The organism is Bacillus sp. FSL M8-0063, assembly GCF_038005545.1.
Taxonomy (GTDB): domain Bacteria; phylum Bacillota; class Bacilli; order Bacillales; family Bacillaceae_G; genus Bacillus_A; species Bacillus_A wiedmannii.
The window spans coordinates 57,672-115,342 of sequence record NZ_JBBOTJ010000003.1 but is presented as its reverse complement, the minus strand read 5'-3'; the positions used below and the strand labels follow the sequence as shown (position 1 = coordinate 115,342).

Genomic DNA, 57,671 nt, shown 5'->3' with positions numbered 1-57,671 from the left:
TAATCTTGCTATAAAGTATAATGCATCTGGTATAACGGTGCATGCTAATCAATTCATGAATGTCGCGGAATTTCAGAGCTATAATCTTCTTGATAATAGAAAAAGGATTATAGAGTTCTTTAACATGCTAGATGAAGAAATAAAAGGAACTGATATATGGATTGGCGTTGAAAACCTACCCATTATTGGAAACTTGGGCGATGATTTTGATCCTATATTTATATATCCCGAAGATTTTACTGATTTGGTTAATTTGGAGTTATCTAACGTTGGAATAACATGGGATATATGTCATTGGTCTATAACCTATCTTACACGTTTAGGTATTTCTAAATTATTAAGGCAAAAGGAAATTGAATATAAGGATTTTCATAAGTATTTAAGCTTAATGGATCATATTAAACATTTTCATTTTAGTTCTTTTAAGCATTTAACAATTCCTTATAGTGAGGTACGTTGCTTTGAGGGAGAGAATCCGGTTAATGGATCTATTGATGAAAATTTATTACATGAAACTTTATTAAAAGTGAAGAACAATACTTTGGATCAAAAGATAGGAATTGTATTTGAGGTTCAGGAAACTGATTATACGAATAGAAAGAGGTCATGGGAAACTCTTAATTGGTTTCAAAAGAATATTGCTGGTATGCAAACAAAAATGAATTTTTTGGAGATATAAAAAACAATATCGGTTTATTTATTTTTACATGTAATTTGAGTTAGAGATTATTTTAATGAACCTTTTCTTCTAAGTAAGTGTGTTAGGAGGGAAGGTTTTACTATTAAACTTTTTTAATTATAGGGAGGACAAATGAAGAAACTAATTCTGACAAAGAAGTTTATTGTAACTTTTGGGGTTGTATTGCTTTTCCTCTTTAGTAATTTATCTGGAAAAGCAATACCAGTATATGCTATGACTAAGAATGATCAGCGTTCTCTTATGGCAGATAAGGTTCGAGCTAGTCGAGCTATTGAACATATACGTTTTCTGTCTGAGAAAATTGGTCCACGTCCAAGTGGAACTAAGGACGAAAATAAAGCAGCTACTTACATTGGAGATACATTGAAAAAATTAGGGTATGAAGTTGAGTATCAGGCATTTCCTGTACCAGATCAATATATTGGGAGTATCTCTTTTAGTATGAATGGAGAAAAAGAATGGCAAGTTGGAGCAGCGTCTAATGCATCTATACCTAAAGATCCTGTCGTGGGACAGGTAGTTTCTATTGGAAAAGAGAATGATATTAAAAATTCACCTGAGCCAATTCATGGGAAAATAGTATTATTAGAACAAGCTAATACGTATGAGAAATATAATGAGCAAGTTGAGTATGCAGCAGAAAAGGGAGCAAAAGCTGTATTGTTATATAGTACGATTGGGGATAGAGGCAACTATGGAGAAGCCTTTAACCCAGTTCTAAAAAAGAAACAATCAATACCTGTATTTGGGCTTGCTTATAATCAGGGAATTAGAATGAAAGATAAGATAGTGCATAATAAAAATATAGTTAGTTTAAAGGCAAAACACGAAATGAATTTGAGTTCATTAAATGTTATTGCGAAAAAAAAGCCCAAATACAAGACAGACAATGAGGATGTAGCAATAATGAGTGCTCATTATGATAGTGTTATCGGAGCACCTGGAGCAAATGATAATGCTTCCGGCGTAGGACTTTTATTAGAGTTAGCATACAATTTTAAAGATATAGAGACTAATAAAGAAATTCAGTTCATAGCCTTTGGAGCAGAAGAAAATGAATCTTTAGGTGCTTACCATTATGTTAATCAGTTATCTACAACAGATAAGAAACATATTCTAGGGGTTTTTAATGCAGATATGATAGCGACTAGTTACCAACAGGCTAAGGATTTATATGCAATGACACTAGATGGTTCTCAAAATGAAGTAACAAATACTGCGGTAGCTACTAGTAAAGCATTAGGGAAATCGGTTTTATTAACTGGAAAGTTTGATTCTAGTGATCATGTACCATTTTACGAAGCTGGAATTTCCTCGGCACTATTTATTTGGATGGATGTAGAGAGTTGGAATCCCCTTATTTATCATGTTGAAAAGGTATTCCACACACCTCAAGATACCGTTTTAGAAAATATTTCTCCTCAACGTATGCAGGAGGCACTAGAAATCATAGGGACAAGTTTGTATTATTTTATCAAAAGATAGGTTTTTTCGGAGGTTTCAGCATAGCCGGCTAAATTTAGATTTTAATAATAATATAGTAAAACTTTTGTTGGGATAAAAATATACTTTGAGCATAGGCGAGGTAACTATATGAGGAGTACATGGAAAGAATTAAGGGGGATGGACCTTAATGTCTGGATTCGCTTTATCGGAGAAGCCTTAAATGGTATTGCAATGATGATGTTAATGCCATTTTTTGCATTATATTTGAAGGATAAAGTGGATTCTCTACTTGAGGTAGGTATAATTATAGCCTTATCCCCAATTGCGGCAAGTTTTGGTTCATTAATTGGAGGGCATATAGCGGATACTTATGGACGGAAACCAACTATGGTACTCTCTATGGCCAGTAATGGGCTACTAATGCTTGTTTTTTTGTTTATTGATGGTTTTATAGCATATGCCATTTTATCAATTGGTTTAGGGCTATGTAATTCTTTCTTTGAACCAGCGGCATCTGCAATGGTTACCGATGTAACAGAACCTGAAAAAAGAACTGAGGCATATGGATTACTTAGAATGGCCCATAATATAGGAGCTGCAATAGGCCCTATAATTGGTGCAGCAGTTGTGGTTGTATCAAAAGATGTCATATTTTTGATTACTTCTGGAACCATGCTGTTTTATACAATATTAATGTTATTGTTTCTAAAGGAAACAAAACCTAAAAATATAATGATACATAAGGAAACACATAAACAGTCAATAAGGTTTACGTTAAGAGTTGTTATAAGAGATAGAATATTTCTATTCTATATAGTGACGGGAATCATTATATTTATGGGATTCTCACAATCGGAAGGTATGTTACCACTTCATTTTAGTAATGAGGATACAATGATTTTTGGAAATAGTAATCCATTTCCATATTTAATGACTTTAAATGGCTTATTAGTTGTATGTTTTCAATTTCCAATTTCAAAGTGGTTAACTCACAAATCAATTGGTAAATCAATGCTATATGGTGCCATTCTTTTTGGTGTTGGCCTTTTAGCGATAGGATGGTTACCAAAGTGGTTTCAAGTAATAGACGCAAATGATTTAGTTATTCTAGGCTCATTATTAATAGCCTATACAGTTTATACAGTAGGAGAAATGATTATGTCACCTGTCCAAATGACATTTGTTGCTAATATAGCTCCAGAACATTTGAGGGGGACTTATATGGGAGCGGCTAATCTGCAATGGATTACAGGTAATGTATTTGGACCTCTTCTAGGTGGTGTATTACTGGATCAGCTTTTGGGGCATATGTTATTTACAATCTTAGGTGTAGGTTGTATTATTTCTGGATTTGTTTACTTACTTTTAGATAGACTTATTGAGAATAGAAGTAAAGAAATACCTATAAAACAAACATCCTAATTTTAATATTGTTAATGAGTTGAAAATTAAATTTTATGTTTTAAGAAATAAATAAAGTGCACGTTTACTATTAGTAAACGTGCACTTTATTTATTAGTATTTAAATTAACTCATATATATAAATTTTTTAGGTTACGACCTAAGTATATAAAAGTAATTTACTGCTTCTTTTAATCAATTACAACTAAACTTCTTGACCTATCAATTTGATTAAGTAACATACGATACTCTTCTTCGTACATAGTTACACGTTGTAGAAGGGACTGATTTTCTGCCTCTAAATTTTTTATTTGGTTTTGTAAGTTTGTAAATTCATTTGTTTTTTTATAATTTTTTAGAAAGAGAATAATATCATCTAATGTCATAGATAAAGAATTTGTTTCTTTTTTTTGTTGAGAGAGAGAAATAGTGTTTCCCACTTTTCGATTTTGTTTTGCTTGTTGTATTTCCTCTTGGTATTGTTTTCTCACGTATGAATTCCAACGAAATCCACAAGCTGCAGGTGTCCTATTTAGTAGTTTTGCTACTTCTTTGAATGCAGCTAACTGTGTTCCACCGTTACGAATATTCTGGAGTACTGTTGATGCGAGAAGTAAATCGTTATCGTTAGTCCAGGAATCTTGCCTTGAGATTACCACGTTTTGACCTCTTTTACATGCTTTATATTACATATATGCAATTACTTAAAATGATAGAAGTTTTACTTATCTTAAAATAATTAGGAGTATGTATTATTTAAAATGCGAAATTGCATAAAAAATTAGATTGACTATTCGTTATCGTTGTAACTATAATGGTTACAGTTATGTAGCTAAATTAATAGGGTTGATGATATGAAGTAGCTGTATTAATGATGTTCAAGCAAATATTAAAAAATGGACGGAGTTGGAAATATAAGAAGCTTATATAAAAAAAGAATTAAGGCCATATAAAGCATTTTATAATCATATATAAATTAAAAGAGGTGCACATTTTGAAAATTTTTAAGGGAATTCTAGTTTCTTCAATTGCGTTAACAGCATTTAATGGGGTAGGTGGTATACTTCCAAGTGAAAAATCAGAAGTTGCCTACGCAGCTACTTACAATTATTCAAATAAGCAATTAAATTCTACTGTACATAAGCAAGTTACTAAACAATTAATTTTGAAATTTAAAAATGAAGCAAATTTACCATATCAGGATGGGATAGAAAATTTCATTAAAGAAGAAAAACAAGACCCTGAATTAATTAAAATTTTAGCCGAATACCCAAATATAACTATAAATCGACTTTTTAGTTCTTTAAACCCTACAGAAATTAAAAATTTAGGTGAAGAAATAAAAGACTCTGATCATATTTCTTCTAATTTGCTAAACTATTATATTGTAGAAACCCAAGTTGATGTTGATGTACAAGCATTACTTGTAAAATTTGAAAAATCATCTCTTGTTGAAACGGCATATCTACAGGAAGAAGAAGCACCACCAGAAGAGCGTTTACCGAATTTATCTGTTAATCCATATGATGAGCCTAGACTTACAAGGCAAGGTTACCTTGAACCAGCACCATTAGGAATCAATGCACCTTATGCCTGGAGTATAAAAGGTGGAGATGGAAAAGGAACCACTTTTGTAGATATGGAGTATGGCTGGTTATTTACTCATGAAGATTTAGTGAATCAGAAAATCGAATTGATATCAGGACAGAATAAGAGTGAACATCATGATCATGGTACCTCAGTCTTAGGGATTGTTTCGGCAGAAGATAATAACATAGGCGGAATTGGGATTGCACCAAAAGCTAAGGTGAAAGTTGTATCCCAGATTAGAGATAACGGTAGATATAATACAGCGGATGCTATATTAAGTGCAGTTAACAATATGCAAGCTGGAGATATCCTTTTATTAGAAGCCCAAGCAACATACGATGGATATGGAGATAAGAACTATCTTCCTGTAGAAGTAAAACCAGATATATTTGATGCAATTCGTATAGGAGCAAATAAGGGAATTATTATCATTGAAGCAGGTGCAAACGGCGGAAATGATTTGGATCAATTTAGAGACCGTAATGGTAAACAAGTTTTAAATCGTAATAGTCCTGATTTTAAAGATTCAGGGGCAATTATGGTTGGGGCAGCTTCTGCAAGGGTCCCTCATAAACGTTCATATTTCTCTAATTACGGTAGTAGACTAGATGTTTATGGATGGGGAAATGCAGTAGACACAACAGATGCAAAACCAAGTGAATTTATGACAAATCTATATACATCTAGCTTTAGCGGAACGTCTAGTGCATCACCTATTATTGCGGGTGCTGCTGCATCAATTCAAGGAATCGCAAAAAATAATCAGGGGAAAGTATATACACCAAGCCAGCTAAGGGATATTTTAAGTGATTCTAGTACTGGAACGAAATCTAATGATCCAACTTCCGATAAAATTGGTGTGTTACCTGACTTAAAAGCTATTTTATCTAAACTTGGTTTTTCACCAAACTTAAATAACGATTCTTTCATTGTATTTCCTGAGGAACAAGAAATAAATAATGGAAATAAGGGAAATGAAGGATCTACTATTACGTTCCCAAAAGAGGATTCAGCTAATAGTGAAGGGAACGCTAGCTTCATTTTCCCAGAATAATTGTAGAGATATCTTTTATTTAGTATGAAAGAATTTTATATAAATAGTTGTTTATAATACTAGTCAGATAGGCTCTTATGTGTAATCGCATAAGAGCCTATCTGTTGTACTTTTAATCATATGAGGAGGAAAGTACTTCTGGATATATTTTTAGTGTAGTGAAGTGTCTTATATCTACATTTATATAATATTCAGTGTAGACTCATAATAAATTTAGAAATGAACTATTTTTCAATTATATGCATAACGGCAATTGGTGGTAATAGTAAAGTCCAACCAACTGCATAAACGTTTAATTTTTCAACTAATTTGTAGTTTTCACTATTTGAAATAGGTAATCCATTGTTATAGAAATTGCAGTATAGAGTGATGGAAATGAATGTGTTTAAATAATTAGATAGAAGGAGGGGCTTATGTTAAGGATTACTTAAAGATAAGCCCTTTCTTTTTTATTATTTCATGACATTCATCCCAAAATTCTAAACGATGTGGAAGTAGGAGGAGTTCAAGATAATTTATATTTAATTTTTGACAACTTTAATAAATTAATTTTTACTATCGTATGAATTAGGATAAATTATTATAAGTTATGGTTATTACTTAACATTTTGTTTTACTTGATCTTTTAATTCATTAAGTGTCTTACCGCTAATATTGTCAGTAATAGTTTCATGTATTTCATTTTTCAATACAATTGTTTTACCTGCAATTTCTGCCTTGGAAGACATCTTACTTTCATTAATAGTTTCTATGTTTGTTTGTAGGTCAGCTTTGTTATTTTCATCAAAAGTAATTGCAAATGGTTCAATTGCTCCGTAGTAGTTTCCAAATAATTGATCTTTCTTTAAAAACATCATATATTTTTTATTAACTTTAGGTTCGATATATAAAGGATCCTTATTTTGAACTTCTTTAGTAGTTACCTTAGTAGCTTGTTTTGTAACTGTGCCGTCTGGTGCAACAACTGCATTAGAATCTTCAAGCTTAACAGTTTCTGCAAAACGATGATTGATTTTTATTTGTTTATTTTCATTAACACCTTTAATTGTTTCGGAAATATTGAAATTATATAGATGTCCTTCAACATAATTTTCTGTATCCTCTTCCGATGGATTATTTGGATTACGTGCCATATTCCACTTAGAGTCAAGACCTCCATATTCACCAATTACAACTAGATCGGCTTCATTAATCATTTGATTTAAATCACTTGTAGCAGGGAAATCTTTACTGAGAATGACAGTTTCAGCATTCTTATCTTCGCCAGCAACATTGGAGAAATGACTATTATATGCTGAATAACCTCCAAAACCAATCACTGCAGCTAAAGGAATTGCAATTACTAAAGTTTTTGCTTTTTTACTTAACATTAAGAAATCATCTCCTTTTTCTGTTAATAGATTGCATTTACACCATTCTTATCGTCAGTTTGAGGAACATGCATAGTAGTACGATTACGATTACTGTTCATAATTGAAGTACCACTGTTGTGACCTATTCCTATTGCATGACCAAACTCATGTACTCCTGTACTTTTAGCAACATTAGATTTTGTAATATTTGTATTCCCTGCATTAATATCACCAGCGAATTTCGTTACTTTTTTAGTGGATGTATTATAAGTTGTGTTCATTCTTCCATAATAAGTAGAGGAACTTTCAAACCAAGAGTTTAATTTGTTCACAGAAGAAGAAGAGACTGTAAAGTTAATACGAGAAGCAGTGTACCAGGCTGAATCTGCAGCTTGCCAACCGGATTTAATGATACTGGAGCCATCGTCTAATCTGTCTCCCCACTTATATGTAGCTGATTTTGAAGGTAGCTTCCATCCTTCTTTTACATAAGCTTCTGAAACTCCAACGCTGGAAAAGACAAACACACTACCTAATAAAAATGCAGTAATCCCTTTTCTAAAATTCATATTATCCCTCCAAAGATTATTTTTAACAAGAGAATTATAGCATCATTATCTTGTTTTGAATTAATATTTTTTAAAAATTCGGAATATTTATATTGAGAAAATGATATAAAATAACTTTTAAGGAGACGTTATTATAATGTATAAATATAAAGTAATAAAATGGAGTCTATGTTTATTAATATTTACTTTTTTAATTATTATTGGTAAAACAATTTGGTCAAATTCAGACATAGCAGAAGTGTCCAATGTTTCATCGAATTCTGAAACTATAGTATTAAGTAAGACATTCAAAACTACAAGTCATTTAAGTGAAATGGTGGAAGAAGCAGATGTAATTGTACTAGGTAAATATGACGGTTTACACTCTAAATGGAATATGGCAAACAATTCATCATATGAGATTCAAGGTGAAGATGTCGAAGGCCATCTGTTTAATTTTCATGTCAAAGAAATTTTAAAAGGCGACTCTGTAGAGGATAAAATTTTAATAAATCATAGATACTCAGAAAGCCTCGTATTAGAGGAAAGTAATGAAGTTATTGATGACAATGGAATAATTCTGAAAGGTGCTACGAAAGTGTTTACAAAAAAAGTGAAAAATAAAGATCCATTGTATATAAAACCTAAATCTGGTGACACATATATAGTTTTTTTAAAGGAAAATAGTAAACTTGGACATTTTTATCCAGCTTTAGAACCTTTTATGATTCAGTTTGATTTAAGGGATATTGCGCAACTAAAAAGTAATTTAATAGATTGGGATAAAAATAAATATAAATATAAATTTGAGGTAAAGGTTAAAGAGAAAACTTTTTATATTGAAAATGAAATAGATTCAACCATCAAAGATAATATTAGTGGGAAAAAATTAAAGGATATTAAGGATTTTGTGAAGAGGTCTTCAAAAATGAAATAACATTTTCACAGGCTATAAATCTACCCTGCATTAAAGGATAGAATTTGCGTAGATTTAAAATAATAAATTGCATTATGAGAAGAAAAGAGCTCAAAAAAGAGTCTAATCTTTTTTTGAGTTTTCTTTTGCATTCTTTATGCAGAATATAAATTAAGAAGATGTTTTATTTGTTCTATAAAATAATGATGGTGTATATTATTTTTTCATACTCGACTAGCCATAATAGCTTCTTTCATTGAAGAAGAAAAGAAAGAAGCAAGTGACATAACATCTATATCATTTTTAATTTCATTTTTTTCGATTCCTTCTTTAATAAGAGATTCCAGGCTACAAGTTGATAGAAAAGCCTATATTACAAAAATATAATATTAGTGTAATGTTAATGGATTTTGGTAGTAAGAAGATTAGGATATAATTTTTGTGAGAAGAAATATGAGGTGAAAGATATGAAACGAATAATGCTTATGTTTAGTGTTTTTGTGATGTTTACTGTGTTTTTATCGGGGTGTAACTTAAATCGACTGGGTACAGATAAATATTATGTTCAAATTACTAAGGATGGCGAACAATTAAAAGAGAAAAATGTTAATGGTGATACGACTTACCAATATAAATTGTCTGGAATTGATAAGGACGGTAAGGAAAAAGAAATGGAGTTTACAGCATGAAAAAATCTTCGTAAAGAAGCATTTTTACTTATATACTATTCTGAGGAAAAAGGTGTGAAATCTTGGGAAGAGGTTAAAAAAGACGAACTCCCTACAAAAGTAAAAGAAAAATTAAAGGTGAATTAACATATAAAAGACGCCATTGTTGGAGAAATATAGCCCCTATTTGTTTAGAGTTTCAAAAAGCAAAAGACTTACAGTTATTGTCAGTCTTTTGCTTTTACAGGGATAAGCACATAATTTTGAGGTGCTTTAAGTACTAAGAAGGTTTAATTTTGTTTATGTATTTTTTGTAGCTTAATGGATTTCGTAATGGTTATGATATAATAAAATTCAAGTATAATAAGGGGGATTAATTAAATGATTTTTCAAAGCATGATAACAGCTATTATAGAAAAATTACAAGAGACGGTGAATCCCTATTGGATAATTGTGTTTGGATCAATGGCTGAGAACAGAGAACGGGAAGATAGTGATATTGATATAGCTTATTTAAGTGACACAACTTTAGGGAACTATGAACGTTTTTTATTAGCACAGGAGTTAGCTAACGTTGTTCATAGAGATGTTGATTTAGTTGATTTATCCGAAGCTTCTACAGTTTTTCAAGCTCAGATTATACATACAGGAAAGACAATATTTTGTTCTAATAAAGAACGGAAAATCATTTTTGAAATGAAAACTTTAAAAATGTATTCAAAATTGAATGAGGAACGCAAGATAGTATTCGATGATATAAAGAAAAGAGGCTCAATATATGAAGAATGAGGTTATTTTAAATAAAATCTCCACAATAGAGCGTTGTTTAAAAAGAATCCAAGACGTGTATGGAAATGACCCTGAAAATTTGGAGGATTACACAAAGCAAGATTCAATAATATTAAATATACAAAGAGCTTGTGAAGCGAGTATTGATTTAGCAATGCATATTGTTGCTGGAAAAAAACTAGGACTACCTCAATCTAGTCGAGAAGTTTTTGATTTATTGGTTACAGCAGGACTACTTAGCGCGGAGCTGGCAAATAAGCTAAAGGCGATGGTTGGATTTCGAAATATCGCTGTACATGATTATCAAAGTGTAAATTTAGATATTGTTCGGCAAATTATTGAAAAACATTTAACTGATTTTAAAATATTTACAAAAGAAGTTATGGGGATATTGGAATTATAGGGAGACGCTATATAGGTGAGGAGAGATTGATATGCTCTTTTCTAATGTTCGTATGGCGCAAGAGCAGTTATCTGGTCAATATAAAATTCACTAAAGTTAAAGGTATATCCCATTGAAGGGATATACCTTTTTAATTTGCTTTTAAAGAGGATCGTTAAAATTTTTATTGTTGTTTAAGTTTAGAAACTGCAAATTTAGCTGTGAAATTCATTTTCTTCATGTAAGAAGAATTTACTCCTGCTTGAAATTGTACAGAAATATTACCGTCTTTTTGTGCTTTGAATACGCGACCATATGGTGAATTAGCATTGTATGTGCCAATTACTTGATCATCTGCATCAAAGACTGTATAAGAAATTGGGAACCCGGAATTTTGTACAAAGACCGTAAGTTCTTCCCCTTTATTAAGATTAAATGATTCTTTTTGAGAAACTTCATAGGAATTCATAGAGTAATATTTTGTAACTTCTTGAATTTCTAAATTAGTAGTTGCCGCACTCGCTTTAGGTGCCTCTGCCCCTGGTAAATTCATACCTGATAGTACTGCAATTCCTAGTGCCCCTGCTAAAATAGCTTTTTTCATAATGCTAGTTCCTCCTTTAATATATTTTGAGATTTGAAAAGGAAGTGAAAATACCACTCCTTGAAACCATTATAGTTACAGTGAGAATGGTTTTCAATATGGTTTGATATGTAATTCTGCATAAGCAAGGTGGCGATATAAGATAATCTATCTGAGATTTAGAATATTCTTAGAAGAAGAGGAGGACATATTTTTAAAACTATGAATAGAATTTCAGCTATTTTTTTTCATATGTTGGTTTTATAAGTGAATATTTCGTTGAGTTTATTTTTGTTCGTTTGCTTTAAATGAAATATTTTAATGTTGATAAAGTTTTATAAGTTGGAATTATTAAACAAAAATGAGATATTGTGTGTTATGCTAAAGGAGCAACAAAGCACACCATCTTGATAATATTGTGTATATTTATCTTATGTATGTCGTTTGTATTAGAAATAAGAAGTCTCTTAAAAAGAGACTTCTTATTTTTGTATGGAGGGGATATTACAGATGATTGATTACTATCAAATCTTTTTAATTACCATGACAGGTATTGCCTTATTTTTTTATATACAACATGCTGGAAAACCAACAAAAAGAAACAAATGGACATTCTTTGTTGTAGTATTTTTATTTTTCTTTTTGAACTATTTATTTCTTAAATTTGTATAGGTAAATGTAGGTGGGGATACGTTTTTTATATGAGATAGCTTAATTATTGAAAATATTACCTACTGAAATACTTTTTCAATTGTAGGCATAGCAGCTATTGGTGGTAGGGATTTAGTCCATGCAGCTGCATATACATTTAATTTCTCACCTAATGTATAGTTTGCGCCATCTGAAACAGGGACCCTTAAAATCTTATTTTGAGAAACTAGATCCCACCAATCATGTTGATAAGCAAGGGCTTCATCTTTTGTAGACGTAGCAGCAACTACTAAATAATTATTCTCTACTGAAATGACATATCCAGTAAAAGGTTCTTGGTTCTGAATAGAATGAACAGGAATATTGTTGGCGGAAATCTTGTTAGAATCTGCAAAGGCCGGTGTTAATCCGAATGTAAATCCACATCCTAGTGTTAAAGCTGTTACCGTTGTTACGAATATTTGTTTTTTGTTAAACATGATATATCCTCTTTATATTTTATTCTTGCACTATCCACTTTCAATTTACATACATATAAAGCCTTTTAATATTAAGATATTTAACAAATATGTCACAATAATCCCGAAATGTTAATATTATCTATTAATGGAATTGGATTTGTGTTATAATTCACTAAGTGAACTATTATTGTTCCTTTCATCTCTTGATGAATGTATGCCCTTCCTTAATTGCAAATATGTTTGATTTTATTGGTGAAGAGGGGAGATATCCCTCTTCTTTTTTTTTTCTGGGCATATTAACAGTAAGGAGAGAATTGAAATGCTAATTTCAAATCTTTATCAGAAGAAAAATTTGAAAAAGCTTATCATGTTATTATTTTTACATATATGTAATATAAAGTGAATTGATAATATGTAGATTCACTATTACTAATATTCAATTAAGATAGTTGGCACTATGTTAATAGTGTTAACTATCTTAATTGGTGTGGAATGTGATAGAAAGCATAAGTTTACCGCAAACTTATGCTTTCAGGGTTTGAAGAATATTCTTAATATGAATTTTAAAGAAAATACAAAATTTCACTAGACGTGAGAAAAAAGGAACTGAAAATATCCTTTAAAATAAGATATATTTCGGTCAAAAAATTAGAGGACACCAATTCATTAAAGCGATAAAAAAACGTTTTAATGAATTGGTGTCCGTTTTGTTTTAAAAAGAGAATATATTTTCTCAACAGGACAAATGGTATTTAGCTATAAGTATTAATTATGAGGATAAAAGGAAAATAGAAATTAATAATAAAGGAGAATGCAAAATGATAACATTAATATCTGAAAGAAATCTAGCTGAAATCCACGAAGATGATGTAGATGTATTAAAAGTAATGGCACATCCTGTTCGATTACAAATTGTAAATGAATTAATGCACCATAAAGTATGTAATGTTACACAGTTAACGGAGATATTGAGACTCCCACAATCCACTGTTTCACAACATTTATCAAAATTGAGGGGAACCGTACTCCGATCAGAAAGAAGAGGGTTAGAGATGCATTATTATATAGATAATGCTAAGGCCCGTCAGATTGTTGAAATTTTAGATTTGTAGGTTAATAATACATAAAAAGCTTCCTGTTACAAGGCAGGAAGCCTTTTTATATGTATCTAATTGCACGATAATATCATACCGTAGAAACTGCCTAACCTAACAATAATTTAATTTATTAGCTTGTTTCATCTTGCCATACACAATTTAACACAATGTATCAGTAAAAAATACAAAAAGGGGTTTAAACGGAAAATGATATTAAATATTAGATATAACAATGGAAAATGATAAGTGTATTTAATAAAAAATAATTAATAGTTGTTGAAAAGGCATATATTTATGAGAATGAGGCAGGAATGAAATGAACTTTGTAGTTACTTTAACTTGGATGAAAGGAGATTTAATAATTGTTTAATAGAGGTCGTTTCTTAGTTAATACGGTGTTCCTAAGCTTGGAGGGGAGAATGTAAAAAATAGTGAATAGTCCGAAACAGGTATGATTCGGACTAGGGGTTCAAGATTATATAAAGGTTAATAAGTTGAATTTTCTGATTTCTAACCAAAGAAATATTTTACGTCAATCAATAGATACTCCACCAGAGACAATAAGTTTTGTTGGTGCTGGCGTATCTCCACCATTAAATGAAGAGTGTTGTGATACATTTAAACTAATTATGCTACATGCTAATGCACTTACTACTACCATACTTAATACAATTTTTTTAATCTTTTTCATTATTTTAACGCTCCTTTTCTCAAATGTTTCTTATCAGCATTATTACTAATATAGAAATATTTGCTTGCCTTAACATGATTATCTGCCTCATAAAATTGGATTGCTAAAATCTCAGCATATTCTTTTACACAATCCCACATTTCCTCTTTTTCAAAATAAGAAATTGCATCAGTAACTACTTTTTCTAGTTTAATTCTAGGTAGTTCTGTGATTAGTTCATTTAAAACTGCGAAACGATGCTTATATTCCTCATTTCCTGATTCATTTGTATACTGCATTCCTTGCTCGATATATGATTTAGCTGTTTCAATGCCTTCTAAATTATAATATGCTCTCGCTAAGACAAATAATGCTTTAAAATGATTCGGTAGGGTATTTATAATTTCAGAACTCTGTCTAATCGCCAATGGAAATAAATTTTGAATATTATATAACCAGCCCAAATTATGACGTACTCTTAATAATAATTGTTCTTCATTATACTTTTTAAAAACATCAATAACCGTATTAAGACATTCTTCAGCTCTTTCAAACTCTCTTAAATCTATACAAGCTAAACCGTATACATTGTCGCATAAGGCAACATTGATTTCATAGCCTACATGATTCTGGTATATTTTTTTTGCCTGTACTACATGTTGAATCGCTTCAAATGGTTGATAAGATTGATAACAGTAAGTTGAAAATCTATACTCAAACTCGGCCTTTTCTACTGCGTCAGGTATATCAATTAAAAGTTCTTCCGCTTTTTCAAAGTGTGTTTTCGCTTCAGTATAATTTGCTGAAATTGTAGAATGAATTGCCTTAAAGAAATGATAATAGTAAGCTAAAAATTCATCTTTGATAGTAGAGAGTTTTTCTATTTGATTAAAAGAATCTTTTGTAATACTCATTCCATCGACCAAGACCTTATATCTAAAATTCAGTAGGGAATAATAGAATGATACATATTGGTCTGCTTCTAGTCCTTTTAAACTTTCTTTTACTTTTAGATATGTTTGTTTTGCTTCTTTTACATGATATAAACGAATTTCTTCATACCATTCATGTAATAATTCCATCAATTGCTTATTACTTGTTTCTTGAACAGTCATAAGATCCCCCTTTTCTCTGTAAAGGCTTATTATGATAATAACAGGAATTAGACACATTAAATTTAACAATGAGTTTTTTTCATTAATAGACAGAATATTCTTAATAAAAAAGATATCCACTCCTTTTAATGCGAAAAAATATAGCCAAGATAGTACGAATTTCGTTAAGGGATTCTTTGATTTTTAAATGTTTTTTATTGAATATATCGTATAAGAGGTGGCGTAGCACTATGGTAGAAAAGAGGTAGCATATATAGCTGTTTTTTTGAGAAAATATTGGACTTATTAAGTTTTAAGAAATTCCTCGAAATTAAATATAAGTATACCCATACCTTTTTATATTGAAAAGGGAGCGTTGGTCTATGATAAGTTTTAGGGTTAATTTACTAAGGACTATGACAATTTTAAGAACAAGAAGAAAAGTATTTGATGCTAGAATTCTGGAAGTGTTAGGGTAGAATTCAAATGATTTTTGAAAAAAAGAATTGACTTCTAAACAGGTTGTAACTATTATGGTTACATAAAGGTGTAATCAAGTTGGTTACAATTCATATCTGTTTTTTGGGGGGAAATGTGCAACGTTATCTTTTGTTAAAAATCTTAGCTGATTTTTTTGAAAGGGTTAGTTTTGAAAAATATAGTAAGGTAACTCAAAAAAGAACAAGATATAAAAAAGATGTACTTATATAAACCAGAAAGTTAGCTGAGAATTTTAAGTGGTAGCTGAGCTGGATAATAAAAATAAAGGTAGGAGATTTAAATGGAGACGAAACAAGATAACCTTATTTATGTATGGGACGCTTATTGTGGATGGTGCTATGGCTTTTCAGAAAGTATTAAAGGGTTTTACAAAAACCACACTGAAATGCCGTTAACAGTTTTATGTGGAGGGTTATTTTTAGATAATTTACCAATTAAAAATTTCTCATATATAGAAGAGGGAAATAAAAGAATTAATCAACTTACAGGTGCAAAATTTGGTCCTTCATATCAAAAATTGGTGGAAGAAGGTACTTTTAAAATGAATTCGAAAGATGCTGCAATTGGCTTTTCAGCTTTACGCTCATTAGCTCCAGACCGTTTGTTAGAATTCACTTCGGCTATGCAAAAAGCGTTTTATTATGAGGGCCAAAGTCTGAGTGATCCTGAAACATATCGTAAGATTGCAATCGAGCATGGTTTGGACCCTGAACAAGTATTAGAACGTTTAAACGCTCAAGAAACAATAATAGATGTCCAAAATGATTTCAATAAAGTTCGACAGCTTGGTGTTAATAGCTATCCTTCATTACTTTTACAAAAGGATAATCAAATTATTCCTATTGGTGGTGGCGTAATGACGCCAGATAAAATTGAAGCGCGTTTTAAAAATTTATACTAAGAAAATTTAGGATATAGTAGCAAACATGTTATCTTACTCCACCTGACATTCATCTCCGGAATATTTGCCGGTGCTATTACACTTTCAGGTGAATGGGAGTGGGAGATTCTATCGGAACAAGATAAAAATATGATAATTAGTTAATAACTTTAACAAAAGGAGAATAACATTCTATGTTTAAAACAATCGATATAAATCAAAAAGATGTGAAATTAACGGTGTTTAGTTCGGACGAAAAAAGCTTTATGGTTACTGCAACCTTAGTTGAGAAAGCGGGACATGCATTTTTAATAAACTCAAAATTTACCCAGTCTGATTCGAAAGAAATTGTAGAGTATTTGAAAAAAAACGACTTATCTTTAGATAAAATCTTTATTATTCATGGGGATCCAGACTACTACTTTGGATTAGAAAGTATTAAAGCTGCTTACCCAGAAGCTATAGCGTATGCAACAGAGTCTACTGTTGAACATATCGTTCATTCTGTCTTAGGGAAATTAAAAGTTTGGAAAGGTGCCCTTGGAGAAAATGCACCAAGTAACGTGGTAATACCTCAAGTGTTTAAAGAAAAAACGATTGATTTTCAGGGTTTAACATTTGAACTAGTAGGCTTAGATTATTACAGAACTAATCTATTTAATAAAGAACTAAAATTATTAATTGGTGGTATTGATGTCTTTAATGAAATACATGTATTCTTAGCTGATACTAGCTCAAAAGCGGCAATGGAGGCATGGATTGAGAACTTGAAAGTGTTACAAGCATTACATGCTGACATCATTGTACCTAGCCATGGATCAATTGAAAAATCCTTAAATAATCAATCACTTACTGCGACGATGGATTATCTAAGAACTGCGATTCAAGCTTCTGAGGAAAGTAAAACTTCAAAAGATTTTGTAGCAAGACTTGATGCAGCATATCCAGGCTATGCAAATAAAGGTGTATTAGAATTAAGTGCAAAAGTTGTAACAAAAGAAATGCCATGGGGTTAATGCTATGAACAAATATCAAAAACTATTACATGAAACGTATGTGTTAACAGGCGAGGGAAAATTGGATGCTTTCAAAACGTATTTAAGTGAAAATGTATCTTGGACAGAAGCTGCTGGGTTTCCATATGCAGGTACTTATATAGGGCCAGATGAAGTAGTGAAAAACGTACATGAACGTCTTGGCATGGAATGGGATAACTATAGCGCTAAAGATGAAATTTATGCATTTAATAATAATACTGTTATCGTGTATGGAAAATATAGTGGAACATATAAAGTAACAGGGAAATCGTTCATAGCAGATTTTTGTCACCTTTATGGGTTTGATGAGAACGATAAGGTTAAGAAGTTTATTCAAATTGTGGACAGTGCAACTGTTAATGAGGTATTGAGTTAGAGTTAATCGCTTCTAGCATATCTTGTATAAGGAGTAATGTTAGGATAAACAGGTTTTACTAACATTACCCCTCAGATCATATTTTTGGGAAGGTTTCTCCTTTTTCAAACGTGTTATGGAAGATAGTTTATATAATTTAGAAGAGGTAGGTATATATGAAATTAGAGAAAAATTTAATCATAACAATTATTTCTGTATTTATTTTAGGAGTAGTTTCGACTTTGGTATATCAAGCTTCCACCGGTAATCACAAAGGTAACTCAATCAAGAGCGAGAATGTCGTTTCTGTATCAAAAGAAGTAAAAGAAAATGAAAAGAATAAAAAGATGGTAGTTGATTTCTATAATGAAGTTTTTAACAAACATAATATCGATATTATCCCTAAATATGTAGGTGAAGAGTATAAGCAACATAACCCTTTTGTTGCTGATGGACGAAAAGCCTTCATGGATTTCTTTAAGGAGGACTTTGTAAAAAATCCAAATTCCTCTGCAGAGATTAAACGTGTAGTAGCTGAAGGAGATACAGTTGCCCTTCATGTACATTCTCGTACTAATTCTCAAGATAAGGGAGTTGCTATAGTCGATATTTTTCGTATAAAGGATGGAAAAATTGTTGAACATTGGGATGTAATTCAAGAGATTCCAAATGAGGCAGCTAATAATAATACGATGTTTTAGGTAGAAGATATCTCTAATAATTGTTTAATTGTTAGAGATATATAGAATCTTGAAATTTAGAAAAGTTATGTTTTAAGATGAGTAAAAATAAAGGGATGCCCTAGATATGTTACTAGGACATCCCTTTTTGTTTTAATAAGATTTAATCTAATATGATGTATAGGGTACTTATTGTATGTATTTTTTATCATTTTAGCCAAGAAGACTCCTTTCTCAAGGAGCGTGAAGGGTCACACCCCAGTGAGTATGTGGGAGATGAATTGGTTAAAATGATAAAAAGCGATTATCATTAAATCACTTCATGATTAATGACAATCGCTTATGTCTTGAAAAGCTATTCAGTTATTTGAAATATAGTTTCATCAGGTCTAGAGAATCCATACAATTTCCTTGCGAACTTTAAAATGCCTTCTTCGCTCTCTGTTAAAGTTTTAATATCGTTTTCATAATAACGTCCTATGATTTCTAATTCAGACAATCTTTTCTTTTCTTTATTTAGTGTAATTTGTTTTTCTTGAATCATTTGTTCTTGCTTATAAATGGAAATTTGAATGGAAATAACCATAGGTAGCATAAAAGCAAGTGCTAATAAAAGACGACGTCTTAGCTTTTTATTCGTTTGAGGATTCTTGTTAGGATTAATTTGTATTTTTGAGATTGATTGTTGTGGTAGTGAATTTGGGATACTCCCCATTTTAATGCCTCCATTACCTATGTATAGAATTTAAACTGCTTAAAAGTATTATATATGCTAAATAGATAATTTTGAACTTATTTGTGTAAAGAGAAGTTTTATGAAATTTAAATAAAATCCTTATTTAGTTGCAAATAAAAAGCACCATAAAAGGCGCTCAATGACTACCTCTTGAGTTGATCATGATTATTTTACGTTTGTTCCTGATAAATGTGCATTTTTGTATAAAAACTTTATTTTATTAATTTGTAGGTTGATACAGCTCCCCAAACAAAAAGAACCAAGTAAAAAAGTCTTTGTAGTAGACCTGCAGGTAAGGGGAAAAGAAAAATAAGTGAGATAAGGATTGTTATTACTATTAAGCTTAGTAAACAGAAATATGTCCATTTTCCAGCTTTTTTAAGATTCTTAGCAAAAATAAATAATCCTGGAAATACAGTAAGCATACCTATCCAAACTAGAATAGAATGTCCAATTAGGTTTATATCTGCAGGAATTAATCCTGAAACTATAGTAGAGACTCCTATTATAAGTATAAAAAATGTTGCTATTTTATTAATTTTTGTTTTTTCTAGATGTTGTGAAATATATAGTACTCCAATACAAAATGTTATTCCATTAAGAATAAAGAGTAAATTCATCCAAAAGTGATTAGGGGAGCATATTTCATAAGGCGCTATTTCGTAGGTGAATTCTCCGCAGGTTGTTACACCTAGATCACTCATTGCATGATGCAAATAGTTATAAGGTGCTGTAGAAGTGAAAATAAAGAAAGGTTCAATTAAAAAGTATAGGCAAGTTGCAATCCAGCTTAATAAGCCAATCCTATTTGATATATACATTAGATTCCTCCCTTGAAAAAGTATAGTTCTATTATAGATGGTTACATTATTGAAAGTGAAAAATTGTAAGTTGAGAGTCGATAATTCTGTTCAATAATATAGGATTTTCTGGACAAATATGCTTAGCGGAAAGACGTATAAAAAATGGATGGAGCAAAACTTAATAAAATAGTTATTTGAAAATAAATAACGGCAAAAACGTCAGGTAACCAATTAAGTTGCCTGACGTTTTTGCATGGTAAAGGATAGATTCCTCTACAAAAGAGAGAAATAAAGAAAAATGTTTTTAAATGAAATTCATAAAAGATTGATAGGCACTACCGAGGGAAAATACCGTAGCTACCGCATGGGCAGTCCATTTAGGCATATTTAATTTTAATATGGTGTTGTATAAGATTCCGTATACGATACAAATGCAATTAATTGAAGTGCTAACAAAAATAGTGGTTGTTCTAAAACACTAAAGTCAAGTTGTTCCATTAATTTATCACACCCTTTATTCAATATATCAATATAATTAAATTTAAAGTAAAGGTTTTTTCTATAAAGTTGCAAATCTGTAGATATTTGACGGGCGATAAGTGAATGTTAACCAAAACGCTACTGTATAAAAAAGAGAAGCGCTTAATCGGGACGCTCCTCTTAATGCCAATATACAATAACTATTCCATTATAATGTATAAGCGTAAAATATTTAACAATTAGCTATGTGGTAAAAATTTCATTTTGTGTTAGTTTAAAAACAAAAAAGAGCACTTAATAAAGTGCTCTCGTGACGAGATTCATTTTGTAAACACTATTTTATAAAGAAAGGAACACTGAATATTATATGTGCGTGCAGTTAATTGTTTTCGTTTTTTACAAAAAAAGAGCAGTTAGTAAAAGCTAACTGCTCCAATCATGGAATATGGTTCGAAATGGGTTGTCTATATTATTGACGGAATATTGAGTTTTATTCAAGGGTACCTAAAGGCTTTCTTTTTAACTTAATCCACATCCCACAAACAAAATAATGGCTAAAAATACAGATAATGAAAATGTCAGAAAGACTGTTATTATACTCCTGAGCATCGCTTTCAAGTTGCTTACTTTAGTTGTGTTCTGCCATTATGCTGAGATTTGTAATTCTATTAAAAATAGTAACAGCTCGTCCAAACTTATCTAATCTATCTTACATAGTATGTAGTAATAAATTTAAAGGAGGAATCTAGTATGTCTTATTACTACGATGATTATTGTAAGGATTCCAAAAAGAAATATCATGATTGTCATAAAAGCAGTAAGAGTTATGACAAATGTGATAAAAAACATGAGGAAAAGCCTTGGTTTAATGTAAAAGTGAATTGTTGTTCTGATGATAACGGATATAATCTTGTAAGAGCATCTGCTTTTAGAGCTGTGAGTACAGTTAATCAGAACTTGCCAGCAAATACATTTGTTAAAGTTTTATTCCAAAATGAACAATTTGATTTAGCAAATGAATATAACCCTGCAACATCCATTTTTATACCAAAGACAAGAGGTGTTTACTCTGTTATTGGAACAATTGCGTTCATTCCCAATAATCTAAACGTAAACTATAGAGCGCGGGTTGAAATTCGAGTTAATGGAAATCCGGCAATTGCAATAGATAATGATTTTTTTGGCCCAATAAACTTTGCTAATGTTGTAGCTGTTTCATCGATAATTCAATTGAATGCAGGGGATATAGTTGAGGTTTTTGCACAAAGTAGCGTAGCTGGAGTTATTTCAAATGTAGAAAATAGTACGCATTTTGAAGCTGCAAGATTCCCGTCTCCACAAGTATAAGTAGTATGAAATCTTGTCAGTAATTTTATCTAAGTAAAGTCCCTAATTTATATTTGACCTGCATAAATGCAGGTCTTTTTTTCGATAAAAAAGGGATGTTTCCAGGGATTTCTCAAAACAGAATCGATATTACACTATATCTATACAGTTCTTTGAAAGAAAAGTAGTGTGGGGATAATGTATCTATGCGTTGATAAACAGTCAACATAGACCCTTTTATTAAAACGTTACCGGAGAACTGGCATGGACGGTAAGTATCCGCAAAAAGGACGAAAAGGCTAATTACATTTATATATTTAGCCATGGTGCGTGAGTGTCGTGGCTTTTGTGTTATTTGTTGAGATCGGCAATGTTGCTGGGTCGATTGGTGACATGGAATTATCATATCATTATTTATAACGAGAAAATATGGAGAGCGTTCTCATTTTGAACAGAAAAAAAGAACCTGTAGTGGTTCCTTTTCACATTGCTATCTTATACTTATTGATTTTTCGCTTAACATCCATAAAAGCTAGTAATGCTGCAATCGCACAAAGGCCTTTAAACCAAAGAAACTCGGAAGAAAATAGTCCGCCAAAGAAAGCGACCGAGTGTACAAAACAAGTAATACCAAATAACCAAAGCATGAACTTTAATTCTTTTGAGGAATATTTATAGTTTTTAAATCTTTCCCACATATGTATCAACTCCTATTGTTATGAGGTTCTGTAGTTTTTCTTTTTAAAATCGCGCATGTTGAGGATAAAGAATAGAAGGAATATAACAGCTGCGATACCATTAATCCAGTAGTATGTGCGCCCTATTGTGAATCCGTTATAGAAGGAATAGGCATTCCAAATTATAAGAAGTACTGAACAGACAGTAGAGATTATTAATGAACCAAAACTTCTCATGATTTTCACCTCGATTCAAAATGCTAGAACTTATTTATAATTTTACATTTAAATAAATAGATTTACAAGAAGAGGAATAAAAGAAAGAACCCGCTGGAGTTCGGGCCCTTTCAGAAGTGATGATGTATTCTCGGTTTGGGAAATGAGAAAATACAAAATTATAATACATCGAGATTTAGAGAATTTCAATATTTATAGAAAAAAGGAATCCCGAAAGATCCCTTTTTCTAATTCCGATATATCTTAATCGCATATAAGTAAAGATAGGGAATATTATATAACAATAAAATAATATAAACAATAAATATTTAGGGATTACCGCGAAGTGGTGAATATGGCTAGACGACAAAGCCTAAATTGTGAAGAGGATAATTTGTTACTATATTTGAAAAATTACAAAAATACCATTTCTTTCAGATTTCAAGAAGGTTTTACAAAAAAATACATAGAAGTATAAATATATGGTAATGCAATGAGTCGAATTTTCATCATGACTGATATCCATAATATGTTCATTTCAATTAACATGAAATACACATAGAGGAGAGCGATTATGAAAAGAAAAATCGGTACAGCAGTCGTAGGTTTATCTGTTTTAGGATTTGGAATTTTTGGTTTTACTCATGGAAATGGTGGAGGAATTGTTCAAGCTGCTTCAGAAGGGGACGGAGGAGGAGCGCCTGCATATGCACATGGAAATCATGGCGGAGCACCAACTTATACTCATGGAGAGGGATGGTCTCCGAGTTATGCACATGGACATACAGGAGGAGCACCAATTTATGGATATGGAGACTATCCAACACCTTCTTTTAATGGAGGAGACACTCCAGCGCCTAAGTTAGAAGCTGATGGGGATCATGGAGGAGCTCCAACTTATACTCATGGACATTTCCCTGCACCAAAGTTAGGATCGGATGGGCATACAGGAGGGGCACCAGCTAATACAGAGCTTGGTGGGGGAATTTAACTAATACTAATATGAAAGTTATAAATTTATATAGAAGAAAAAAGACTTTGTAATTTACGAGGTCTTTTTTCAATGTAAAAAGCTATTCGAAGAAGAAATGAACGAGTTACTTCCTAGGAATGGGTGGCATATTTTTATTTTGTTTTGCTAACTTGATTTTGATGTGACGTAACCGTAAGTGTTTAAAAATTTAAAAAATCCCCTCAATCATGTTAAAGGGACTTTACTCACGCAAATGATCTGTAAATCAATTCATTTTTGATATACAGATCATTTGTATGATAATATTTATAAGGAATTGCTAAATAATGAAATTACATAAATGCTTTTAGAAGTTCTTGAATTAGTGGGATTGCTCCACCAATAAATTTTAAAACTGCCATTGCGATTTCCATATGATTCTCTCCTCTGTTTTTGTATTAAGATGTGTTGAATCTTTATAACCTCATTATAGCGAGCGCTTACATTTATAACAAAACATTTTTGTATGCAATATTGCATATTTATACGTTTAGACAAAACTTATACCTGTATTAGTCATTCTTTAATGGTACCATACAGAGGTGAGAGTCTTTAAGGGTTCGCCCTAATAGGAGGAAATATGGAAAGAGTACAAGTGATTTACAGTAATCTGAAAATTAAAAGTTGGGCTAAACAGGTATTAGCTGTAGGAGGAATATTAGGGTTCTGCTACTTGGTGCTATATGTTTTTAGTTTATTAGTTGTTATGTAAATATTATATAACTAAACTAGTAGAGTCTTGCCTAGATAGGTAAGGCTCTTTTGTTATCTGTAATGAGTAAACTACATACAAGACCTCTCAAGTTTGTCAGGTACTATGTATGGTGCCTTATTTCTCTATGTTTTAGACACTAACTCCTATCATTGAAAGTAAATAAACCTCTATTTAAAAGTTTCCATTTATATTGAAAACACAATTGTATTGATAAAAAATGTGTGTTTATTAGATACATCTTAAAAAGAGAAGCATAAGTTATATGACGTTTTGGTGGAATTTTTTTATCTTTGAAAAGGATTTAAATCTTACAAATAGATTTGATCCCTTTCTGTATACCGTAATTTCTATATTACCATATGAATATAATATACTGAAAATAATTTAAAAGCAAGAATATTAGTAGGGGTCCACCACATGCCCATCAACTTAAGACTTTAAAGTAGCCCCTAAACGAAGAATTTTTTTAAATTGATTGATAGTAAACAAGAAAGGTTGGCAAATACCTAACTAAAGAAATTTCTTCAGGTAAGCAAATCAATAATATATCAAAAGGTCCTTTACAAAATTTATTACTCTATGGACAATCATACGGATTGGGATTTTATCAGTTATTCCTAAATAAACATTGGATATTTCTTATATTTGTCCAGACTGAAAAGAGCTCATTAAAAACACCAGTATTCGTGCTTTTCTTTATATATTTGTACCACAATTATTTTTTGTATGTGGTTAAAACTAGTTTTTAAGAAGCATATGTTTTAGTAACTGAAGAAATTCTTTATCACTTTTATCATCTTTTATATAATCCTGTTCATAGTTAAAAATCATTCGCACTAACATAAAAGCTGTAAGCGGTAATGGTACCTTCTGAAAAGCCCCTTGCTGATAACCTTTTTCAAGCAAATTACTTATCATTTTAATTGCTTCTTCTTCAGATTTTTTTAAACAAGCTATAATTTCAGGTGAATGGTACTCTTTATATTCTTGAAAGAGTGTAGAAACAAATGGGTCTTGATGATATTCTAGGCTGATATAATGAAGGATTTTTTGTATTCGTAGCAAAACATCCTTTTCCTCTTTATATAAATCAAATAATTGTGAGCGTTTAAGTTGAATATGACGCATATAGCAGTCACATAATATTTGAGTTTTATCTGTATAGTAATAATAAATAGTTCCTTTACCAACTTTAGCTTTCTTTGCAATTTCATCAACCGTTGTGTTACGGACACCACGCGTAGAGAACAGTATTGTGGCAGATTGAATGATTTTCATTTTTTTATTTTCTTTTTCTAATTTTATCATCGTCTACACCCTATCCTTGAAATATTTAGCGAAGTTTTCTGTCATTACATTCTCTATCAGTCTATTTGTCATTTATTAACGCCTAATAAAAAGTCCTCTAGTTGCTTCTTATAGAATAACACACATCATTCTTATATCTAGTATATAACCATAATAGAATACGATTTTACATCTTAAGAATAGAAATGAGAGTATGAGATCATAAGTTATTAATTGGACGATGAGAGTTCAATTAAAAGGAAATGACGATCTCCTCATCAGTTGAATAATTTGATTTTTTGTTCAATTCATTTTATTATATAAACATGACTAAAAGATGTTTTTAGTCGGATTTTTTTACGAAAAACCGACTGGTATTTGATTCTGGTCGGTTTCTATACTATTTGAGAGAAGGTAGACACTATGTGTGGAATTGCAGGGTGGATAGACTGGTCTAAAGACTTGTCTAATGAACAAGAAACGTTAAAAAAAATGACAGATGCTATCATTCACAGAGGACCTGATGCAGAGGGGCATTGGTTTTCAAAACGAGCGGCATTAGGTCATCGACGTCTCATCGTCATTGATCCTGAAGGTGGCCTTCAACCTATGCTGTATAAAGATGGAAATGATACGATTGGTCTTACGTTCAATGGAGAAATTTATAACTATCAAGAATTACGTAAAGAACTTGAGGAGAAAGGTCATGAATTTCAGACAAAGTCTGATACAGAGGTATTACTACATGCTTATTTAGAATGGCAAGAAGATTGTGTTCAACACTTAAATGGGATTTTTGCTTTTGGTATTTGGGATGAAAGATTTGGAAAATTGATGCTTGGTCGTGATCATCTAGGTGTGAAGCCTTTGTTTTTCGCTCGAAGAGGGAGTGCAATTCTCTTTGGTTCAGAGTTAAAAGTTTTACTTTCGCATCCACTTGTAGATGCAGAAGTAGATAAAGAAGGACTTTCTGAGATATTTTGTCTTGGACCAACACGTACCCCAGGTCATGCGATTTTCAAGGATATACACGAAGTGCGTGCTGGCCATTATATGACGTTTACCTCTAATGGCTCGAATACGACACAGTATTGGAAACTTGAAAGTAAAAACCATATAGATGATATTGATATGACAGTGGAGACAATCCGCTCCATTTTACAAGATACGGTTAAACGTCAGTTAATTGCTGATAGACCAGTGGTATCTATGCTTTCCGGAGGTTTAGATTCAAGTGGTCTAACAGGTTTAGCGGGAAACGAATTTGGGAATAAAGGGGAACACCTTCATACATATTCCCTGAATTTCATCAATGATGAAAAAGACTTTGAGCAAGACTTCCTTCGTTTTGATCGTGATGAACCTTGGGTGAAACGTGTGGCTGAATATGTAGGAACAAAGCATCACTCTATAGAGTTGGGATCAGATAGTTTAATAGAGCATTTATTAATTCCAATGCGAGCGCGTGATCTACCTGGAGTAGGAGAACTAGAAACATCACTTTATTTGCTATTTAAGGAAATGAAAAAAGACGCAACAGTTGCACTTTCAGGCGAATCCGCAGATGAAGTGTTCTCAGGATATCCATGGTTCCACCAAGAGAAGTTTTTAGATGCAGAAATATTCCCTTGGAGTGTTAATTTATGGTATAGTACAGAAATTTTATCAGAGGATTTTAAAGATAAGATTAGCCCTGAAAAATATCAAAAACAAAAATTTGAAGATGCGGTTGCTGAGGTTCCTTTTTTAGAGGGTGAAAGTGATCTGCAAATGAAGCAACGTCAAATGTCTTACATGTTTATTACATGTTTCTTGCCATTTATGCTAGAACGAAAAGATCGTACAAGTATGATGAATGGCTTTGAAGTACGAGTTCCATTTTGCGATTACCGGCTTGTAGAATATTTATGGAATGTTCCATTCGAAATGAAAAGCATAGACAATATTGAAAAAGGTATTTTACGTCGAGCTTTTGAAAATGTACTTCCAGAGGATGTACTTTATCGCAAAAAAAGTGCATATCCAAGCACAAAGGATGCTTCTTATCTACAAGGTATTAGTGATTGGATGCTACATGTGTTAAACAATCCTGAATCACCTATTTTGCCATTAATTAATGTAGAAAGAGTTCGTGCTATTGCAGAAGGAAAAGACGAAGTAATTTCAGGTAATGATGCACGAGGTATAATAGATTATTTACTTCAAGTTAATAGTTGGCTTCAGGAATATAATATTAAATTAGTATGGTAGATGTAATTTTCAAATAAAGAGAATAGCTGAAACATCAATGACCTAAGTGAACCGCACCTCCAATGTATTAGATAGTTATCTAATAATTGGAGGTGCGGTTTTATTATTTTGATTTGCAATAACGCTAATCAGTTAGTAAATTAGAATTGAATAAGGGACATGGAAAGAACTAGGGGGAATAATATAAATTGGAGGTCCCACGTAAAGGAGAATACGATGAACCTTTTAATTAGAGAATTAGAAGTAGATGATTTAGACAATTTACCGGAGATTGATGATAGTTTTATAGTAAACTCTCGGTTAATTTTTTCTCTTTCAAAAGTAAATAAGCAAATAGAATATACAGTAGAAGACGTTCCAAGTTATGAGAAAAGTTATTTACAAGATCAATATGATGATGAACTAGCATACACTGAATATATAAATAAGCCTGAACAAGTAATTTACATAGCAATTTTACATAATCAAATTATAGGAGTAATGGTATTGAAAAAGAATTGGAATCACTATGCTTACATAGAAGATATAAAGGTGGATAAAAAATATCGTTCACTTGGAGTTGGTAGGAGGTTAATTGAGCAAGCAACGCAGTGGGCAAAAGAAAGCAATATGCCAGGTATAATGCTTGAAACACAAAATAATAATGTAGCAGCATGTAGGTTCTATGAAAAATGTGGGTTTGTAATAGGTGGGTTGGATTTTTTAGTATATAAAGGGATACATGAAGAAAGCGATGAAGTTGCAATGTATTGGTATTTGCATTTCAAATGAAAGTAAACCAAAACTTGAATATATAAATTCCTCGCTGTTACATTCGGTACAAGCAAATAACTAAAAGAAAAAGGAGGTTTCTTTCCGAGAGTAGGGGGCATCTTTGATCTTGCTACCGATAATCAAATGATATGTGAATTAGATTTTGATATTGTATGCATCGTCTTTTCTTCAATTAAATAAAAAATACATCTTTATAGGGATGTATTTTTTATTTAATAATAATGTTATAAATTATTCTACATGAACCGATATACTTTTAGATAATACTTGCATTGAGAAAGGAACTCTAGCTTCAAAAGCTATAGTGTTTGTTGAATTTGGTGTGTTTGAGAAGATGTAAGAATCCTTAATACGTAATCTAAAAGTTTTTTCAGATCCGAATGGACCAGTATAAGAACTGACTTCGTCTAAAGAACTTCCTGCATATCTAACACCATTAACAGTTAAAGCCTCAGAATATGAATCCGGTGTACCTACTTCACTAACTTTCACATAAAGATAATCGCCTTTAAGAACAGGAATAGATAAGTAAGAACTTGCACTATACATTTTGTCATTATCGCCTACAGCACTAATGCTAACACTTCGTAATGGAGAAGAATCCGCCTTTGAAATATTTGGTAAAAATGCTAGTGTAAGTGCAAAACACATAGCTAACATGCCCATAAATTTTTTCATATTAACAACTCCTTAGGTATTTATTTAACATCTTGTATTTTACAGGTTAAAAATGTAAATTTTAATATTGTATATAAAGAATAATTATGTAATTATACATATTTAATATAAAGTACACCAAAACTCGGATACATAAATTACACATTTTCTAAAAAACAGACTATTTAATTATATAAATAATAAGATTATTTAATATAATTTATTAATCCTAACAGAAGGGAGGATTAGCCATGCAATTAGTTTGTTTTAAAGTTGTAAATGGACAATATTTTTTAGTTGTAGAAGGTATTGAGATTCCTGCGTCAATTCCAGCGTTTGCTGCAGCTTTATTAATTGGTTTAGGAGTAATACCGCTTTGTTCTTAATTTAAGGAATTCCAAACGGCACTACCTTTCAATCGATAAACCCTTAAGCATATGAATGTTTGGGGGGTTTCTTAAAATAAAAAAGAAAAGACGCCATAAGGCGTCCCCACAATTAGGTAGATAAAACTTTAGTTTTCCAATCAAAAGAAATTTTGTATCAGCTCTTTGAAAGTATATCATAATATCTGATTGATTTATTATGCATTATTACATACTTTCCCCAAACCCTCTAATTTCTATTTGATAAAATAGAATCGAAATATTACTAAAAATCAAATAAATATTTCTACAAATCCCAAATATTTAAAAGGATATCAAAAGTGATACATTTAAGGTGAAAATTATAAAAAATATTAAAGGGGAAAAAGCAGTATTAAAAAAGCAATTATAAGCGGTGGGCAGTTATACAAGTTATTTGAACCTGAATTTTGTTGAAAAAGGATATTCATTTAAGTGTACTTTTTCTGACTTGGACCAACTTAATTTTAGTAATATGAATGTTGGATGCAGATCCAATAAGAGTATATTGAAAGGAATTACCAAGATTGCTTTAGGTATCCTAGTATACAGTAAAATCTTATTATTTAAATGAATTGTATTATCTAAGCCAAAGAATTCAAAAGGTTACTATTTTAGGGTGGACTTTGCAATGTAATGATACGGGGGCATATGTCAATTGAGTTTTACTCGCCACCATTTATTATTGCAGAAATGTCAGGGAATCATAATCAATCATTAGGTAGAGCATTGCAAATTGTAGAAGCAGCTGCAGAGGCTGGAGCACAAGGATTTAAAATTCAAACATATACACCTGATACAATGACTTTAAATATAGAAAATGGTGATTTTTTAATTCAGGATACGAACAGCTTATGGAAAGGTAAATCACTTTATCATTTATATAAAGAAGCATATACACCATGGGAGTGGCATAAACCAATTTTTGATCGCTGTACAGAATTAGGAATGATACCATTTAGTACGCCATTTGATGAAACTTCTGTAGATTTTCTAGAGTCATTAAATGTTTCTTGTTATAAAATCGCATCTTTTGAAAATACTGATATTCCCCTCATACGTAAAGTAGCTGCAACAGGAAAACCAATAATCATTTCGACAGGTATGGCTTCGATTGCTGAATTAGATGAAACAGTAAGGGCTGCGAGAGAAGAGGGATGTAAAGAATTAATTCTATTAAAATGTACAAGTACGTATCCTGCATCACCAAAATCTACAAACATAGCTACCATACCTCATATGAAGGAGTTATTTAAATGTGAAATAGGTTTATCTGATCATACACTTGGAGTAGGGGTATCTGTAGCAAGTGTTGCTTTGGGGGCCACAGTAATTGAGAAACATTTAACCCTCTCGAGGTCTGACGGAGGTGTAGACGCTGAATTTTCAATGGAACCTGCTGAATTTAAATTATTAGTAAGTGAAACTGAAAAAGCATGGGAATCTTTAGGTAATGTATATTATGGACCAACTAATTTAGAAAAAGATTCTTTAAAGTTTAGAAGGTCATTATATGTTGTAGAAGACATAAAAGCGGGAGAAGTATTCACGAATGAAAATATTAAAGCTATTAGACCAGGTAATGGTTTATTGCCAAAACACTTATCCAATATTCTCGGAAAGAAAGCGAGTAAGGATATCGAGAAAGGAACACCTATTTCATGGGATTTAATTTGATAGAGTATACTGAAATACTAATAGGAATTCATTTCAAGTATGTAGTAGCAAACAAGATAGCTTGTGCTAACGGATATGCATCTCCTATTTATTTGTTGGTGCAATCACACCTTCAGGAAAATTAAGGAGGGAGTCTTCTGGCGGAAAAAGATAAATTAAAATGCCTTTTCATAAAATTAAAAAGGCATTTTAATTTATTCAGAATGATTATAAAAGAAAAGAAATTTTTAAATTAATAAATCAATAAAGTTGTGACTGTAATATAGTCGTTATAAAATTGATTCTCTCATGAAAAGTATGTTGTGTAATAACTTTTGTGTAAATTTTTTCGACCATTAATCCTTTTGAAATCGTATCATTTAAATGAAGAGATAATTTATTTAAACAGTCTTCAAAGCTTTTATAGGATATAATTTCATCTTTATTGAAGAAAGATGAAAGATCAGATTTTTCTTCTATAATTTGAAAGCCTTGGCAAGCTGCGATATCAAATGTACGATTATTAATGGTATTACTTTTTACTCTATTTTTATTCTTATTCTGTGGAAATAGATAACTACGATGATAATATAAGACTAGCGTTATTATAATAGAATGCAACTTCTTGAGGTGGAATCCATTCTTCTATAATCTTAATTCTTCGGTGATTTTTCCATTTTTTAATTAACTTATTTCTCCAGTGTTGACCAATAACAGTAAAGTGATAAGGGGTTTTTTCCAAAAGAAACTGTATCAATTTCACTCGGGTTGGATAAGGATATCCAATGAACAATATTTCACTTTTATATTTTGAATTTTTTCGACCAGGTTTAAAAACATCTATATTATTTGCTAGGGGTAAATGATATACATTGGTATATCCTAAAGCTGTGTAATATTTAAGTGCTTCGCTATCAATAGTAAATATAAAATCAAAGTTATTTAATAGAGGAAGAGAAGTATCTATATAAAATGGGTCCTCAGTTAACCAGACAGCTAATTTAATATTCCTTTTTTAAAAATATTGAATTGCTTTTTGCGGTAGATAATTACCTAATAAGGTGAAAACAATATTAGGATGAAACGTTGCAGTAATGAAATCCAATTGCTCTACTAATTCACTCGGCTGTACTGCTAACCATTCGAAATTTTGATTGATAAGTGTTTTCTGTATGCTTTGATCTAGATATTGATAGATTTTTGAGTAACCAGAAGTAATGTATAAGAGTTTCATATTTCAATCCCTGCTTTAGGTATAAAATATATTATGAGCTAAACGTAACACTTTCTATTTCTTTACAACTGATCTTAGTAATACTTATAGTAGGAGGAGTAATCGAATTTTCCTCTTCTAATGTGACGATACAAGTATTAGGGTTAAAATTTGTAAAAACAGCAGGTCCAATAATATTTCCAGATTTACCAGTCACAGTAACCAATTCGCCTGGTTGTAAATTTTTAAAAATACTACATATTCCACCTGAACAACGAAATAAATTGCATAAGAACAAATTTGTCCCTCCTTTAAACAATATACTGTATCATATGAAAGTATGTAGAAGGATGTGTAGACAAGTAACCTTTAGAAGGGAGGGATTTAAATTAAAGAATATGATTGAAATATAAAAAGACATTCTAATGAATGCCAAAATTATAGATCGAATTAAAACCATTTGAATCATCTTAAGGGGTGGTTAATGTAATGCTTTCTATATCTTCACAACTTATGAATATAGTATTGGTTGAAGAGGGGGTTAGCACATCTTCTTCAACTAAAATCACCGCACAATTTTGCGGAATGAACTGTGTAAAAGTAGCAGGACCAATAATTTGACCTGATCTAGAAGTAACTGTAACAACTGTTCCCACTGGCCATGCAGAGAATATAACACAAGCTAAACCTTCACATGCTGCCATATTAAACCCTCCGAACTCTAATTTTAATAATGTAATAAATTCCAAACATTTTATATTGTATGGGGTAGTAGTATGAAGTGCTTGGACTATTAAAAGTCACTTTCCGGTTTTATCCCTTCATGATTAATATGATAACTATGAAATACTACGATACACAAGTTTAAAGAATAAAAATGGTAAGGAGGTTTATGAGGAAGATATTGTGTGATTTAGTGATCAGCTATTCCAAGGTCCAAATGATGAATGGAATTATAAGGTAGGATGTAACGAGTACATGGAGTTATGCTACACGGTATTTGATTAGGATGAGATAGAAGGCTTAAGTTTTTGGTAGCATTTATGGAAATCCAGAGTAACTAGAAAAATAAATAAAATTCTTATTTGCGCGACACGTTTTCTTATAAGTGTGCAAACACGAAATAGGAGGGTTATCAATTTGATGATAACAACTGTTCGACTGAAAGTAGGAATGAAAACCGTCAGGTTGAGCTGAAGCTACTTAACTAATACTCCTACATGCAAGGCATGATAGTAGTCACAAATTGTATGAAGCTAGGTGAAATTGGCTGAACAAAACCTAAGTGAGAACTCATATGGTAATGGATAGGTCGGGATGCTACAAAATATTTATGGTGAGAATGTCCGATAAAGGACTGACGAATTTGCGAATGTACGGGTCTAAAGGATTAATACATTAGAAATGTGTATGTCGTTAATGACAATGTTATCTACCGAAAAGTAAGAGTAAATGATATAAGATTCGGAACATCTAACGATGAGTATGTAAAGATAACAGGCTTACAGCAAACACATAAGGATATATGTATAGCTAAGTCAATCGGAACGTGGTAACACAGTATCAACGAAGCATGTAACAAATGTGGAGGGATAGTCCCTAATTTTGTTCGTTGAAAACTAAATCAACTATATGTAATTCACAGAATCGAGTAAGATGATGGGACTTTTCGTAAGAAAAGGGAATGAATGCATAGGTGAGTACAACATTGTTTGTAATCTAGTTGCTTTAGAATAAAAGGATAAGATGGGAAGCCGGCATGTACGGCGTTAGGTGGGGGGAAAGATGGAGATAACTTCAAAGTTTTACCTATCGCAACGATATCTAAATTGTATATGTAGAAAGGAGCACCTAATTAAAGTGCTCCTTAGGAGATTGATTATAAATGTCTGTTCATTAACTATTATTATGTTTATTTTATCGAATGGTGAAAAACTTGGACAAAACCTTCATTTTGCACAACAAAGCAGCTAGTTAATAAAATTAAGTGCTCGTTGTACAAAAGAAACGCTACGCTTACAGAAATAGTATCAACAGGGTTAAAAAATTATTCGGAAATGAAAGATAGCTAAACAAAAACTTTATTTTAAAGCTGTACTTCGGTGATGGCTTTCGTGTTATTTATATAAGAGGTTAATTATGATTTTTGTAGAATAAATAAGTCGGGAGAGATGGAAAAATAATACTATATATGGATAAAAAAACATTTGAAATGCGTGAAAAACGATTAGCAGAACTATTAGGTGCAAAAGTACTATGGGAATTTTATCAGTGCTGTAACAGAGGGAATTGAAAAGCAGGAATTAGAATCTACACCAAGTTTACTAGAAGTTCTATTCATACATGTGAAAGAAACCATCCAAATACAAAATATGAATTAACGCATAACAAAAGCCCCTGTAAAAACAGAGGCTGGTAGTATAGATAAAGAGACATTATATATGGAAGCATATGTAGAATTCATTAATCATAAGTTTATTATTTCTGAATTAGCTGTAGAGCTTTCATCTGTTCTAAAAGAATTAAATTGTTTTGTTCAATCATCTTTGCCACTGCTTCAAAGTGAGCTTGATTCTCAAGAACCTCAATCTGCTTCTCTTTAGGTAGCGATTGAAGTATTTCTTTTATTTCTTTACACTCGTATATATTATTCTCCGAGTCTTCAATTAATTTATTGCGACGATTGGTGTATTCAAGTGCACCTAAAGTCGCTAATGCACGAGGGTCTAATCCTAGAATTTCCATGTATTCCTCTCCTTTCCTCTACAATAATTCGATAGGGGAAAGGAGATTCCTTTAATGATTCTATAGAATTTTTTTATAGTGATATAACATGTTATTTATTAGTGGCATGCTATCTTATAGGAAAGTAGTAGAATAGACTTAAAAAATTCCTTAAAGATAATGAGAAGAAAGGAGAATACAGTAAATTACACTCATTTTCCCTAAGTAATCTTCATATGAAACGGTTATTTACTTTTATTATAAATTTTATATTAGATTCTTTGATGAAGAGTAGATAGACATAGGGAATATGGGATGAATTGGTATTTAATTTAGTTTAATTTTTATGGAACAATAATAGTATAGTTAAAGCTTTTTAATGAATTCAATTTCATTATTTAATAATAATGGACGAGTTAAGTGTGAAGAATTTTCTTCAACCTGAGTAGAATTTTTTGCACCAGGAATAGCAACTGAAACGGCTGGATGGCTTAAAACATAACGTAAGGCGATTTGCGCTAAACTTCGATTTGATCGTACTAGTAATCGTAATTTCTCTAATTTGTTTAAGCTATCTTTAAACCATTTTTCTTTGGGCCAATCTTTTCTTAAATCATCGTCTGGAAATTGGGTTTCATGATTAAATTTCCCTGTTAAAATCCCCATCTTAAGTGGACCTCTTATCACAGCACCTAAATTATGTTTTTCAATATAAGGAAGGATGTCTTTTTCAGGTTCTTTATTCAGAATACTATAATCGAATTGTACAACATCTAAATCATCATTCTGATTAAAATGTTTTATATAATCTAAATCATTAGTAGAAACGCCAACTGCTCTCACTTTTCCAGATTTTTTTAAGGTTTGGAAAGCTTGTAAAAAAGCTTCTGTTTCTTCAGGTTTATCCCACCAAATATGACAAAAGTATACATCTATATAATCCGTTTTAAGCCGCAGTAAACTAGCATCAAACGCATCAATGATCTTTTTAGGATCTCCATAAACGGGTGGTTGATTTGAGTCATAATGATGACCAATTAATCCACCTTTTGTAGAAAGAATGATATCCTGCCTACGTTTATGTATAGCCTTTGCAACGAGTGTTTCACTATGACCTAATCCATAAACGTCAGCAGTGTCAATAAAATTAACCCCTAGGTCAATTGCTTTATTGATTGCATCAATGGATTCATTATCTTTTACTGCGCCCCATTCATCTCCACCAATTGCCCAAGAACCGAATCCTATCTCTGAAACTATTAATCCCGTGTTACCTAATAATCTATATTCCATTATGTACGGACTCCTCCTTTACAGTTTATGTTATTAGAAATATATATAGTGACCAGTTGGAATATTCTTGAATTTGGTTTCGGGGTGTAAATTAGAGTATATATTTTAATAAATATATATGAGATTACTTTATAAAAAGTAATTGGAATTATTAGTAAAATGGTTTTTTATGCTTAAATTGAATAAAAGTATGAACTTTCACTGTATAAATATGAATTTTATTCATCATTTTAATAACTATGCAATAAGCGAAATAAATGTTGAATTTAGTCGGAAAATATATATTTACAAATCGCAGAATGTGTACATATAGTTGTAATTGTAAATATTATCCGTTTTGAAATATTTATAAAAGGAGAAATTCATATGAAGGAAATACAAAAGCAATATGAAATTGTAGAAGAATTGGATGCAACAGTAGGGCAAGAAGCATTATGGATAGCTCATCAAATGGAATTAGAAAATGGAATGAACAATGAAGCTACCATAATAAAGCTAAAAGGAAATCTTCAAATAGACACCCTTAAGAAAGCGCTTACTTTAATGGTGCAATCTTACCCGGCGCTACGTACACTATTTATTAAGAGGGACGAAAAAATTAAACAATTCATTCAAAAGAGTATAGATTTTGATATACCAATTAAGGATTTAACTGCTTTTAAAAACACAGAACAAAAATTTATTTTTAAAAAATTCTTAGACTCTATGGTGAATGAGAAATTTAATTTAGAAGAAGGGCCTTTGTTTAAATTCCACATCATTAAATTTTGTGAAGATGAATTTATTTTACATATGATTTTTCATCACATTATTTATGATGGATGTAGTTTAGGAATTTTTATCCAACAATTGTCTCATACGTATTGTGAATTACTTCAAGAAAATACGGGTTTAGTATTAGAATCTCCTTATAAGAGCCTTGTAGAATTTGAGGAAGGTTTTATTGACAGTGCAATATATAGAGAAGGATCATCCTATTGGAAAGATTATTTACAAGGTGAATTACCTCCTACAGAGTTTCCTGCTACTATTAATAAAATGAATGAACCGATATATACGAACAAAAATATAAGCAAGAATATTGATGCCGATCTATTTTATCAAATACAATGTTTTGCTAAAAGAAATAACATAAGTGTCTATCGGGTTATGTTAAGTACTTATTGTGCCTTGCTTCATCAAATGACAAATGCTGAAGAAATTATTGTAGGTATTCCAATTAATACTAGACCACACACGGAAGAAGGGAATGCTTTTGGTTATTTTGTTAATACATTACCTATACGTATAACAATAGAAAAAGGGGATACATTTAAGAGAATACTTAACAAGGTGAATAAATCTGTTCATTTGGCTATTAAGTATAAACATAATCCATATTCACATATAGTAAAAGATTTAAATCTAAATAATAATACACATCATAATATGATATATTCAACAGCATTTAATACGGTAAGGATACCTCAATTGAAAATTCCGGATATTGAGTCCACAGTTTTAACAGATTGTAAAAGAGTAAATCCTTTTAACATGACCTGGAGAATAATGAGATATGAAGGGGAAACAGAGAATAAAATTGAGGTTGACTATAATTCAGCATTATATAAACCAGATAGTATGAATGATTTAGTTGAAAGATATATATATTTGTTACAAAAACTAATGAAAAATGTGAACAAACCTATTCAATCATTGGATTTACTTTTAAAAAAGGATCATCGTTTATACAAAGATATAAACTCAAATACTCTTGCATATCCTAATTCAAAAACAGTAGATCAATTAATTGATCTACAAGCATTAAAATCGCCAAATCAAATAGCGATTTCAATGGGGGATAAATCGATTACCTATTATGACTTGCAGCAAAGGTCAAATCAAATTGCGAATTATTTACGTGAAAATGATATAAAAAAGGGACAGCGTGTAAGTATTACTATGGTGAGAGAGATTGATACAATTGTATGCATTCTAGGTATACTAAAATCAGGTGGAGTTTATGTACCAATCGATCCAAAGTTTCCTGAAAAAAGAATAGAATTTATATTAAAAGATAGTGAAAGTCAAATGATTATTACAAAGAAAGAATTCAGGGGATTAATTGAAAGTTTTGCGATTCATACAATTTATTTAGAGGATTTTCATTACACTGATTTTATAGAAAATATTGCTTCTACACATACCATAGAAGATGCTGCGTATATTATCTACACGTCAGGTTCAACAGGTTTACCAAAAGGAGTAGTTGTACCACATAGAGGAGTAATTAATTTATCATATTCATTAATGAATTAATTTAATTTAGACAAAAATGATGTATTTTTACAATTTGCAACAATGATTTTTGATGCCTCCATTATGGAGATGTTTCCGATTTTGTTATGCGGAGGAAGAATGCATTTAATTTCTGAAATGGAAAAACGTTCTGCAGAAGAATTTATAAATGTAATTAACAAGAATGGTATTACATTTGTTCTTTTACCAACTGCATTTTTTAAATTAATAGCTGATATGTCAAAAGAAATGTTGCTTAAATTAAATTCCTTAAAATGTGTATTTGTAGGAGGGGAAACCATACCTGCTGAATCAGTTCGTAAATGGCAAAGTAAAGTAGGGTTAAAGATTCCAATTCTTAACGCATATGGTCCTACTGAAGCTACTGTATGTACAACCATTTATGAAGTAAATCATGAGATAAAAGAAGAAACTTCTAATATCCCAATAGGTAAACCAATTGCTAATAGTAAAGTTTTCGTGGTCAGTCCGTTCAAAACGTTATGTCCGTCAGGAGTAGTAGGTGAATTATTCATTGGTGGTGATGGGGTTGCTAAAGGATATATAAATCAAAAGAAAAAAACAGAAGAGGCATTTAATTCTTTCGTAAAATCATATAATTGCAATAAAAAAATATATCATACTGGGGACTTAGTACGTCTTTTACCAAATGGAAACTTAGAATTTATCGGAAGGAAAGATAATCAAGTAAAACTACGTGGGTATCGAATTGAGCTTGATGAAATAGAAAGAGCATTATTTAAACACCCAGAGGTAAAAGATGCAGTAGTAGTAACTTATCAAAATGACAAAATTGCTAGCTTTTATGTATCAAAAGACAATACAGAGATAAAACAAGAGGACTTAAATACATTCTTAAGTGAAAGTTTACCAGATTTTATGATGCCAAATTATATATTTCATCTTAGAACATTTCCATTATCACCAAGTGGTAAGATTGATAGAAAAAAATTAGAATTACAAATCCCATCTTTACTTGAAAACATGCAAAATCAATATGTACCACCAAAAAATGAAACAGAAAAAAGGTTGGCAAAAACATGGGCAGAGATTTTAAATTTAGGGAAATATAGAATCAGCAGAGAGGGTGACTTTTTTAAACTTGGGGGACATTCATTAATTGCTGTGCAAGTATTAAATCAAATTCAAAAAGAGTTTCATTTGAAAATAGAAATTAGAGATATTTTTGAGCATACAACAATTGCTAGTCTATCTGCTTACATCGATAAATTAATGGAAGTAAATCATGATAGGGAAGAACAGAAGATGCAAATATTAAAAGTTGTAGATAAGGAAAGTTATCAGTTATCAAGTGCTCAAAAAAGAATCTGGTTTTTAAATAAATCTAACGGTATTAATAAAGTATATGATACACCACTACACATATATATTGAGCCGAGTTTGAAAAAAGATATTTTACAAGACGCCATAAGATTTTTAGTTGAACGACACGAGATGCTCCGAACAGTGTTTATTGAAAAAAATGGGGAGCCTAGACAAGTCATATTAAAATCAATAGCGATTGACCTGATACACCATGAGATTGAACACATGGCTAAAAAGGAACAACAAGAATATATACGTAGAACAATAAAGCAAACGGATCATACACCATTTGATTTGGAAAATGGACCGCTTTTCCGGATTAGAATTTTTAATTTTGATAAGAAAAAATCCTATTTATATATCAATTTACATCACATTATTACTGACGAGTGGAGTGTAAGGAATTTATTAGATGAATTAATGAAGGTATATAGTGCCTTTGCTAAACGAAGAAATCCTGAGTTGCCAACTATTTCTAATCGATATGTAGATTATGTTGAGTGGGAACAGGAGCAGTTAAAATTAGGTCGGTGGGATACCGAAAAATCTTATTGGATGGCCGAACTTGCAGCGCCTCTTCCTATATTAAATCTTCCTTTAGATTTTAGTAAGAATCGTCAAAGTACAAATAGAGGTACAGTATTTGAAATGAAGTTAGATAATAAAATGAAAGAGTCTTTGAAACAATTATGTGAACAAGAGAATGTTTCGATGTATATGCTATTTTTGGCAGCATATATTCAATTGTTACATTATCTAACGGATCAAAAAGACATTATTGTAGGTACACCGGTTGTTGGAAGGAATTATCAAGAATTTGAACAAATACAAGGATTTTTTGTAAATACTTTAGCAATTAGAACACAATTAAATGATGTGAAAAATTTAAAACAGCTATTACAAGTAGTGAGAGAAAAATGTTTGAATTCTTTCCAAAACCAATCATACCCATTTGATAAAGTAATTGAGCAAATAAATCCGGATAGAAGCTTTGGAAATAACCCGATCTTTTCTACTATGTTTAGTTATCAGAAAGATATTCTGCAACAACATGATGCGTACAAGCTTCAATTGTTACCTAATAAACAAGATGTTAGTAAGTTTGATATTTCTTTAGCTGTTGAAGAAGGATTGGATTATGTAGAGATTTCATTTGAGTATAATATTAATCTTTTCAAGGAAGAGTCAATTAATAGGTTTACTCAAAATTTACTTAATATACTGGACGCATTTATTCATCAACGAACAGTAGCATATGAAAATCTTTCATTCCTATCACAGGAAGAAGAATCTCTATATAAAAAGGTAAATCAGAAAGAAAGACCATATCCTTATTTTCAAAATATACAGGAGCAATTCTATAAGCAAGTAGAAAGACAATCAAATCGGATTGCTATAGCGACTGAAACGGAATCTTTAACATATAGACAATTAAATATAAGCTCTAATCAAGTAGCTCAACATTTAATCGGAAAAGGTATAAAAAGAGGTGATAAGGTAGCCATATTTTTAGATAGAAGTATGAATAGTATCGTTTCTATGCTTGGAATATTAAAAGCCGGAGCTGCCTATATACCAATCGATGTAAAATACCCTGAGGATAGAATAAATTATATAGTTAGTGATAGCGAGGCATGTAGAATTATAACGAGTAACAGATACAAAAGTCATTTGAATTTAAGCAATTATACGGTTTCAATAATAGAGGATATATATCGTACGACTATAAATGATGATGTGAAAATTTTTAATAAGCCAGATGATTTGGCATATGTGATTTATACTTCAGGATCAACAGGCAAACCAAAAGGTACATTATTAACGCATAAAGGAGTATTAAATTTAGTTGAATGGAGAAATGAAGTATTTCAGATTTCTCCAAATGATAAAGTAACACAGTTTTATTCTCATAGTTTTGATTCTTCTGTATCGGAAATTTTTTCTACTTTGTTAAATGGAGCGGAACTGTATGTATTAAGTGATGAACAGCGCTATTCAACTGTCGAATATGCCCAAGCAGTCCAAGAAATACAAGCAACTATTTCTGATTTACCAACAGTATTTTTTAATGAATTATCGACATCATCAACTAAACCGGATAGCGAGAAGATACGTTCTTTAAGATTTATGATAATGGGAGGGGAAGCTGTATCAACAAATGCTATTAGGAGTTGGCAAAATACTTTTAAAAACCAAGTGCAACTGGTAAATGAGTATGGTCCTACTGAAGCAACTGTTTCAGCGATGTACTATTTCATACCAGAATTAGAATGCGAAAATAACATTTTAGGTAGCATACCGATTGGTATTCCAATTTCTAACACAAAGGTTCATATATTGAATTCATATATGCAACATTGTCCGGTAGGTGGCATGGGTGAATTATATATTGAGGGCTTAGGATTAGCCAAAGGGTATTGGAAGCAGGAAGAGAAAACAAAACAGGCATTTATTTCGAATCTATTTTCAGCAGATAATAGTAAAAGATTATATCGAACCGGTGATTTAGCAAGGTGGTTACCAAATGGAAATATAGAATTTATGGGAAGAAAAGATAAGCAGGTTAAAATTAGAGGACACAGAATTGAATTGGGGGAAATAGAAGATGCAATGTTACAACTTAAGGGGATAAATCAGGCTGTGGTAACACAAACGAAAGATGGAATGCTATTGCAAGCTTATTATAAAACAGTGTACGGTTTAGAAATAGAGAAAAATAAGTTAGCTTTGCATTTATCAAAAGTATTGCCAGAATATATGATCCCTAAATATTACTCTCATGTGTTAGAAATACCAATAACGGCTAATGGGAAAATTGATTTCGAAAAACTGCCAGAAATAGAGTTTGATAATGAGCAAAAAGATGAGTGTATACTTAAGCCTCAAACTAAAGTGCAAAAAAACATTGCAAAAGTATGGTCCGAAGTTCTAAACATTAAATCTATAGGTTTAAAAGATGATTTCTTTAATTTGGGTGGACATTCTTTAAAAGTTATGCCGTCATTAGTCAAATTAAAACCGTTATACCCTAACTTGAAAATCCAAGATTTCTTTAAGTATAGAACAATAGAAAAATTAGCCTCTCATATTGAAGAAATGGAAGATATGTCGTTCAAGAAAGAGAAAAATATGAATGTAGCATGTATGGAAAATGAAACGAAAACGACTCCAGTTTATAAAAGAAATAAATTAGAAGAATGCGAGATAGATAGGGTGAATTATCCAAAAGCAGTTTTCCTTACAGGGGCTACAGGATATTTAGGAGCACACATTTTAGAACGCTTATTACAGTTGCCATCTACAACTATTTACTGTCTAGTAAGAAATAATGAGGATCAAGTAATTGGTGCAAAGTTAAAAGAAAGAATGATGTTTTATTTCGGTAAAGAAATTCTCCAAAAGATGGAGGAGAGAGTAGAATTAATTGAAGGAGATTTATCTTTGATAAATCTAGGTCTTGATTCAAAGCAATTGGGCCATTTAAATAATAAGGTAGAGTCAATCATACATTGTGGTGGAGAAGTTAGACACTATGGAGAACGTGAGCATTTTCAAAAGGTAAATGTTCAGTCTACAAAATACTTATTGGAATTAGCTAAGAATACAAATGCACGTTTTCATTATATATCGACTTTAAGTGTAGCTGGGCAGGCTGAAAGCGATCCAAAAGAATTTGAATTCCTTGAGTCTAATTTTGATAGAGGTCAAAATTTAGATAATGTCTACTTAGAAAGTAAGTTTCAAGGCGAGAAAATGGTCAGAGAGGCAATGGAAAAAGGGATTCGTGCTACGATATACCGTGTTGGGAATTTAGTGGGTAACTCTAAAACGGGTAAATTTCAATTCAATATTAATGAAAACGCTTTTTATAGATTGTTGAAAGGGATATGCTTATCTAACGTAGCACCTGAAGTCAATACCTATGTAGATTTAACGCCTGTAGACTATGGAAGTTTAGCTATTACTGAATTATCCTATAAGGTCAATACAATAAATAAAACAATGCATATTTGTAATCCAACTCAGCTTAAATGGAACCAATTTACTAATAGTTTACAAGCTTTTGGATACGATATTATGTTAATGAAACAAGAAAAGTATATAGAGAAGTTTTTTAATACGAATTTAACTACTGATGAACAGAAAGCTTTAGAGCTTATAATGCCTTTATTAGAATCTGTAGAAGAGCTATCAGTAGCTATACCATCTTGTTTATACACGCAAGGATATTTGAAGAATGTACATTGTTTAGAGCCAAATCAAGAATATATCAATTTGTTATTAAATTATGCTATGAGTATCGAGTTTTTACCAACCATTAAAGAACCAATATTGCTATAGAATATACTATCGATTTTGAACAGATTGGTTTATAAATATGAAGTTTTGAATATTTGTTTACTTTCGCTTATTATTTGGAAAAGTAAAAAGAACTTGTAGTTTTATCTACAAGTTCTTTTCGATTAAAAGGTTTATACATTTAGTTGGTTAGATAATATTTCAATTCTTCATATTACTAACAGAAAAAATTAACCAAGACAAATAATTCTTTTCAATAAGAGAAAAAATACAATTTTATATTAAGACCAAATCCATCGATCATCAGTTAATGCTTGAGAATCATTAACTTTTTCAATCTCATCTGTTATCGACCACTCATTACTTCTTTCAGCGTTTGCCATATGAACTTTAACCTTTTCACCTACATTAAATTTCTGCCCGTGTGTCAAATAAACTGTAACATTACGTTTACTTCCGTCATTTCCAGTATATTGAACAATTACATAATTATATTCTTCTATTCCAGATTTAAACTTATCTACTTTTGTAACATGTCCTATTTCATATTCGTATGCAAAAACATGTTTTAAATAACTTCCCTGGTGTAATGTATCAGTACCTTGAACCTTTTCAATTGACTCTGCAATCATATAGTCCGTAAAATTACGCATCATTGCACCAGTAGCTTTTATTTGATCACCAACTTTTACATTTGGTGTAGAGTTTAAATAAATACTAATAGGCTCAGAATACTTTGTTGATTCAACAGAGATAACATTATCAGTAACCTCAACTACACGCCCTTCAATTGTTGATAAATTTGAATCGATAGAAGCTGCACTTGCTTTTGTTACTTCTAATCCTGGTAGATTTGTGCCTGCAAGAGCTGCAATTCCTAATGCACCAGCTAAAATGATTTTTTTCATACCTTATAACATCTCCATTCCGGTTGTAGTTAAATGCGCAGTTAGGTTTAATTCGTAAATAACTTTCGTATATCACCTAACATGTAATCATTATAGTTACAATAAGAATGATTATCAACTACAATTGAAATGTAATTTTGCATAATAATAAATCTTGATTTAATAATTTATCATTCAAATGGAAATGAAGATGTGTATGTATGAAATTGTTACCGTAGAGCAAAAAGGAACCTTCGTGCGAAATGGGGAAAGAAAAATCCTAGGCGTAAATGGTGTGGAAATACATTATTTTAAAAATATAAAAAGTGGTGAATTTGATGATTTTAAATTTAGAGATAAAAAATAAATAAGGGGGCGTTTATTATGAAAGTAACTTGTTTGTACAACATTGGAGATTATCTAACAAAGGAAACCGAGGAAACATTTAACTTAGTTATTAAGAAGGAGTATATTGTTTATGGCATATGTAAGTTACAAAGTGGTGAGTTGACATATTTAATTTTAGGAGAACGTGGAAATATGCCATCTTGGTATCCAGCAGAATTATTTAAAATATCCGATGCGTTACAACCTATAGAAGGGTATTGTTCAGAACACAGACATGTGAAAGATACAACTATAGATTATATATGGGGATATAAAGAGTTGGCCTTGGATAATACACATGCTCTCGGTTTAATTGAAAGAGAGAATAAAGATATGGAACTATTTTTAAAGCGTAAAGCTGAGATTGATGAATTTGAGGAATTGTAATAGTATATGAATAAATTTATTAACCTATAAAAAAACGTAGGAATTAAATATTTCTATGTTTTTTGTACATAACATCTAAATAAACAGTTTATTCTTTGAAAAAGTTGAAAGATGGTATTTATATTGGCGCGAATATCTATTACAATGGACCCTATAAAAAAAGTAGTCGCAAGTGCAACTACTTTTTTTCAAAAACATTATTTTTCAAATAACATCTCTAGCGTAAACTTGCGCTTAATGGTACTTGAGAATAAACTGTGAAATTGTTACCATAAGTACCGTGTCTTGAAAATGAGGAAGAAATTGAACTGTTCCAGCTTTTGTAGGTAGACCCAGATGTATCTGCTCTTAGAAGTACATTTGAAAAGCTAGCTTGGCTAAAAGTATTACGTCCAGTATCTTCAACCCCCTGAACCATTTTTACAGGTTCATATTGAGAAAATGAGCCATATACAGGCTGATTTGCATATCTAGGGCTTCCATTTACATACATAGTAACCGTACCATTTCCGTTATTAATGAGTTTAAGGTTTACTCGATCACCATCTTTAATTGATGCATCATACTGTGTGTTCCAATACTTACTGTTTTGACCTGATTCATTATATCCTGAATTTAGAAATACTTTATATCCACTTGGTGTTTTGGAAATACCACCCTCAACTTTAGATGCTCCAATACCTAAATACCAATTCACATACCCATCTTTAACAACAACTGATTTTGGTAGATTTATATCAGCTGCAATCCCAGTATAGGTACTATTTGTAACACTTTTTACAGCACCTTCTGTAGCTGCAAAACTAGTAGTTGAAAACATTGATAGAGAAATTAGAAGTGAACCAACTAGATACATCATTTTTTTCTTACTTTTTCGTAATACTTGATTCATTTTAGATCCCCCATATTTTAAATTATTAAATTGTATGGAAAGTTGGCCAATTAACTACAACTTACAAATTAAAGATATATCAGGTTTCATTTAATGTATATATTTTCCTGTTAGAAGTCATCGAAATGTCAAATAAATTTGTTTTTTCATATTTATCAATATAGGTGGAGTTGACAGATTAAAGTCGTATGTCTATTTAAATATAAGAAGATTTTGCTAATAATACTATAAAAACCTATAAATATGTTGTGGATAATATGTACTACGATTCATTTAGGTGAGAGAAATAAGGAATGAATATTGGAAGATTTTTAAAAGGGGATATCTGAAACGTTTAGAAATAAATTAAAAACAAAGGAAATAAATAGTTTTTGTTAAGGAATTCATTGAAATAGTTCGTAGATGAAGGGGAATATATGATTTAAAAGACATGGATTTCCTATATAAAAGAAGAAAGGGGATCCAGCTATGGGAATTACAAATACAAGATCGAAGTTAGATAATGCAGCTATTGAAGAGGCAATAGAGGCATTAAAAGGTGAAAATGAATGTTTACGTATGGAAATCGATTACTTAAAAAAGTTAAAGGCCTTCGTTCAAAAAGAGATGGAATTACAGAACAAGATAAAGCAAGAGTAATTTATCTTATTAAATTCGAAAGGATGGAACATATTAAGATAGTATTAGATAATTATAGAGGTCATTACAATTGCAAAACAAAGTACAGTTAAAAGGAATGAGTCCAGTACAATACCGGACTCACATTCAAACAGCCGCTTAATTCTTTGTTTAATTCTTCAGGTCCAGTTCATCATAGGTTATCGATTGTTGGCATGCTACGCTCAGTGATTGTAATTCTTTAACTCATCTCATACTACGTTAGTTTAAGTATTGAGAGTAAAAGAATAGGAATAGAAAAATTAATGTTTTGCTAAATAATCTATTAAAGAAACTTAAAGGAATAACAAGTTCTCCTATTGTAAGGATTTTAAGTTTATCCTTATTTAGTCCTTTCATTAATTCTTTTAATGTTTGGAAGTTTATTTTATTAACGAAAGACCAACTTGGCACAGCTTTTGTATCTGAACCTATTTTGAAAATGATATGAATACTATGTGCATGAAAACCGCTTATTATTAAAATAAGCATAAATCCTAAAATAATGAACCAAGTCATTTTTTAACATCTCCTTTCAGTATTTAATATTAAGATATTAAAACTGTTGAGAAAGTGTGCTGTTGTCCATGAAAAATATTGTGAAATTGTTGAGGAAACGTTGAGAATGTTGAGATGCTATTGATTGTAGCGGAGTTAATAATGCTTGTCATATTATATGTGTGAAAAAAGGAAATAGGAAAGAGAACAGAGAACAGTTGCGTAGACTGTTCTCTTAAGGAGCGGAAGTGCTGAACATTTTCAATGACAATGATTCAAACCTTCCGTTAATAGTATGTGCATATATTTATAATTCATACAAGAAAGGCAGCTATAAAAAATAGCCGCCTTGCCTCAGGGAGAATTCAAGAAAATTAGAGATTCATTATGGATACAGATTGGCTGTTACCAATTTATTCATATTATTAGCAGGGGTTCAATAAATTATTCATAAGTTAAGATCTTACTTCATCGTAGGGTGAGTGACATGCAAAGTAAAAAGAGCACTTTTTAAAAGTGCTCTTTTTAAGGTGTGTATTAGGACTTGAAAGAGGCATCAATGACAATTTAGAAGGAGATATCTCAATACAACATATGGAGGTACTATGGAATGGTGACGATAAAAAATAAAAGAGCAGTTAGAATGAACTAACTGCTCAGCTCCAGGGGAATTGGAGACTTGGTTTTTTATAGTATTAGCAAACTTTCGGTGTATTATTCGAAAATAGATATAGATGGTTAATTATTAATATTGTATTAGTGCATTTTATCCTTTAAATAGTGTTCCTCCATTAGTAACATGAGACTCTCCACTTTCTCCAATTTCCTCAACAGGAATAAGTGGTAAATTATTATTACCTGGTTCATTATTTCTATTCATAGCATTATAAATAAATTGTGCGTACTGTTCTCTAGATACCTTCATATATGGACTATAGTTATTGTTACCTGTGCCTTCCGCGATATGGTTGGAATGAATAGCATGAATTGCATCTTTTGCCCAATATCCATTTGGTATATCTTTAAAAGTAAATGCTCCCGTTGCTTTTAGCTGGAATGCCTTCGTTAATACAGAAGCCATTTCAGCACGTGTTAAAGTATCCTTAGGGCGGAAGTTACCATGTTTATCTCCAGTGAAGATTCCTAAGTTTGTGACAGATAAAATCTCCTTTGAGTAATGGGTTGTGAGAGAATTGATATCTGAATAAGGGTTAGTATATGTTTCTTTATTTTCTGGTTTGAGGTAATTGTACATAAGAATGGCAACTTGTTCTCGAGTTACATCATCTCCAAAGCCAAATATCCCATTTCCGTATCCAGATAGGATCTGTTTTTCTTTTAAGTCACGTATTGCTGTAAATGACCAATGGTTTTGTGGTACATCAGCAAAGACTTCTTCAGCATGGGCGGTATAATGTCCAACTCCAAGTATTGTTAAGGTACTAATAGATAGTGCAGAACATAATGTAACTAATTTTCTTTTCATAACATTTCCTTTCTAAAAGCGATATATTATTTTAATAAGTACATTTAAACCTATTATAATTATATATAAATATAATGTATTTGATAGGTATATTTATGTAGATATAAAATATAATAGTGCTATATTTTAAAAAAGGGATATTAATCAGTGACTAGATTTGGATAAAATCTACTTGATTTTATAAAGGGGAAAGGGATAGTTTCAATTATCGAGACAGTAAAGGGATAAGCAAAAAGGATTACTTTTGAAGAAAGTGTGTTGTTTTAGTTGTATGAGGAGTTTTAATTATCGTATAACTTCGTCTTATATAGTTAGGGAAAATGAATGGATAAATTGGATAGAAGTCTTTGTATATCCTATAGGCTTAATTCTATGTATGATACTTGGACATTTTGGGTTACCAGAATTTTTAATATTAGTAGGGTTAGAATGTATTGTATGAGGTATTCTTATGGCAATAGGAATTAGCGTCATATAGAAAAAATAAGAGCGCAGAGCATTTAAATAGAATGCTTTTTATTTTGCATAGAAAAAGGAACCCAGAAGGGTTCCTTTTCTTATTCCGATCTATCTTAAGCGCATATAAGATAATGTTATTTTACATCTTAATATTAGGAATTATAATAAATAAGTAGAGATTACTGTGAGTTGGTGTAAATGGGAGAAAGAACCATGAACCTTTCTGCATGCTCTGGTTGTAATAAGACTTGCATGTGGATATTAAATGTCTAATAAGTAAATAAATGTCTAATAAGTAAATAAATGTCTAATAGGTAAATAAATGTCTAATAAGTAAATCAGTCAAATATTTTTCTACTGGTGTTTCATCAAGGCTGATTAATTTGTAAATATGAAGTACTACGCTAAAAGATAGAAATACTTACAAATTTTAAAAGAATTCCTTTTGTGTACCAAGAAGCAAAATATATTGTGGAAGATAGCAAACGTGCAAGTAAAGAGTTACTTAATTTACCTAACAGACCTACAGCGGTTTTTGCTTGTACAGATTTGATTGCTATATGCCTTATGAATGAAGCAAGAAAACAAGGGCTTTCAATTCCGGAAGATTTATCGATTATCGGATTTGATAATACAATCTATGCTGAGATTGCAGATCCGGGGTTAACGACGATTGAACAGCCAATTACACAAATGGCAGCCTGTACGTTTGAACAACTCTTAAAAACGATAGAAATGAAGGAACATGCTAAGCAAAAAATTACAATTATTCCTCAGTTAGTAGAGCGATCCTCGGTAAAGGATATTACATGATAGCATTTTCGATATCCTACTTGAATATAACAAAAAGAAGGTCATCTTAACCATATATAGTTATGATGACCTTCTTTTATATTTAGGGTTTATACAGAGAATTGCTCGCCGTTTTTCGTATTTAAATCCTGCTTCATCTCATTTTCCTTTGGAATAGTAAGGAAATGAGTTAAAAATGCACCAAAGAAGTACAACCCAGCAAAGATCCACATTACGCCCCCTACCCCTAATGGATCGATGGAAGCAGTTACTACTAATGGCCCAACAAAAGCTGATAATCCTGAACCTAGATTTAAGACAGATATTGCAGCCCCTTTATTTTCAGGAGATAAAGATGGGACTAATGCTGTAAGAGGTACATAACCAGCAAGTGTTGCTCCATAGCAACAGGCAACAAAATAATATAGCCCAATAATTATGTCCTACCATTTGTGGTACATAATTGAGTGCAAGAGTTACAATTCCGCAACCGACTCCTCGGAACCATTTTATCGTATTTACCCAACCAAACTTGTCTCCAACAATACCAAAAATAATATTAAACACCATATTTACAAAGAATAGAGTACCCAAAATTTGTAGCCGTTCAGTCATCGTAAAATTATATTTCATCATATAAGTGGGCAGGAAAACAACAAATCCAAACTGAGCGGCCGAGTTTATAATTATAACAATACCACCTATACCAACTTTAGGATTTTCAAATGCGATGGTAATGCCCTTTAGTAATCCACTTAATTTGTTAGTGCTTATGGTTAGGGCTTTAAATCTGTCTTTATTTACAACAATTGAGAATAATCCCCCGATGAAAACAAAGGTTAAGGCGCTTCATAAAGTAGCGATTTCTCTGATTTTAGGAACCATATAGCTAGATTGAACTACCCCCACTTTCACTTCGTTTAGAAGTGAGGGATTCCTAAGTAAAGAGTTCTATCGAACTCTAGTTGATTAGGCTAACCCCGCAGTCCTTGCGGTTAGAAGCCTTATTGCTTCATTTTTTATATTGATACTTGCGTTAATATCCCTATCATGGTGTGTACGACAAGAAGGACAGTCCCATTTACGTAGGTTTAGATTTTTAACGTCTTTGTTCTGATATTCACAACAAGAACATAATTGGCTGGAAGCAAATGTTTTCGATATGACAATGACTTGTTTGCCGTACCATTTTGCTTTGTATTCTAACATGTATCGAAATTGCGACCAAGATACTTCACTAATTGCTTTTGCTAACTTATGATTCTTTAACATATTCGATACTTGCAAATCCTCTATACCGATAACATCGTGGTTTTTGATGATTTCAGTTGAGATTTTGTCTAAGTAATCTTTTCTAGCATTTGAAATGTATTCATGAATTCTAGCTACCTTTACTCGTTGCTTATTCCAGCGAGAAGATCCTTTCATTCTTCTAGAAAGAACACGCTGTGCTTTCGCCAACTTAGCTTCTAATGATCGGAAAAACTTCGGATTTTTATAGGGTCTTCCATCTGACAAAATGGCGAAATCTTTTAGTCCTACATCTATTCCAATGTAAGAATGTGTTTTCGGAAGTTCTTGTACTTCTGTTTCAACTAACAATGACACAAAATATCTACCAGAAGGGTTCCGTCTAACTGTAGCATTTACAATACGTCCCTTTACTTCACGACTTTTGGCAAATCGAACAAGCCCTAGTTTTGGCAATTTAATTTTGTTTTCTATAACAGCAATGTTTTCATTTGTTTGTTTTGTGGTATAAGATTGTACGTTGTTTTTCTTAGATTTAAAGCGAGGGGCGCTGTTTTGTTTTTTGAAAAAGCGTGTATAGGCATCCGCAAGGTTGCGAACGGACGACTGAATCGCAATACTATCCACTTCTTTTAGCCAAATAAACTCTTTCTTCATGGCAGGTAGTTTGGCAGAGCATGTACCATAGGTCAAGCCTTTTCCAGTCTCTTTGTATGCGTGATCCCATAAGGATAGGAAATGATTGAATACAAAACGAGAACAACCAATCGTTTTGTTGATTAGAATTGCTTGTGCTTTATTTGGATAGATACGAAACTTATAGGCTTTATTAATCATCATTTCATTCACCTCCATTTCGGTATATGACTATTATATACCAAACGTACATTCGATAGATAGTGGAGTAACACTTTATGTATGTCGAACAATTAAGATGGCTTCCTGCCATCCTTTGTTCAAAGCCAATTCATCTCCCACCTACTCACTGGGCTGTGACCCTTCACGTCCCTTGAGGAAGGAGTCTTCTTGGCTAAAATGATAAAAAAATGTTAGTTGTGAATAAAGAGGTACAGAATTGAAGTTCGAAAGTGTGGTTCTTCTATCTAATAAGATAAGATAGGATTTGATATTTTCTTAGTTTTGGTTCGTTAAGTTTATATACTTAAAGTAAAGGACTTAATTTCAATTAAGGGGGAGGATAATTTGGAGGTTTATAACGTAGCTGCTCCTGCACAAACAAAAAATGAAGATTTACCATTTGATATTTCTTGGATGACCGATTGGATTGTAGATTGGTTTGGTTCTTTGTTTAATGGCAGCAGTGATGTAATAAAAGATGGGGGAGATAAAATAGATGGTGCAGTCCATGCGAGTGTGCCTGCATTCTTTGATGTTATTTTCCTTATTCTTTCTGTAGTAATCTTAATATCATTATTAGGTTTTGGAGCTTATTTATGGTTTAAACATATAAAGTGGAAAAAAAGATCTATATCTTTTGGAGTAGGGTCATTCATTCTCATACTATTAATAAGGATTCTACCGGTGTTAATGTTGACAACAAGTTCTTTTGATTTTCAAACTTTTATGAGTAATATGGTGGGTTTAATCACTTCAATAATTTTAGGGACAGCTGTATTAATGTTTTTAATATCTCTAGCACTAGGTATGCTTTATAAGAAATTTGAACATCCGAAATATGGGAAATGGAGTTCGAGTTTGAGATATAGTTCAATTTTTATATTTGTAATGACATTGATAGTACCGGCCTTGCTGCGCCATTTATAATCTATGTTTATCTAGGGGAAGAAGGGAATAGTGCAGGTAATTTCTATTATTTTTCTATGTAATTATACTAGCACTTGTTCTCCTCTAATTTTCTGAATTAAGTCTTGGACATTAAAAGGAATTCTGTTGTATGAAGTTTTGGCAAAGGGGGGAGAGGTACTAGTGACTACTTTTGTTGTCATGGTGAGTATATTCTTAATTCTGTTCGTAATTGGTCCCAAGGCGACTAAGAAAAAAGAAGAAAGAGATAGAATTGAAAAGGAACATAAAGAGAAAATTGAGGCTTTAGAGGAAGAAAAAATTGACTTAGATATTAATGGGACTAAAGTACGATTACACAAGAAGCCTAAGCTAAAGAACAGTATTTATAAAATAAAAAGTGACAGATAAATTCTTAATAGGATCATCAGTTTCAAACATAGTTATTAAGTTTTAGTACAATCAAAAAGGAAGATTTTTGTGGGGGTAAGTTAAATACTTATGGACAACTAGCCTTTTTAACTATAAGGGCAAAATGGGATAATGGACAACAAGTTATTTAGACTCTATGGAAGCAGCAATTGATGACCTTATAAGAGAAGGCATATCTGGTTTTATATTATTGGATAATCCTAATGAAGAAGGAGGTATTCAAGAAGTAGAATACATTAAAATCATTAAAGATGAATAAGGAAAGGCTATTGTTTCTGAAGTGATAAGTAATAAAAAGCTGAAAAACTATATTTTGATAAGGTTTTTGTGGCATGGAAAGAGAGTTTTGAGAAATTATTGTAGTTTTGATAAACCTTTGTCCAAAAACCTTTTTATGTATAATAAAGTTATTTTAAATAACTGCAATAATCTCCTATCATATTTTCGTGACAGGAAATTATTGCTTTTTTATGTTGATTTATACTTTACTTATTGCTTCTGTTAGTAAGTAATTTTATCTTTATAAAATATATTTATCGTATTATACCAATATTAAACTTAGTTAAATATTGGTATCTGTTCCCATTGAATATACCAGAAAATATTGGTAAAAAACAGTATTATTATTAAATTCAATTAACTTTAATATTTAAAGGGTCATATGAACTTTAAGTTTGTGTTGATTAATCCTCTTCATTACAAGGGGACGTTTTTTGAAGGAATCGTTAAAAAGGAGTGGTGTTTATAAAGAAAATATTATTATTTGTATGCGCTTTAGTGTTATTTATCATGTTTGGATGTACTAAAAAAGTATCTAATAATTATGTTATCTCAGAGGGGAGTTGCCAGAAAAATTGGGCAGTTTGTACGTTATTTCCTGAACATGTAATCAAAATTGGAGGTTCTAAAACTGTGAAAGTAGCTGTTTTAGATAGTGGGATTAATCAGGACATAAAGGGACTTAAAGGCCAGGTAAAGAAAAGTTATAATGCGCTTAATAATACTTTTGAGACAGAGGCTATATTAGATCATGGAACTATGATTGCAAGTATCATTGCTTCTACAAAAAGTAGAAATAGTGTGGTGGGAATTAATCCTGCTGTTGAATTGTATGATGTTCAAGTTTTAAATGAAAAGGGTAGTGGAAAAATAGCGGATATAATATCAGGGATAAACTGGAGTGTTGAACAAGGTGTTGATATTATCAATTTAAGTTTTGGCTTTTCTAAAGATGACCCTAAGTTAAGGGAAGCGATAAGAAATGCATCAAATAAAGGGATAATAATTTTTGCTGCTACAGGAAATACCATTGGCTTATCTACTGATTACCCTGCTAAATACCCTGAAGTATTATCTATTTCTGCTATTGATAAGGATATGAAATTATATGCTTATGCCGGCCAAGGCAAGGTTGATTTTGTGGCACCAGGCGTAGATGTACCTGTATTAAACATACATGGAGAGGTTGAAATGCAAAGCGGGACTTCTTATGCAACAGCTTATACAACAGGGATTGTTTCTATATTGCTTCAAAATGGGAGTAAAGACATAGAAAAGGATCTACGCTTTGGAGCAATAAAATTAGGTGCGAAAGAAAAATTTGGGATGGGATTAGTACAAATAAAAGAATGAGGTGGAGAATTTAATGAAAAAATATTTTATCTTCAGTATAATTACAGCGCTTTTCATTACATATGTTCCTACAGGGTTTGTATATGCAGCGCAAGAAAATGATTCTGCATTAAAAGAAATTGTAAATGTTACCGAAAACACTGAAACTAGTAAAATAGATACCGAAGTTAAAGTTGATGTAAAGGAAGATTTAGGGATAGAATCATCCGAACAAATTGAAATAACTAAAAATGTTGTTGATAATGTAGACACTTTTGAATCAATATTAGATACTGATCAAGTACAAATGGAAAGTACATTGGAATATAATATTGAAACAAGTGAAATGAGTGCTAAAGCAATACTAAATGATGAGAATGGAAATGAAATAGAGAAGAATTTTTCAATTCTTGTGACTGATGTAGAAGGTGAAGATTTAAAAGCCATTTTTGTGGATCAAGAAACTGGTGAGCAATATTCTATTGATACACAAGAAATAACTGCATCTGCTCTTCCTTTGGTTCCTGTTCTTGTTGCATTCATAGTTAAAAGCGGTCTAAAAGCAGCTATAAAAAAATATGGACCAACTGCTATTAGAACTCTAATGAAAAACTCTGAACCTCTTGCTAAAGCAGTTGCAAGCAGATTAGGATACGCAGAAACTAACTATTACTCTCATGGTGCAAGAGTATATTTTAACAAAAAAGGAAAACCTAAATATATAACTAGAGACAAAGATGGCCACAATGGTGGAGCTTTTAAAGGTGCTGATTCAGTAAAAGCTCTTGGAAATAAGAAAACTAGATCTGGAACTTATGATTTAGAATTAAGAAGAATCGGAGATTAATAACTAATTATGGATAAATTTAAAAAATTCAAAGTAGATTTTACAAATACTGAAGAAACCCCCTTTTTTCAAGTAACTTCGAATCATAGAATTAGATTCGATATGGATTTATTTGTGAATAATAACACTCGATTATTAAAAAATATCTTGGATAATTTATTCAATCAAAACGAAAAAATAAATTCTTCCTTTATCTGTGGATATATTATAAATGGTAAAAGAATTCATGAAAAAACAGGTTTAGGTAAATTTACTAAAATTAGAAATTGGAAAGAAACATTAATAAAGAACGATAATTTTACAAGTTCAACAATTTTTGC

52 protein-coding genes and 8 pseudogenes (2 of these 60 cut by a window edge) are annotated in these 57,671 nt (G+C 31.4%); 32 read left to right on the top strand and 28 right to left on the bottom strand.

From position 1 onward, the window contains the following. The 3 genes from MKX31_RS27080 to MKX31_RS27070 form a co-directional block, all read left to right on the top strand. A protein-coding gene (locus tag MKX31_RS27080) for a TIM barrel protein (RefSeq protein WP_340981800.1) crosses the window boundary here: on the top strand, positions 1 to 679 show its 3' portion. Its footprint begins 257 nt before the window's first position; 679 of the gene's 936 nt are visible here — the last part of the coding sequence; its start codon lies beyond the left edge, outside the window; its stop codon occupies positions 677 to 679. A 132-nt stretch (positions 680 to 811) separates the two neighbouring features. Continuing rightward, positions 812 to 2,185: a M28 family metallopeptidase gene (locus tag MKX31_RS27075; RefSeq protein ID WP_262787456.1), complete on the top strand. Its 1,374-nt coding sequence runs from the start codon at positions 812 to 814 to the stop codon at positions 2,183 to 2,185. Positions 2,186 to 2,293: 108 nt separating this feature from the next. Next, a complete protein-coding gene (locus MKX31_RS27070; RefSeq protein ID WP_262787454.1) occupies positions 2,294 to 3,568 on the top strand; it encodes an MDR family MFS transporter in 1,275 nt (424 codons plus the stop codon). Between the two features lie 170 nt (positions 3,569 to 3,738). Here MKX31_RS27070 and MKX31_RS27065 read toward each other — a convergent pair whose 3' ends face one another. Then, positions 3,739 to 4,206: an RsfA family transcriptional regulator gene (locus MKX31_RS27065; RefSeq protein ID WP_262787766.1), complete on the bottom strand. Its 468-nt coding sequence runs from the start codon at positions 4,204 to 4,206 to the stop codon at positions 3,739 to 3,741. A gap of 335 nt (positions 4,207 to 4,541) precedes the next feature. On the opposite strand from MKX31_RS27065, the gene MKX31_RS27060 reads away from it, so the two are divergent. Continuing rightward, complete coding sequence (locus MKX31_RS27060; protein WP_262787767.1) at positions 4,542 to 6,191, top strand: S8 family peptidase; 1,650 nt, start codon at positions 4,542 to 4,544, stop codon at positions 6,189 to 6,191. Positions 6,192 to 6,415: 224 nt separating this feature from the next. Here the strand turns inward: MKX31_RS27060 and MKX31_RS27055 are convergent. The 3 genes and pseudogenes from MKX31_RS27055 to MKX31_RS27045 form a co-directional block, all read right to left on the bottom strand. Then, a pseudogene (locus MKX31_RS27055) lies at positions 6,416 to 6,529 on the bottom strand (DUF3221 domain-containing protein); the annotation flags it as partial. Between the two features lie 258 nt (positions 6,530 to 6,787). Then, positions 6,788 to 7,561, bottom strand: coding sequence for a cardiolipin synthase (locus MKX31_RS27050; protein ID WP_262787769.1), 774 nt, complete (start codon positions 7,559 to 7,561; stop codon positions 6,788 to 6,790). Between the two features lie 23 nt (positions 7,562 to 7,584). After that, positions 7,585 to 8,112 carry a matrixin family metalloprotease gene (locus tag MKX31_RS27045; RefSeq protein ID WP_001011319.1) on the bottom strand — a complete coding sequence of 176 codons (528 nt, stop codon included), beginning with the start codon at positions 8,110 to 8,112 and terminating at the stop codon, positions 7,585 to 7,587. Positions 8,113 to 8,248: 136 nt separating this feature from the next. Between MKX31_RS27045 and MKX31_RS27040 the strand changes: the two genes are divergently transcribed. After that, positions 8,249 to 9,028 carry a hypothetical protein gene (locus MKX31_RS27040; RefSeq protein ID WP_262787771.1) on the top strand — a complete coding sequence of 260 codons (780 nt, stop codon included), beginning with the start codon at positions 8,249 to 8,251 and terminating at the stop codon, positions 9,026 to 9,028. 134 nt (positions 9,029 to 9,162) lie between these two features. Here MKX31_RS27040 and MKX31_RS27035 read toward each other — a convergent pair. Next, positions 9,163 to 9,354 (bottom strand): annotated as a pseudogene (locus MKX31_RS27035) (TetR family transcriptional regulator C-terminal domain-containing protein); the annotation flags it as partial. 120 nt (positions 9,355 to 9,474) lie between these two features. Between MKX31_RS27035 and MKX31_RS27030 the strand changes: the two are divergent. The 3 genes and pseudogenes from MKX31_RS27030 (at position 9,475) to hepT (ending at position 10,867) form a co-directional block, all read left to right on the top strand. Next, positions 9,475 to 9,822 (top strand): annotated as a pseudogene (locus MKX31_RS27030) (YxeA family protein). A gap of 234 nt (positions 9,823 to 10,056) precedes the next feature. Then, positions 10,057 to 10,464: a type VII toxin-antitoxin system MntA family adenylyltransferase antitoxin gene (gene mntA / locus MKX31_RS27025; protein ID WP_340981734.1), complete on the top strand. Its 408-nt coding sequence runs from the start codon at positions 10,057 to 10,059 to the stop codon at positions 10,462 to 10,464. Beyond that, complete coding sequence (gene hepT / locus MKX31_RS27020) at positions 10,454 to 10,867, top strand: type VII toxin-antitoxin system HepT family RNase toxin (RefSeq protein ID WP_222655448.1); 414 nt, start codon at positions 10,454 to 10,456, stop codon at positions 10,865 to 10,867. Before mntA ends, hepT begins: the two co-directional genes overlap by 11 nt. 163 nt (positions 10,868 to 11,030) lie before the next feature. Here hepT and MKX31_RS27015 read toward each other — a convergent pair whose 3' ends face one another. Both MKX31_RS27015 and MKX31_RS27010 read right to left on the bottom strand, forming a co-directional pair. Next, entirely contained in the window at positions 11,031 to 11,450 is a 420-nt protein-coding gene (locus tag MKX31_RS27015) for a hypothetical protein (RefSeq protein ID WP_340981733.1), read from the bottom strand. Between the two features lie 710 nt (positions 11,451 to 12,160). Further along, positions 12,161 to 12,559 carry a DUF3221 domain-containing protein gene (locus tag MKX31_RS27010; protein ID WP_340981732.1) on the bottom strand — a complete coding sequence of 133 codons (399 nt, stop codon included), beginning with the start codon at positions 12,557 to 12,559 and terminating at the stop codon, positions 12,161 to 12,163. 800 nt (positions 12,560 to 13,359) lie between these two features. Between MKX31_RS27010 and MKX31_RS27005 the strand changes: the two genes are divergently transcribed. Then, entirely contained in the window at positions 13,360 to 13,653 is a 294-nt protein-coding gene (locus MKX31_RS27005; protein WP_262787777.1) for an ArsR/SmtB family transcription factor, read from the top strand. Between the two features lie 517 nt (positions 13,654 to 14,170). On the opposite strand, the gene MKX31_RS27000 is transcribed toward MKX31_RS27005, so the two are convergent. Both MKX31_RS27000 and MKX31_RS26995 read right to left on the bottom strand, forming a co-directional pair. Further along, positions 14,171 to 14,329 carry a Phr family secreted Rap phosphatase inhibitor gene (locus MKX31_RS27000; RefSeq protein WP_000721353.1) on the bottom strand — a complete coding sequence of 53 codons (159 nt, stop codon included), beginning with the start codon at positions 14,327 to 14,329 and terminating at the stop codon, positions 14,171 to 14,173. Continuing rightward, entirely contained in the window at positions 14,329 to 15,423 is a 1,095-nt protein-coding gene (locus MKX31_RS26995) for a response regulator aspartate phosphatase (RefSeq protein ID WP_262787780.1), read from the bottom strand. The genes MKX31_RS27000 and MKX31_RS26995 overlap by 1 nt, the downstream gene beginning before the upstream one ends. A 760-nt stretch (positions 15,424 to 16,183) precedes the next feature. Between MKX31_RS26995 and MKX31_RS26990 the strand changes: the two genes are divergently transcribed. From MKX31_RS26990 to MKX31_RS26975, 4 genes are all read left to right on the top strand, one after another. Continuing rightward, on the top strand, positions 16,184 to 16,804 hold the full coding sequence (locus MKX31_RS26990) for a DsbA family protein (protein ID WP_222655444.1): 621 nt from the start codon (positions 16,184 to 16,186) through the stop codon (positions 16,802 to 16,804). Between the two features lie 173 nt (positions 16,805 to 16,977). Continuing rightward, entirely contained in the window at positions 16,978 to 17,799 is an 822-nt protein-coding gene (locus MKX31_RS26985) for a cytoplasmic protein (RefSeq protein WP_340981731.1), read from the top strand. A gap of 4 nt (positions 17,800 to 17,803) precedes the next feature. Further along, entirely contained in the window at positions 17,804 to 18,196 is a 393-nt protein-coding gene (locus tag MKX31_RS26980) for a nuclear transport factor 2 family protein (protein WP_340981730.1), read from the top strand. Between the two features lie 155 nt (positions 18,197 to 18,351). Then, positions 18,352 to 18,876: a nuclear transport factor 2 family protein gene (locus tag MKX31_RS26975; RefSeq protein WP_098102021.1), complete on the top strand. Its 525-nt coding sequence runs from the start codon at positions 18,352 to 18,354 to the stop codon at positions 18,874 to 18,876. A 334-nt stretch (positions 18,877 to 19,210) separates the two neighbouring features. Here the strand turns inward: MKX31_RS26975 and MKX31_RS26970 are convergent, their stop codons facing one another. The 3 genes and pseudogenes from MKX31_RS26970 to MKX31_RS26960 all read right to left on the bottom strand — a co-directional run bounded on the left by MKX31_RS26970 (position 19,211) and on the right by MKX31_RS26960 (position 20,892). After that, complete coding sequence (locus tag MKX31_RS26970; RefSeq protein ID WP_098102022.1) at positions 19,211 to 19,570, bottom strand: FtsB family cell division protein; 360 nt, start codon at positions 19,568 to 19,570, stop codon at positions 19,211 to 19,213. Between the two features lie 233 nt (positions 19,571 to 19,803). Continuing rightward, entirely contained in the window at positions 19,804 to 20,412 is a 609-nt protein-coding gene (locus tag MKX31_RS26965) for a DUF998 domain-containing protein (protein ID WP_222655443.1), read from the bottom strand. 286 nt (positions 20,413 to 20,698) lie between these two features. Beyond that, a pseudogene (locus tag MKX31_RS26960) lies at positions 20,699 to 20,892 on the bottom strand (hypothetical protein). A gap of 732 nt (positions 20,893 to 21,624) precedes the next feature. Between MKX31_RS26960 and MKX31_RS26955 the strand changes: the two are divergent. After that, complete coding sequence (locus MKX31_RS26955) at positions 21,625 to 22,221, top strand: hypothetical protein (RefSeq protein WP_014893729.1); 597 nt, start codon at positions 21,625 to 21,627, stop codon at positions 22,219 to 22,221. 461 nt (positions 22,222 to 22,682) lie between these two features. On the opposite strand, the gene MKX31_RS26950 is transcribed toward MKX31_RS26955, so the two are convergent. Then, on the bottom strand, positions 22,683 to 22,898 hold the full coding sequence (locus MKX31_RS26950) for a hypothetical protein (protein ID WP_071716451.1): 216 nt from the start codon (positions 22,896 to 22,898) through the stop codon (positions 22,683 to 22,685). 18 nt (positions 22,899 to 22,916) lie between these two features. Then, complete coding sequence (locus MKX31_RS26945) at positions 22,917 to 23,114, bottom strand: hypothetical protein (protein WP_098102030.1); 198 nt, start codon at positions 23,112 to 23,114, stop codon at positions 22,917 to 22,919. A gap of 553 nt (positions 23,115 to 23,667) precedes the next feature. Between MKX31_RS26945 and MKX31_RS26940 the strand changes: the two genes are divergently transcribed. Next, positions 23,668 to 24,084 carry a hypothetical protein gene (locus MKX31_RS26940; RefSeq protein ID WP_340981728.1) on the top strand — a complete coding sequence of 139 codons (417 nt, stop codon included), beginning with the start codon at positions 23,668 to 23,670 and terminating at the stop codon, positions 24,082 to 24,084. A gap of 314 nt (positions 24,085 to 24,398) precedes the next feature. Here MKX31_RS26940 and MKX31_RS26935 read toward each other — a convergent pair. Next, positions 24,399 to 24,585, bottom strand: a pseudogene (locus tag MKX31_RS26935) (hypothetical protein). A 100-nt stretch (positions 24,586 to 24,685) separates the two neighbouring features. Between MKX31_RS26935 and MKX31_RS26930 the strand changes: the two are divergent. Next, a complete protein-coding gene (locus tag MKX31_RS26930; RefSeq protein ID WP_340981727.1) occupies positions 24,686 to 24,817 on the top strand; it encodes a hypothetical protein in 132 nt (43 codons plus the stop codon). Positions 24,818 to 25,558: 741 nt separating this feature from the next. On the opposite strand, the gene MKX31_RS26925 is transcribed toward MKX31_RS26930, so the two are convergent. Continuing rightward, complete coding sequence (locus MKX31_RS26925) at positions 25,559 to 26,128, bottom strand: TetR/AcrR family transcriptional regulator (RefSeq protein WP_149173899.1); 570 nt, start codon at positions 26,126 to 26,128, stop codon at positions 25,559 to 25,561. Positions 26,129 to 26,530: 402 nt separating this feature from the next. On the opposite strand from MKX31_RS26925, the gene asnB reads away from it, so the two are divergent. Together asnB and satA are read left to right on the top strand one after the other, a co-directional pair. Next, a complete protein-coding gene (gene asnB / locus MKX31_RS26920) occupies positions 26,531 to 28,357 on the top strand; it encodes an asparagine synthase (glutamine-hydrolyzing) (RefSeq protein WP_340981726.1) in 1,827 nt (608 codons plus the stop codon). Positions 28,358 to 28,573: 216 nt separating this feature from the next. Next, positions 28,574 to 29,128 carry a streptothricin N-acetyltransferase SatA gene (gene satA, locus MKX31_RS26915; protein ID WP_340981725.1) on the top strand — a complete coding sequence of 185 codons (555 nt, stop codon included), beginning with the start codon at positions 28,574 to 28,576 and terminating at the stop codon, positions 29,126 to 29,128. Between the two features lie 234 nt (positions 29,129 to 29,362). Here satA and MKX31_RS26910 read toward each other — a convergent pair whose 3' ends face one another. Beyond that, the gene (locus tag MKX31_RS26910) at positions 29,363 to 29,809 is read right to left on the bottom strand and encodes a hypothetical protein (protein WP_098103659.1); all 447 of its coding nucleotides are present in this window, start codon (positions 29,807 to 29,809) and stop codon (positions 29,363 to 29,365) included. Between the two features lie 230 nt (positions 29,810 to 30,039). Here MKX31_RS26910 and MKX31_RS26905 point away from each other — a divergent pair, with 230 nt between their 5' ends. After that, on the top strand, positions 30,040 to 30,174 hold the full coding sequence (locus MKX31_RS26905; protein ID WP_261784528.1) for a hypothetical protein: 135 nt from the start codon (positions 30,040 to 30,042) through the stop codon (positions 30,172 to 30,174). Positions 30,175 to 30,843: 669 nt separating this feature from the next. Next, positions 30,844 to 31,869, top strand: a complete 1,026-nt coding sequence (gene pseI, locus MKX31_RS26900; RefSeq protein WP_340981723.1) for a pseudaminic acid synthase — start codon at positions 30,844 to 30,846, stop codon at positions 31,867 to 31,869. 240 nt (positions 31,870 to 32,109) lie between these two features. Here pseI and MKX31_RS26895 read toward each other — a convergent pair. The 3 genes and pseudogenes from MKX31_RS26895 to MKX31_RS26885 form a co-directional block, all read right to left on the bottom strand. Further along, positions 32,110 to 33,082: pseudogene (locus MKX31_RS26895) on the bottom strand (CgeB family protein). Positions 33,083 to 33,113: 31 nt separating this feature from the next. Next, positions 33,114 to 33,359, bottom strand: a complete 246-nt coding sequence (locus MKX31_RS26890; protein WP_098102789.1) for a CGEA protein — start codon at positions 33,357 to 33,359, stop codon at positions 33,114 to 33,116. Between the two features lie 172 nt (positions 33,360 to 33,531). Then, positions 33,532 to 33,765: a CGEA protein gene (locus MKX31_RS26885; protein WP_098102788.1), complete on the bottom strand. Its 234-nt coding sequence runs from the start codon at positions 33,763 to 33,765 to the stop codon at positions 33,532 to 33,534. Between the two features lie 1,539 nt (positions 33,766 to 35,304). Here MKX31_RS26885 and MKX31_RS26880 point away from each other — a divergent pair. Beyond that, on the top strand, positions 35,305 to 35,442 hold the full coding sequence (locus MKX31_RS26880; RefSeq protein ID WP_239661409.1) for a hypothetical protein: 138 nt from the start codon (positions 35,305 to 35,307) through the stop codon (positions 35,440 to 35,442). A 97-nt stretch (positions 35,443 to 35,539) separates the two neighbouring features. Here the strand turns inward: MKX31_RS26880 and MKX31_RS26875 are convergent, their stop codons facing one another. Further along, positions 35,540 to 35,806 carry a hypothetical protein gene (locus MKX31_RS26875; RefSeq protein WP_000404243.1) on the bottom strand — a complete coding sequence of 89 codons (267 nt, stop codon included), beginning with the start codon at positions 35,804 to 35,806 and terminating at the stop codon, positions 35,540 to 35,542. Positions 35,807 to 36,151: 345 nt separating this feature from the next. After that, entirely contained in the window at positions 36,152 to 37,078 is a 927-nt protein-coding gene (locus tag MKX31_RS26870; RefSeq protein ID WP_340981720.1) for an aldo/keto reductase, read from the bottom strand. 366 nt (positions 37,079 to 37,444) lie between these two features. Between MKX31_RS26870 and MKX31_RS26865 the strand changes: the two are divergent. After that, positions 37,445 to 45,043 (top strand): annotated as a pseudogene (locus tag MKX31_RS26865) (amino acid adenylation domain-containing protein). 239 nt (positions 45,044 to 45,282) lie between these two features. On the opposite strand, the gene MKX31_RS26860 reads toward MKX31_RS26865, so the two are convergent. Further along, positions 45,283 to 45,909 carry a hypothetical protein gene (locus MKX31_RS26860; RefSeq protein ID WP_240369067.1) on the bottom strand — a complete coding sequence of 209 codons (627 nt, stop codon included), beginning with the start codon at positions 45,907 to 45,909 and terminating at the stop codon, positions 45,283 to 45,285. 196 nt (positions 45,910 to 46,105) lie between these two features. Between MKX31_RS26860 and MKX31_RS26855 the strand changes: the two genes are divergently transcribed. Together MKX31_RS26855 and MKX31_RS26850 are read left to right on the top strand one after the other, a co-directional pair. Continuing rightward, positions 46,106 to 46,255 carry a hypothetical protein gene (locus MKX31_RS26855; protein ID WP_179866087.1) on the top strand — a complete coding sequence of 50 codons (150 nt, stop codon included), beginning with the start codon at positions 46,106 to 46,108 and terminating at the stop codon, positions 46,253 to 46,255. Positions 46,256 to 46,272: 17 nt separating this feature from the next. Further along, on the top strand, positions 46,273 to 46,662 hold the full coding sequence (locus tag MKX31_RS26850; protein WP_098102784.1) for a hypothetical protein: 390 nt from the start codon (positions 46,273 to 46,275) through the stop codon (positions 46,660 to 46,662). Positions 46,663 to 46,879: 217 nt separating this feature from the next. Here the strand turns inward: MKX31_RS26850 and MKX31_RS26845 are convergent, their stop codons facing one another. Beyond that, complete coding sequence (locus tag MKX31_RS26845; protein WP_098102783.1) at positions 46,880 to 47,554, bottom strand: hypothetical protein; 675 nt, start codon at positions 47,552 to 47,554, stop codon at positions 46,880 to 46,882. Positions 47,555 to 48,022: 468 nt separating this feature from the next. Between MKX31_RS26845 and MKX31_RS26840 the strand changes: the two genes are divergently transcribed. Next, on the top strand, positions 48,023 to 48,193 hold the full coding sequence (locus MKX31_RS26840) for a hypothetical protein (protein WP_016136248.1): 171 nt from the start codon (positions 48,023 to 48,025) through the stop codon (positions 48,191 to 48,193). 240 nt (positions 48,194 to 48,433) lie between these two features. Here MKX31_RS26840 and MKX31_RS26835 read toward each other — a convergent pair whose 3' ends face one another. Together MKX31_RS26835 and MKX31_RS26830 are read right to left on the bottom strand one after the other, a co-directional pair. Further along, complete coding sequence (locus MKX31_RS26835; RefSeq protein WP_098102782.1) at positions 48,434 to 48,730, bottom strand: hypothetical protein; 297 nt, start codon at positions 48,728 to 48,730, stop codon at positions 48,434 to 48,436. A 745-nt stretch (positions 48,731 to 49,475) separates the two neighbouring features. Then, a complete protein-coding gene (locus tag MKX31_RS26830; protein ID WP_340981719.1) occupies positions 49,476 to 50,195 on the bottom strand; it encodes an S-layer homology domain-containing protein in 720 nt (239 codons plus the stop codon). Positions 50,196 to 51,065: 870 nt separating this feature from the next. On the opposite strand from MKX31_RS26830, the gene MKX31_RS26825 reads away from it, so the two are divergent. Further along, entirely contained in the window at positions 51,066 to 51,467 is a 402-nt protein-coding gene (locus tag MKX31_RS26825) for a LacI family DNA-binding transcriptional regulator (protein WP_338417763.1), read from the top strand. An 89-nt stretch (positions 51,468 to 51,556) separates the two neighbouring features. Here the strand turns inward: MKX31_RS26825 and MKX31_RS26820 are convergent. Together MKX31_RS26820 and tnpB are read right to left on the bottom strand one after the other, a co-directional pair. Next, a pseudogene (locus MKX31_RS26820) lies at positions 51,557 to 52,355 on the bottom strand (MFS transporter); the annotation flags it as partial. A 60-nt stretch (positions 52,356 to 52,415) separates the two neighbouring features. After that, positions 52,416 to 53,537, bottom strand: a complete 1,122-nt coding sequence (gene tnpB, locus MKX31_RS26815; protein ID WP_098102780.1) for an IS200/IS605 family element RNA-guided endonuclease TnpB — start codon at positions 53,535 to 53,537, stop codon at positions 52,416 to 52,418. 345 nt (positions 53,538 to 53,882) lie between these two features. On the opposite strand from tnpB, the gene MKX31_RS26810 reads away from it, so the two are divergent. The 6 genes from MKX31_RS26810 to MKX31_RS26785 form a co-directional block, all read left to right on the top strand. Then, positions 53,883 to 54,482 carry a hypothetical protein gene (locus tag MKX31_RS26810; protein ID WP_340981799.1) on the top strand — a complete coding sequence of 200 codons (600 nt, stop codon included), beginning with the start codon at positions 53,883 to 53,885 and terminating at the stop codon, positions 54,480 to 54,482. 162 nt (positions 54,483 to 54,644) lie between these two features. Then, entirely contained in the window at positions 54,645 to 54,872 is a 228-nt protein-coding gene (locus tag MKX31_RS26805) for a hypothetical protein (protein WP_098102778.1), read from the top strand. Between the two features lie 157 nt (positions 54,873 to 55,029). Then, positions 55,030 to 55,152 (top strand): hypothetical protein, encoded by a 123-nt coding sequence (locus MKX31_RS26800; protein WP_255298663.1) that lies wholly within the window; start codon positions 55,030 to 55,032, stop codon positions 55,150 to 55,152. A 479-nt stretch (positions 55,153 to 55,631) separates the two neighbouring features. After that, positions 55,632 to 56,525 carry a S8 family serine peptidase gene (locus MKX31_RS26795; RefSeq protein ID WP_340981718.1) on the top strand — a complete coding sequence of 298 codons (894 nt, stop codon included), beginning with the start codon at positions 55,632 to 55,634 and terminating at the stop codon, positions 56,523 to 56,525. 13 nt (positions 56,526 to 56,538) lie between these two features. Beyond that, complete coding sequence (locus tag MKX31_RS26790; RefSeq protein ID WP_098102777.1) at positions 56,539 to 57,351, top strand: SAR2788 family putative toxin; 813 nt, start codon at positions 56,539 to 56,541, stop codon at positions 57,349 to 57,351. Positions 57,352 to 57,360: 9 nt separating this feature from the next. Further along, positions 57,361 to 57,671, top strand: partial view of a hypothetical protein gene (locus MKX31_RS26785; protein ID WP_000357144.1) — the 5' portion only. The gene runs 208 nt beyond the window's last position; only the first 311 of its 519 coding nucleotides appear in the window; the start codon lies at positions 57,361 to 57,363; its stop codon lies off the right edge, out of view.

Excerpts from the sequence above, each read along its gene's own strand:
- MKX31_RS27075 (WP_262787456.1), top strand. The coding sequence starts at position 812 with ATGAAGAAACTAATTCTGACAAAGAAGTTTATTGTAACTTTTGGGGTT.
- MKX31_RS27070 (WP_262787454.1), top strand. The coding sequence starts at position 2,294 with ATGAGGAGTACATGGAAAGAATTAAGGGGGATGGACCTTAATGTCTGG.
- MKX31_RS27050 (WP_262787769.1), bottom strand. The coding sequence starts at position 7,561 with ATGTTAAGTAAAAAAGCAAAAACTTTAGTAATTGCAATTCCTTTAGCT.
- MKX31_RS27045 (WP_001011319.1), bottom strand. The coding sequence starts at position 8,112 with ATGAATTTTAGAAAAGGGATTACTGCATTTTTATTAGGTAGTGTGTTT.
- MKX31_RS27040 (WP_262787771.1), top strand. The coding sequence starts at position 8,249 with ATGTATAAATATAAAGTAATAAAATGGAGTCTATGTTTATTAATATTT.
- mntA (WP_340981734.1), top strand. The coding sequence starts at position 10,057 with ATGATTTTTCAAAGCATGATAACAGCTATTATAGAAAAATTACAAGAG.
- hepT (WP_222655448.1), top strand. The coding sequence starts at position 10,454 with ATGAAGAATGAGGTTATTTTAAATAAAATCTCCACAATAGAGCGTTGT.
- MKX31_RS27015 (WP_340981733.1), bottom strand. The coding sequence starts at position 11,450 with ATGAAAAAAGCTATTTTAGCAGGGGCACTAGGAATTGCAGTACTATCA.
- MKX31_RS27010 (WP_340981732.1), bottom strand. The coding sequence starts at position 12,559 with ATGTTTAACAAAAAACAAATATTCGTAACAACGGTAACAGCTTTAACA.
- MKX31_RS27005 (WP_262787777.1), top strand. The coding sequence starts at position 13,360 with ATGATAACATTAATATCTGAAAGAAATCTAGCTGAAATCCACGAAGAT.
- MKX31_RS27000 (WP_000721353.1), bottom strand. The coding sequence starts at position 14,329 with ATGAAAAAGATTAAAAAAATTGTATTAAGTATGGTAGTAGTAAGTGCA.
- MKX31_RS26995 (WP_262787780.1), bottom strand. The coding sequence starts at position 15,423 with ATGACTGTTCAAGAAACAAGTAATAAGCAATTGATGGAATTATTACAT.
- MKX31_RS26990 (WP_222655444.1), top strand. The coding sequence starts at position 16,184 with ATGGAGACGAAACAAGATAACCTTATTTATGTATGGGACGCTTATTGT.
- MKX31_RS26985 (WP_340981731.1), top strand. The coding sequence starts at position 16,978 with ATGTTTAAAACAATCGATATAAATCAAAAAGATGTGAAATTAACGGTG.
- MKX31_RS26980 (WP_340981730.1), top strand. The coding sequence starts at position 17,804 with ATGAACAAATATCAAAAACTATTACATGAAACGTATGTGTTAACAGGC.
- MKX31_RS26975 (WP_098102021.1), top strand. The coding sequence starts at position 18,352 with ATGAAATTAGAGAAAAATTTAATCATAACAATTATTTCTGTATTTATT.
- MKX31_RS26970 (WP_098102022.1), bottom strand. The coding sequence starts at position 19,570 with ATGGGGAGTATCCCAAATTCACTACCACAACAATCAATCTCAAAAATA.
- MKX31_RS26965 (WP_222655443.1), bottom strand. The coding sequence starts at position 20,412 with ATGTATATATCAAATAGGATTGGCTTATTAAGCTGGATTGCAACTTGC.
- MKX31_RS26955 (WP_014893729.1), top strand. The coding sequence starts at position 21,625 with ATGTCTTATTACTACGATGATTATTGTAAGGATTCCAAAAAGAAATAT.
- MKX31_RS26950 (WP_071716451.1), bottom strand. The coding sequence starts at position 22,898 with ATGTGGGAAAGATTTAAAAACTATAAATATTCCTCAAAAGAATTAAAG.
- MKX31_RS26945 (WP_098102030.1), bottom strand. The coding sequence starts at position 23,114 with ATGAGAAGTTTTGGTTCATTAATAATCTCTACTGTCTGTTCAGTACTT.
- MKX31_RS26940 (WP_340981728.1), top strand. The coding sequence starts at position 23,668 with ATGAAAAGAAAAATCGGTACAGCAGTCGTAGGTTTATCTGTTTTAGGA.
- MKX31_RS26930 (WP_340981727.1), top strand. The coding sequence starts at position 24,686 with ATGGAAAGAGTACAAGTGATTTACAGTAATCTGAAAATTAAAAGTTGG.
- MKX31_RS26925 (WP_149173899.1), bottom strand. The coding sequence starts at position 26,128 with ATGATAAAATTAGAAAAAGAAAATAAAAAAATGAAAATCATTCAATCT.
- asnB (WP_340981726.1), top strand. The coding sequence starts at position 26,531 with ATGTGTGGAATTGCAGGGTGGATAGACTGGTCTAAAGACTTGTCTAAT.
- satA (WP_340981725.1), top strand. The coding sequence starts at position 28,574 with ATGAACCTTTTAATTAGAGAATTAGAAGTAGATGATTTAGACAATTTA.
- MKX31_RS26910 (WP_098103659.1), bottom strand. The coding sequence starts at position 29,809 with ATGAAAAAATTTATGGGCATGTTAGCTATGTGTTTTGCACTTACACTA.
- MKX31_RS26905 (WP_261784528.1), top strand. The coding sequence starts at position 30,040 with ATGCAATTAGTTTGTTTTAAAGTTGTAAATGGACAATATTTTTTAGTT.
- pseI (WP_340981723.1), top strand. The coding sequence starts at position 30,844 with ATGTCAATTGAGTTTTACTCGCCACCATTTATTATTGCAGAAATGTCA.
- MKX31_RS26885 (WP_098102788.1), bottom strand. The coding sequence starts at position 33,765 with ATGGCAGCATGTGAAGGTTTAGCTTGTGTTATATTCTCTGCATGGCCA.
- MKX31_RS26875 (WP_000404243.1), bottom strand. The coding sequence starts at position 35,806 with ATGGAAATTCTAGGATTAGACCCTCGTGCATTAGCGACTTTAGGTGCA.
- MKX31_RS26870 (WP_340981720.1), bottom strand. The coding sequence starts at position 37,078 with ATGGAATATAGATTATTAGGTAACACGGGATTAATAGTTTCAGAGATA.
- MKX31_RS26860 (WP_240369067.1), bottom strand. The coding sequence starts at position 45,909 with ATGAAAAAAATCATTTTAGCTGGTGCATTAGGAATTGCAGCTCTTGCA.
- MKX31_RS26855 (WP_179866087.1), top strand. The coding sequence starts at position 46,106 with ATGTATGAAATTGTTACCGTAGAGCAAAAAGGAACCTTCGTGCGAAAT.
- MKX31_RS26850 (WP_098102784.1), top strand. The coding sequence starts at position 46,273 with ATGAAAGTAACTTGTTTGTACAACATTGGAGATTATCTAACAAAGGAA.
- MKX31_RS26845 (WP_098102783.1), bottom strand. The coding sequence starts at position 47,554 with ATGAATCAAGTATTACGAAAAAGTAAGAAAAAAATGATGTATCTAGTT.
- MKX31_RS26840 (WP_016136248.1), top strand. The coding sequence starts at position 48,023 with ATGGGAATTACAAATACAAGATCGAAGTTAGATAATGCAGCTATTGAA.
- MKX31_RS26835 (WP_098102782.1), bottom strand. The coding sequence starts at position 48,730 with ATGACTTGGTTCATTATTTTAGGATTTATGCTTATTTTAATAATAAGC.
- MKX31_RS26830 (WP_340981719.1), bottom strand. The coding sequence starts at position 50,195 with ATGAAAAGAAAATTAGTTACATTATGTTCTGCACTATCTATTAGTACC.
- tnpB (WP_098102780.1), bottom strand. The coding sequence starts at position 53,537 with ATGATGATTAATAAAGCCTATAAGTTTCGTATCTATCCAAATAAAGCA.
- MKX31_RS26800 (WP_255298663.1), top strand. The coding sequence starts at position 55,030 with ATGGAAGCAGCAATTGATGACCTTATAAGAGAAGGCATATCTGGTTTT.
- MKX31_RS26790 (WP_098102777.1), top strand. The coding sequence starts at position 56,539 with ATGAAAAAATATTTTATCTTCAGTATAATTACAGCGCTTTTCATTACA.